47 protein-coding genes and 2 tRNA genes (2 of these 49 only partly in view) are annotated in these 57,319 nt (G+C 71.9%); 24 read left to right on the forward strand and 25 right to left on the reverse strand.

Annotated elements, in window-relative coordinates:
- Nucleotides 1–2,137, reverse strand: partial view of a valine--tRNA ligase gene (locus ACZ7G1_RS20700; protein WP_470872957.1) — the 5' portion only. Its footprint begins 491 nt before the window's first position; only the first 2,137 of its 2,628 coding nucleotides appear in the window; its start codon is at nt 2,135–2,137; its stop codon lies off the left edge, out of view.
- 138 nt (nt 2,138–2,275) lie between these two features.
- Between ACZ7G1_RS20700 and ACZ7G1_RS20705 the strand changes: the two genes are divergently transcribed.
- Nucleotides 2,276–3,235, forward strand: coding sequence for a hypothetical protein (locus tag ACZ7G1_RS20705; RefSeq protein ID WP_470872955.1), 960 nt, complete (start codon nt 2,276–2,278; stop codon nt 3,233–3,235).
- Nucleotides 3,236–3,316: 81 nt separating this feature from the next.
- Here the strand turns inward: ACZ7G1_RS20705 and clpX are convergent, their stop codons facing one another.
- The 5 genes from clpX to ACZ7G1_RS20730 all read right to left on the reverse strand — a co-directional run bounded on the left by clpX (nt 3,317) and on the right by ACZ7G1_RS20730 (nt 7,974).
- Nucleotides 3,317–4,600 (reverse strand): ATP-dependent Clp protease ATP-binding subunit ClpX, encoded by a 1,284-nt coding sequence (gene clpX / locus ACZ7G1_RS20710; protein WP_015033605.1) that lies wholly within the window; start codon nt 4,598–4,600, stop codon nt 3,317–3,319.
- Nucleotides 4,601–4,756: 156 nt separating this feature from the next.
- Nucleotides 4,757–5,419 carry an ATP-dependent Clp protease proteolytic subunit gene (locus ACZ7G1_RS20715; RefSeq protein WP_470872954.1) on the reverse strand — a complete coding sequence of 221 codons (663 nt, stop codon included), beginning with the start codon at nt 5,417–5,419 and terminating at the stop codon, nt 4,757–4,759.
- A gap of 61 nt (nt 5,420–5,480) precedes the next feature.
- Complete coding sequence (locus tag ACZ7G1_RS20720; RefSeq protein WP_470872952.1) at nt 5,481–6,098, reverse strand: ATP-dependent Clp protease proteolytic subunit; 618 nt, start codon at nt 6,096–6,098, stop codon at nt 5,481–5,483.
- A gap of 242 nt (nt 6,099–6,340) precedes the next feature.
- Nucleotides 6,341–7,726: a trigger factor gene (tig, locus tag ACZ7G1_RS20725; protein WP_470872951.1), complete on the reverse strand. Its 1,386-nt coding sequence runs from the start codon at nt 7,724–7,726 to the stop codon at nt 6,341–6,343.
- A gap of 171 nt (nt 7,727–7,897) precedes the next feature.
- Nucleotides 7,898–7,974 (reverse strand) — tRNA-Pro (locus ACZ7G1_RS20730).
- A gap of 132 nt (nt 7,975–8,106) precedes the next feature.
- On the opposite strand from ACZ7G1_RS20730, the gene ACZ7G1_RS20735 reads away from it, so the two are divergent.
- Nucleotides 8,107–8,180 (forward strand) — tRNA-Gly (locus ACZ7G1_RS20735).
- 63 nt (nt 8,181–8,243) lie between these two features.
- On the opposite strand, the gene ACZ7G1_RS20740 is transcribed toward ACZ7G1_RS20735, so the two are convergent.
- Nucleotides 8,244–8,438 (reverse strand): hypothetical protein, encoded by a 195-nt coding sequence (locus ACZ7G1_RS20740; protein ID WP_015033610.1) that lies wholly within the window; start codon nt 8,436–8,438, stop codon nt 8,244–8,246.
- Nucleotides 8,439–8,597: 159 nt separating this feature from the next.
- On the reverse strand, nt 8,598–9,743 hold the full coding sequence (locus tag ACZ7G1_RS20745; protein ID WP_470872949.1) for a PP2C family protein-serine/threonine phosphatase: 1,146 nt from the start codon (nt 9,741–9,743) through the stop codon (nt 8,598–8,600).
- Between the two features lie 106 nt (nt 9,744–9,849).
- Here ACZ7G1_RS20745 and ACZ7G1_RS20750 point away from each other — a divergent pair, with 106 nt between their 5' ends.
- Complete coding sequence (locus ACZ7G1_RS20750) at nt 9,850–11,079, forward strand: GNAT family N-acetyltransferase (RefSeq protein ID WP_470872947.1); 1,230 nt, start codon at nt 9,850–9,852, stop codon at nt 11,077–11,079.
- 168 nt (nt 11,080–11,247) lie between these two features.
- On the opposite strand, the gene ACZ7G1_RS20755 is transcribed toward ACZ7G1_RS20750, so the two are convergent.
- Together ACZ7G1_RS20755 and ACZ7G1_RS20760 are read right to left on the reverse strand one after the other, a co-directional pair.
- Nucleotides 11,248–12,057 (reverse strand): Fpg/Nei family DNA glycosylase, encoded by an 810-nt coding sequence (locus ACZ7G1_RS20755; protein WP_470872945.1) that lies wholly within the window; start codon nt 12,055–12,057, stop codon nt 11,248–11,250.
- Entirely contained in the window at nt 12,057–12,551 is a 495-nt protein-coding gene (locus tag ACZ7G1_RS20760) for a ribose-5-phosphate isomerase (protein ID WP_470872943.1), read from the reverse strand. The genes ACZ7G1_RS20755 and ACZ7G1_RS20760 overlap by 1 nt, the downstream gene beginning before the upstream one ends.
- 196 nt (nt 12,552–12,747) lie before the next feature.
- Here ACZ7G1_RS20760 and ACZ7G1_RS20765 point away from each other — a divergent pair, with 196 nt between their 5' ends.
- The gene (locus tag ACZ7G1_RS20765; RefSeq protein WP_470872941.1) at nt 12,748–14,205 is read left to right on the forward strand and encodes an amino acid permease; all 1,458 of its coding nucleotides are present in this window, start codon (nt 12,748–12,750) and stop codon (nt 14,203–14,205) included.
- A 78-nt stretch (nt 14,206–14,283) separates the two neighbouring features.
- On the opposite strand, the gene ACZ7G1_RS20770 is transcribed toward ACZ7G1_RS20765, so the two are convergent.
- Nucleotides 14,284–14,877: a biotin transporter BioY gene (locus tag ACZ7G1_RS20770; protein WP_470872939.1), complete on the reverse strand. Its 594-nt coding sequence runs from the start codon at nt 14,875–14,877 to the stop codon at nt 14,284–14,286.
- Between the two features lie 255 nt (nt 14,878–15,132).
- Between ACZ7G1_RS20770 and ACZ7G1_RS20775 the strand changes: the two genes are divergently transcribed.
- The 3 genes from ACZ7G1_RS20775 (at nt 15,133) to ACZ7G1_RS20785 (ending at nt 18,833) form a co-directional block, all read left to right on the forward strand.
- Nucleotides 15,133–16,503: an amino acid permease gene (locus ACZ7G1_RS20775; protein WP_470872937.1), complete on the forward strand. Its 1,371-nt coding sequence runs from the start codon at nt 15,133–15,135 to the stop codon at nt 16,501–16,503.
- 127 nt (nt 16,504–16,630) lie between these two features.
- Nucleotides 16,631–18,040 carry an amino acid permease gene (locus tag ACZ7G1_RS20780; protein WP_470872936.1) on the forward strand — a complete coding sequence of 470 codons (1,410 nt, stop codon included), beginning with the start codon at nt 16,631–16,633 and terminating at the stop codon, nt 18,038–18,040.
- A gap of 148 nt (nt 18,041–18,188) precedes the next feature.
- Nucleotides 18,189–18,833, forward strand: coding sequence for a superoxide dismutase (locus tag ACZ7G1_RS20785; RefSeq protein WP_470872935.1), 645 nt, complete (start codon nt 18,189–18,191; stop codon nt 18,831–18,833).
- A gap of 119 nt (nt 18,834–18,952) precedes the next feature.
- Here ACZ7G1_RS20785 and ACZ7G1_RS20790 read toward each other — a convergent pair whose 3' ends face one another.
- On the reverse strand, nt 18,953–19,588 hold the full coding sequence (locus ACZ7G1_RS20790; protein WP_470872934.1) for a mycothiol-dependent nitroreductase Rv2466c family protein: 636 nt from the start codon (nt 19,586–19,588) through the stop codon (nt 18,953–18,955).
- Between the two features lie 181 nt (nt 19,589–19,769).
- On the opposite strand from ACZ7G1_RS20790, the gene pepN (ACZ7G1_RS20795) reads away from it, so the two are divergent.
- Both pepN (ACZ7G1_RS20795) and ACZ7G1_RS20800 read left to right on the forward strand, forming a co-directional pair.
- A complete protein-coding gene (gene pepN / locus ACZ7G1_RS20795) occupies nt 19,770–22,319 on the forward strand; it encodes an aminopeptidase N (protein WP_470872933.1) in 2,550 nt (849 codons plus the stop codon).
- 147 nt (nt 22,320–22,466) lie between these two features.
- A complete protein-coding gene (locus ACZ7G1_RS20800; RefSeq protein WP_470872932.1) occupies nt 22,467–23,471 on the forward strand; it encodes a hypothetical protein in 1,005 nt (334 codons plus the stop codon).
- A gap of 3 nt (nt 23,472–23,474) precedes the next feature.
- Here ACZ7G1_RS20800 and ACZ7G1_RS20805 read toward each other — a convergent pair whose 3' ends face one another.
- The 5 genes from ACZ7G1_RS20805 to ACZ7G1_RS20825 all read right to left on the reverse strand — a co-directional run bounded on the left by ACZ7G1_RS20805 (nt 23,475) and on the right by ACZ7G1_RS20825 (nt 27,277).
- Nucleotides 23,475–24,686, reverse strand: a complete 1,212-nt coding sequence (locus tag ACZ7G1_RS20805; RefSeq protein WP_470872930.1) for a serine hydrolase domain-containing protein — start codon at nt 24,684–24,686, stop codon at nt 23,475–23,477.
- 99 nt (nt 24,687–24,785) lie between these two features.
- Nucleotides 24,786–25,253: an NUDIX hydrolase gene (locus tag ACZ7G1_RS20810; RefSeq protein ID WP_470872929.1), complete on the reverse strand. Its 468-nt coding sequence runs from the start codon at nt 25,251–25,253 to the stop codon at nt 24,786–24,788.
- 9 nt (nt 25,254–25,262) lie between these two features.
- Nucleotides 25,263–25,802, reverse strand: coding sequence for an HPP family protein (locus tag ACZ7G1_RS20815; protein ID WP_470872928.1), 540 nt, complete (start codon nt 25,800–25,802; stop codon nt 25,263–25,265).
- A 13-nt stretch (nt 25,803–25,815) separates the two neighbouring features.
- A complete protein-coding gene (locus ACZ7G1_RS20820; protein ID WP_470872927.1) occupies nt 25,816–26,700 on the reverse strand; it encodes a pyridoxamine 5'-phosphate oxidase family protein in 885 nt (294 codons plus the stop codon).
- A gap of 121 nt (nt 26,701–26,821) precedes the next feature.
- Nucleotides 26,822–27,277: a VOC family protein gene (locus tag ACZ7G1_RS20825; protein ID WP_470872926.1), complete on the reverse strand. Its 456-nt coding sequence runs from the start codon at nt 27,275–27,277 to the stop codon at nt 26,822–26,824.
- Between the two features lie 133 nt (nt 27,278–27,410).
- Here ACZ7G1_RS20825 and ACZ7G1_RS20830 point away from each other — a divergent pair, with 133 nt between their 5' ends.
- From ACZ7G1_RS20830 to pepN (ACZ7G1_RS20845), 4 genes are all read left to right on the forward strand, one after another.
- The gene (locus ACZ7G1_RS20830; RefSeq protein WP_470872925.1) at nt 27,411–27,953 is read left to right on the forward strand and encodes a CGNR zinc finger domain-containing protein; all 543 of its coding nucleotides are present in this window, start codon (nt 27,411–27,413) and stop codon (nt 27,951–27,953) included.
- Between the two features lie 193 nt (nt 27,954–28,146).
- Complete coding sequence (locus tag ACZ7G1_RS20835) at nt 28,147–31,467, forward strand: S8 family serine peptidase (protein WP_470872923.1); 3,321 nt, start codon at nt 28,147–28,149, stop codon at nt 31,465–31,467.
- Nucleotides 31,468–31,650: 183 nt separating this feature from the next.
- A complete protein-coding gene (locus ACZ7G1_RS20840; RefSeq protein WP_470872921.1) occupies nt 31,651–32,667 on the forward strand; it encodes an aspartate-semialdehyde dehydrogenase in 1,017 nt (338 codons plus the stop codon).
- A 155-nt stretch (nt 32,668–32,822) separates the two neighbouring features.
- Nucleotides 32,823–35,402, forward strand: coding sequence for an aminopeptidase N (gene pepN, locus ACZ7G1_RS20845; RefSeq protein ID WP_470872920.1), 2,580 nt, complete (start codon nt 32,823–32,825; stop codon nt 35,400–35,402).
- Between the two features lie 134 nt (nt 35,403–35,536).
- Here pepN (ACZ7G1_RS20845) and alc read toward each other — a convergent pair whose 3' ends face one another.
- The 4 genes from alc to ACZ7G1_RS20865 are packed head-to-tail and all read right to left on the reverse strand — an operon-like array spanning nt 35,537 to nt 39,629.
- The gene (alc, locus tag ACZ7G1_RS20850; RefSeq protein ID WP_470872919.1) at nt 35,537–36,670 is read right to left on the reverse strand and encodes an allantoicase; all 1,134 of its coding nucleotides are present in this window, start codon (nt 36,668–36,670) and stop codon (nt 35,537–35,539) included.
- A 59-nt stretch (nt 36,671–36,729) separates the two neighbouring features.
- Nucleotides 36,730–37,656: a LysR family transcriptional regulator gene (locus ACZ7G1_RS20855; RefSeq protein WP_470872917.1), complete on the reverse strand. Its 927-nt coding sequence runs from the start codon at nt 37,654–37,656 to the stop codon at nt 36,730–36,732.
- A gap of 10 nt (nt 37,657–37,666) precedes the next feature.
- On the reverse strand, nt 37,667–38,659 hold the full coding sequence (locus ACZ7G1_RS20860; protein WP_470872915.1) for a DMT family transporter: 993 nt from the start codon (nt 38,657–38,659) through the stop codon (nt 37,667–37,669).
- A 4-nt stretch (nt 38,660–38,663) separates the two neighbouring features.
- Nucleotides 38,664–39,629: an EamA family transporter gene (locus tag ACZ7G1_RS20865; protein ID WP_470872914.1), complete on the reverse strand. Its 966-nt coding sequence runs from the start codon at nt 39,627–39,629 to the stop codon at nt 38,664–38,666.
- Nucleotides 39,630–39,762: 133 nt separating this feature from the next.
- On the opposite strand from ACZ7G1_RS20865, the gene ACZ7G1_RS20870 reads away from it, so the two are divergent.
- A complete protein-coding gene (locus ACZ7G1_RS20870) occupies nt 39,763–40,269 on the forward strand; it encodes a MarR family winged helix-turn-helix transcriptional regulator (protein WP_470872912.1) in 507 nt (168 codons plus the stop codon).
- Between the two features lie 95 nt (nt 40,270–40,364).
- On the opposite strand, the gene ACZ7G1_RS20875 is transcribed toward ACZ7G1_RS20870, so the two are convergent.
- Genes ACZ7G1_RS20875 through ACZ7G1_RS20885 form a run of 3 tightly spaced genes read right to left on the reverse strand, consistent with a single transcriptional unit; the run spans nt 40,365 to nt 42,926 of the window.
- Nucleotides 40,365–40,592 carry a hypothetical protein gene (locus ACZ7G1_RS20875; protein WP_351842950.1) on the reverse strand — a complete coding sequence of 76 codons (228 nt, stop codon included), beginning with the start codon at nt 40,590–40,592 and terminating at the stop codon, nt 40,365–40,367.
- 20 nt (nt 40,593–40,612) lie between these two features.
- Nucleotides 40,613–42,724 carry a 4-alpha-glucanotransferase gene (gene malQ / locus ACZ7G1_RS20880; RefSeq protein ID WP_470872910.1) on the reverse strand — a complete coding sequence of 704 codons (2,112 nt, stop codon included), beginning with the start codon at nt 42,722–42,724 and terminating at the stop codon, nt 40,613–40,615.
- A gap of 1 nt (nt 42,725) precedes the next feature.
- The gene (locus ACZ7G1_RS20885; protein ID WP_470872908.1) at nt 42,726–42,926 is read right to left on the reverse strand and encodes a hypothetical protein; all 201 of its coding nucleotides are present in this window, start codon (nt 42,924–42,926) and stop codon (nt 42,726–42,728) included.
- Between the two features lie 246 nt (nt 42,927–43,172).
- Between ACZ7G1_RS20885 and ACZ7G1_RS20890 the strand changes: the two genes are divergently transcribed.
- On the forward strand, nt 43,173–46,277 hold the full coding sequence (locus tag ACZ7G1_RS20890) for a beta-N-acetylglucosaminidase domain-containing protein (protein WP_470872906.1): 3,105 nt from the start codon (nt 43,173–43,175) through the stop codon (nt 46,275–46,277).
- A gap of 64 nt (nt 46,278–46,341) precedes the next feature.
- Here the strand turns inward: ACZ7G1_RS20890 and ACZ7G1_RS20895 are convergent, their stop codons facing one another.
- Nucleotides 46,342–46,905 carry an HNH endonuclease gene (locus ACZ7G1_RS20895; RefSeq protein ID WP_366305888.1) on the reverse strand — a complete coding sequence of 188 codons (564 nt, stop codon included), beginning with the start codon at nt 46,903–46,905 and terminating at the stop codon, nt 46,342–46,344.
- Nucleotides 46,906–47,171: 266 nt separating this feature from the next.
- Here ACZ7G1_RS20895 and ACZ7G1_RS20900 point away from each other — a divergent pair, with 266 nt between their 5' ends.
- The 9 genes from ACZ7G1_RS20900 to ACZ7G1_RS20940 all read left to right on the forward strand — a co-directional run.
- Complete coding sequence (locus ACZ7G1_RS20900) at nt 47,172–48,233, forward strand: mechanosensitive ion channel family protein (protein WP_470872904.1); 1,062 nt, start codon at nt 47,172–47,174, stop codon at nt 48,231–48,233.
- Between the two features lie 224 nt (nt 48,234–48,457).
- Nucleotides 48,458–49,672, forward strand: coding sequence for an ROK family transcriptional regulator (locus ACZ7G1_RS20905; RefSeq protein ID WP_470872902.1), 1,215 nt, complete (start codon nt 48,458–48,460; stop codon nt 49,670–49,672).
- A gap of 50 nt (nt 49,673–49,722) precedes the next feature.
- Entirely contained in the window at nt 49,723–51,066 is a 1,344-nt protein-coding gene (locus ACZ7G1_RS20910; RefSeq protein WP_470872900.1) for an ABC transporter substrate-binding protein, read from the forward strand.
- Between the two features lie 133 nt (nt 51,067–51,199).
- Nucleotides 51,200–52,081, forward strand: coding sequence for a carbohydrate ABC transporter permease (locus tag ACZ7G1_RS20915; RefSeq protein WP_470873354.1), 882 nt, complete (start codon nt 51,200–51,202; stop codon nt 52,079–52,081).
- 2 nt (nt 52,082–52,083) lie between these two features.
- On the forward strand, nt 52,084–52,968 hold the full coding sequence (locus ACZ7G1_RS20920; protein ID WP_470872898.1) for a carbohydrate ABC transporter permease: 885 nt from the start codon (nt 52,084–52,086) through the stop codon (nt 52,966–52,968).
- Between the two features lie 3 nt (nt 52,969–52,971).
- The gene (locus ACZ7G1_RS20925; protein WP_470872896.1) at nt 52,972–54,237 is read left to right on the forward strand and encodes a 6-phospho-beta-glucosidase; all 1,266 of its coding nucleotides are present in this window, start codon (nt 52,972–52,974) and stop codon (nt 54,235–54,237) included.
- Nucleotides 54,228–55,217: an N-acetylglucosamine kinase gene (locus ACZ7G1_RS20930; RefSeq protein ID WP_470872894.1), complete on the forward strand. Its 990-nt coding sequence runs from the start codon at nt 54,228–54,230 to the stop codon at nt 55,215–55,217. The genes ACZ7G1_RS20925 and ACZ7G1_RS20930 overlap by 10 nt, the downstream gene beginning before the upstream one ends.
- 308 nt (nt 55,218–55,525) lie before the next feature.
- Nucleotides 55,526–56,953: a hypothetical protein gene (locus ACZ7G1_RS20935; RefSeq protein WP_470872892.1), complete on the forward strand. Its 1,428-nt coding sequence runs from the start codon at nt 55,526–55,528 to the stop codon at nt 56,951–56,953.
- Nucleotides 56,954–56,964: 11 nt separating this feature from the next.
- Nucleotides 56,965–57,319, forward strand: partial view of a glutamate ABC transporter substrate-binding protein gene (locus tag ACZ7G1_RS20940; RefSeq protein ID WP_470872890.1) — the beginning only. The gene runs 677 nt beyond the window's last position; only the first 355 of its 1,032 coding nucleotides appear in the window; the start codon lies at nt 56,965–56,967; its stop codon lies off the right edge, out of view.

Below are 57,319 nucleotides of genomic sequence, written 5' to 3' on the forward strand. Positions count from 1 at the left end.
CGATGACGAGGGACTCGCCGCCGGTGAGCGTCGTCCACAGGGTGTCGGTGACGAACGGGACGATCGGGTGCAGCAGGCGCAGCATGACGTCCAGGACCTCGCCGAGGACGCGGCCGGAGACCTTGGCGCCCTCGCCGCCCGCGAAGAACGTGGTCTTCGACAGCTCGACGTACCAGGCGAATACCTCGTCCCACGCGAAGTGGTAGAGCGACTCGCTCAGCTTCGCGAACTGGAAGTCCTCGTAGTACGCGTCGACCTGGGCGACCGTCTCGTTGAGGCGGGACAGGATCCAGCGGTCGGTCGCCGACATCTCGGAGGCGTCCGGCAGCGGGCCCTCGATCGTGGCGCCGTTCATCATCGCGAAGCGGGTCGCGTTCCAGATCTTGTTGGCGAAGTTCCGGGACGCCTGGACCCAGTCCTCGCCGATCGGGACGTCCGCGCCCGGGTTGGCGCCCTTGGCCAGGGTGAAGCGGACGGCGTCGGAGCCGTACGCGTCCATCCAGTCCAGCGGGTCGACCGCGTTCGGGTTGGACTTCGACATCTTCTTGCCGAACTCGTCGCGGACGAGACCGGTCAGGGCGACGGTCTTGAACGGGACCTCGCCGTCCATCGCGTACAGGCCGAACATCATCATCCGGGCGACCCAGAAGAAGATGATGTCGTGGCCGGTGAGCAGGACGTCGGTCGAGTAGAACTTCGCCAGGTCCGGGGTCTTCTCCGGCCAGCCGAGCGTGGAGAACGGCCACAGGCCGGAGGAAAACCAGGTGTCCAGGACGTCGGGGTCCTGGGTCCAGCCCTCGGCCTCGGTGCCCGGCGGCTCCTCGTCGGGTCCGACGCAGACGACCTGGCCCTCGGGGCCGTACCAGATCGGGATGCGGTGGCCCCACCACAGCTGGCGCGAGATGCACCAGTCGTGCATGTTGTCGACCCAGTCGAAGTAGCGCTTGGAGAGCTCCTTCGGGTGGATCTCGACGGAGCCGTCGCGGACGGCGTCGCCGGCGGCCTGCGCGAGCGGGCCGACCTTGACCCACCACTGCATCGACAGGCGCGGCTCGACGGTCGTCTTGCAGCGCGAGCAGTGGCCGACGGAGTGCATGTACGGGCGCTTCTCGGCGACGATCCGGCCCTGCTCCTTGAGCGCGCCGACGATCGCCGAGCGGGCCTCGAAGCGGTCAAGACCGAGGAAGGGGCCGTGGACGGTGATGACGCCGTGCTCGTCCATGACCGTCAGGGACGGCAGGTCGTGGCGGCGGCCGATCTCGAAGTCGTTCGGGTCGTGCGCCGGGGTCACCTTGACGGCGCCGGTGCCGAACTCCGGGTCGACGTGGGTGTCGGCGACGACCGGGATGGTGCGGTCGGTCAGCGGCAGCTTGATCTGCTTGCCGACCAGGTGCTTGTACCGCTCGTCGTCCGGGTGGACGGCGACGGCCGTGTCACCGAGCATCGTCTCGGCCCGGGTCGTGGCGACGACCAGGGAGTCGTCACCCTCGCCGTAGCGGATGGAGACGAGCTCGCCGGCGTCGTCCTGGTACTCGACCTCGATGTCGGAGATGGCCGTCAGACAGCGCGGGCACCAGTTGATGATGCGCTCGGCGCGGTAGATCAGCTCGTCCTCGTAGAGGTCCTTGAAGATCTTCTGGACGGCCTTGGAGAGGCCCTCGTCCATGGTGAAGCGCTCGCGGGACCAGTCGAGACCGGCGCCGAGGCGGCGCAGCTGGCCGAGGATCCGGCCGCCGTACTCGTCCTTCCACTGCCAGACGCGCTCGACGAACTCGTCACGGCCCAGGTCGTGGCGGGACTTGCCCTCCTCGGCGAGCTGCTGCTCGACCTTGTTCTGGGTCGCGATGCCGGCGTGGTCCATGCCCGGCAGCCAGAGCGTCTCGAAGCCCTGCATCCGCTTGCGGCGGGTCAGGGCGTCCATCAGCGTCACCTGGAAGGCGTGGCCCAGGTGGAGGGCGCCGGTGACGTTCGGCGGCGGGATGACGATGGTGTACGGAGGCTTCTCGCTCTTCGCGTCGGCCTCGAAGTAACCGCGCTCTACCCAGCGCTCGTACAGCTCCCCCTCTACCTCGGCCGGCGCGTAGGTCGTCGGCAGTTCGGTGGTGGGCGCTGTCTGATGCTGAGTGTTCTCGGTCACGGGGCCAGTTTAGGGGTGTACCGGCCATGTGCCGAAACGCTTTGGTTCGGTAACGGTGTGGCCCCCGCCGCACCCCACGGTGATCGCTTCCGCCAGGATGTTCGGCAGACATAAACATCCTGTGAGGGGAACCTGTCGATGAGCTACAACCAGCCCGGCCCCTACGGCGGCCAGCAGCCCCAGCAGCCCGGCCCTTACGGCCAGCCGGGCCCGTACGGCGGCCAGCCGCAGCAGCCGGGCCCGTACGGCCAGCCGCAGGCTCCCCAGCCCGGTTACGGGTACCCCCAGCAGGCCCCGCAGGGCGTCCCGCCCCAGCAGCCCCCCTACGGCTACCCCCAGCAGCCCCAGCAGCCGAACCCGTACGGCCAGCAGCCGCAGTACGGCGCCCCCCAGGGCCCCGGCGGCTACGTCCCCCACCCCCCGGCCCCCAAGAAGTCCAAGGCCGGCTGGATCATCGCCTCCGTCGCCGTCGTCGCCGCGATCGGCGTCGGCGCGTACTTCCTGCTCGGTGGCGGCGGCGCCTCCGTCGCGGACGACGGCCCGCACAAGCTGATCACGCCGGAGACGGTGCTGACCGAGTACAAGAAGGCCCCCGACAAGGGGAAGGCGAGCGGCGACGACTCCCTCAAGGAGGCCGAGAAGAACGGCGTCAAGAACGCCCAGCAGGTCAAGGCCGGCTACCAGGTGGAGAACAAGGCCAACCCGCTCGCGAGCAAGATGATCTCCTTCAACGGTCTCTACGGCGAGATCGAGGACCCGGAGAAGGTCGTCGACGCCATCTTCGCCAGCGCCAAGGCCGAGGCCGACAAGGACGCCGGCAAGGGTGACGCGCCCCAGCTGGAGGGCAGCCCCCAGTCGTACGAGCCGGCCGATCTCGACGGCGCGGTCCTGAAGTGCCAGCAGGCCAAGACGAAGGCGGACGCCTCCACCGGCGCGCCCTCGTTCACCATCCCGATGTGCGTGTGGGCCGACCACAGCACCGTGGGCTTCGTCGTCCCGGTCGACATGGCCTCGATGATGGCCGGCAAGGGCGGCTCCGCCGAGGAGGCCGCCGCCATCACCGCCAAGCTCCGCAAGGAAGTCCGCGTCAAGCTCTGACCCGCGGCCCGCACACGGAGAAGGGGCGCCCGGCCGGTCCGGCTGGGCGCCCCTTCTGTGTCCGATTCACGTCCCTGCGGCTCAGGCCGACTTCTCGTGCCTGCCGTCGTTCTTGACGATCCGCGGGACCAGCGTCGGGTTGACGTTGTTGCGGACGACGTCGGCGGTGATGACGACGCGGGCGACGTCCTTGCGGGACGGGACCTCGTACATCACCGACTGGAGGACTTCCTCCATGATGGCGCGCAGACCGCGCGCGCCGGTGCCGCGGAGGATCGCCTGGTCGGCGATGGCCTCAAGGGCGGGGCGGTCGAAGTCCAGCTCCACACCGTCGAGTTCGAAGAGGCGCTGGTACTGCTTGACCAGTGCGTTGCGCGGCTCGACGAGGATCTGGAGGAGCGCCTCGCGGTCCAGGTTGTGGACCGAGGTGAGGACGGGGAGGCGGCCGATGAACTCCGGGATCATCCCGAACTTCACCAGGTCCTCCGGCATGACCTCCTGGAACTGGTCGCTCGCCTCGATCTCGCGCTTGGAGCGGATGGTCGCCCCGAAGCCGATGCCCTTGGCGCCCGCCCGCGACTCGATGATCTTCTCGAGGCCGGCGAAGGCGCCGCCCACGATGAAGAGCACGTTCGTCGTGTCGATCTGGATGAACTCCTGGTGCGGGTGCTTCCGTCCGCCCTGCGGCGGTACGGAGGCGGTGGTGCCCTCCAGGATCTTCAGCAGGGCCTGCTGCACGCCCTCGCCGGAGACGTCTCGCGTGATCGACGGGTTTTCGCTCTTACGGGCGACCTTGTCGATCTCGTCGATGTAGATGATCCCGGTCTCGGCCTTCTTGACGTCGTAGTCGGCCGCCTGGATCAGCTTCAGCAGGATGTTCTCGACGTCCTCGCCGACATAGCCGGCCTCCGTCAGCGCCGTCGCGTCGGCGATGGCGAACGGGACGTTGAGCATGCGGGCCAGGGTCTGCGCGAGCAGCGTCTTCCCGGAGCCCGTGGGGCCGAGCAAAAGAATGTTGGACTTGGCCAGTTCGATGGCGTCGTCCCGGCCCTGCGCGCCGCCGTTCTCGCCGGCCTGGACGCGCTTGTAGTGGTTGTACACCGCGACCGAGAGGGCCTTCTTCGCGGGCTCCTGCCCGACGACGTACCCCTCGAGGAACTCGTAGATCTCGCGGGGCTTGGGGAGTTCCTCCCAGCGCACCTCGCTCGTCTCCGCGAGTTCTTCCTCGATGATCTCGTTGCAGAGGTCGATGCACTCGTCGCAGATGTACACACCGGGTCCCGCGATGAGCTTCTTCACCTGCTTCTGGCTCTTTCCGCAGAACGAGCACTTGAGCAGGTCGCCGCCATCACCGATGCGTGCCACGAGGTGCTTCCCCTTCGCCTGGGAGTGCTTGGTTCAGCGACTCCTGGTGCCTCATATTCGACGGTACCTTGCCGGGCCCCTCGTTCGGGCCCCCCTTGGCACGGTTCACATGGTCGCGATTCGGCCACGCGGACCGTGCCAGGGGAAGGTCGGGCGTCAGTGTGCCGCGGCGGCCGTGCTCTTGCGGGTCGAGACGATCTGGTCGACCAGGCCGTACGCGAGGGCGTCCTCGGCGGTCAGGATCTTGTCGCGCTCGATGTCGTCGCGGATCTTCTCGATCGGCGTGGAGGAGTGCTTGGCCAGCATCTCCTCGAGCTGGCTGCGCATGCGCAGGATCTCGTTGGCCGCGATCTCCAGGTCGGAGAGCTGCTCACGGCCGGTGCCGCCGGACGGCTGGTGGATCAGCACGCGGGCGTTCGGCAGGGCCATCCGCTTGCCGGGGGTACCGGCGGCGAGCAGCACGGCCGCGGCGGAGGCCGCCTGGCCCATGCAGACCGTCTGGATGTCCGGCTTCACGAACTGCATGGTGTCGTAGATCGCCGTCAGCGCGGTGAAGGAGCCACCGGGGCTGTTGATGTAGATCGAGATGTCGCGGTCCGGGTCCATCGACTCCAGGCACAGCAGCTGCGCCATGACGTCGTTGGCGGAGGCGTCGTCGATCTGCACGCCGAGGAAGATCACGCGCTCCTCGAAGAGCTTCGCGTACGGGTCGTACTCGCGCACGCCCTGCGAGGTGCGCTCGACGAAGCGGGGCACGACGTAGCGGTTGTCCATCGGCGCGCCGGTGTAGAGGCCGCTCGCGGAGAGGTTGTTAAGCATCGGGGTGTTCACCGTCCTGGTGGCGTTCGGCGGAGGTCTTGGGCTCTTCGGCGGCCGGCGCTCAGGCGCCCGTGCCGCCGCCGCCCGGAACACCCGCGGCGTGCGTGATGATGTCGTCGATGAGGCCGTACTCCTTGGCCTCCGCCGCGGTGAACCAGCGGTCGCGGTCGCCGTCGCGGATGATCGCCTCGACGGTCTGGCCGGAGTGCTGCGCGGTGATCTCGGCCATGCGCTTCTTCGTGCGAAGGAGGTACTCGGCCTGGATCTTGATGTCGGAGGCCGTACCGCCGATGCCGGCGGAGCCCTGGTGCATCAGGATGTCGGTGTTCGGCAGCGCGAAGCGCTTGCCGGGGGCGCCGGCGGTGAGCAGGAACTGGCCCATGGAGGCCGCCATGCCCATACCGATGGTGACGACGTCGTTCGGGATGAACTGCATGGTGTCGTAGACGGCCATGCCGGCCGTCACCGAGCCGCCGGGGCTGTTGATGTACAGGAAGATGTCCTTCTCCGGCTCGGCGGCCAGGAGGAGCATCTGGGCGGTGATCTTGTTGGCGATCTCGTCGTCGACCTGCTGGCCGAGGAAGACGATGCGCTCGCCGAGGAGCCGGTTGTAGACATGGTCGCCGAGGCCGCCACCGATGGACGGCTCACCCGCGGCGTAAGGCTTCAGATTCGTCACGTATCCACCTGCTCGTCTCCGACGGCCCGGGCCGTCTCAGCGTCTCGTTCAGAGGGCACTGCCCTCGTATTCATGGACCCTAACGCGCAGGTAGGACAACGCCATCCCGGTTCCCGAACTGTTCGCTGGGAGCGCAAGGTAGTTGGGGGCGTGTAACGGGTCCGCGTACGCCCACGGGCCCGTGCGCACAGCAGTGCGTACGGGCCCGTGGGACGGGGTGCCGCGCCGGGGCGCGGAGCCGCTTACTTGTCCTCGGAGACCTCGGCCTCGCCGGTGACGGCCTCGACGGCCTCGGCGGCGGTCTCGACCTCGTCCTCGTCGTCGGAGAGGTCGACGACCTCACCGTTGGTGTCGGTGACCTTGGCGGCCTCGACGACGACCGCGAGGGCCTTGCCGCGGGCGACCTCGCCGACGAGCATCGGCACCTGGCCGCCCTGGGCCACGGCCTGGGCGAACTGGTCGGGGCTCATGCCGGAGGAGGCGGCACGGCGGAACAGGTGCTCGGTGAGCTCCTCGCGGGAGACGTCGAGCTTCTCCTTGTTGACGAGCTCATCGAGGATGAACTGCGTCTTGATGCCCTTCTCGGCCTGCTCCTTGGTCTCGGCCAGGAACTCTTCCTCGGTCTTGCCCTGGATCTCCAGGTACTTCGCGAGGTCGAGGCCCATCTGGCCGAGCTGGTGGTGCTCCAGGTTGTGCTTGCGGGTGTTGATCTCGTCCTCGAGAAGCTTCTCGGGCATCGGGACCTCGACCAGCTTGAGGAGCTCGTCGAGGACGCGCTCCTGGGCCTGGGTGGCCTGGTCGAACTGCTTCATGTTCTCGAGGCGCTTGCGGCTGTCGGCCTTGAGCTCGTCGAGGGTGTCGAACTCCGAGGCCAGCTGCGCGAACTCGTCGTCCAGCGCGGGGAGCTCACGGGCGGCGACGGTGGTGACCTTGACGGTGACCTCCGCGTCCTTGCCCTCGGCGGAGCCGCCCTTCAGCTGCGAGGTGAAGGTGGCCTCGCCACCGGCCTCCAGGCCCTTGACGGCCTCGTCGATGCCGTCGAGCAGCTCGCCTGAGCCGATGGTGTACGAGACGTCCGAGGCGACGCCGTCGGGCAGCACCTCGCCGTCGACCTTGGCCTCCAGGTCGATGGTGACGACGTCGCCGTCCTGGGCGGCGCGCTCGACCGGGGAGGTCGACGCGAAGCGCTCGCGGAGCTGCTCCACGGACTTCTCGACGTCCTCGTCGGTGACCTCGACCGCGTCGACGGTGACCTCGATGCCGGAGTAGTCCGGGATCTCGAGGGCCGGGCGGATGTCGACCTCGGCGGTGAAGGCCAGCAGCTCGCCGTCCTTCAGCTCGGTGATGTCGACCTCGGGCTGGCCCAGCGGGTTGACCTCGGCCTCGTTGACGGCCTCGGTGTAGAACTTCGGGAGCGCGTCGTTGACGGCCTCCTCCAGCACGGCGCCGCGGCCGAACCGCTGGTCGATCACGCGAGCCGGGATCTTGCCCTTGCGGAAGCCCTTGACCGTGACCTGCTGGTTGATCTTCTTGTACGCCGCGTCGAGGCTGTCCTTGAGCTCCTCGAAGGGCACCTCGACAGTGAGCCGAACCCGGGTCGGGTTCAGGGTCTCCACGGCGCTCTTCACGGTTCGGTCTCCTTGTGGCTGATTCCTGGAATCCGCCGATACCGCGTCCAGCGGCTCCGGCGGCTCGGCCCGGTCAGAAAGACACACGGGCACGCAGCTTGCATAGTAACCGCAAGCGGGGAGGCGGCCACAACGTGATCAAGGACGCCGTTGGCCGGCGCGTGATCGTCATGGTCGGGGTGGCGGGATTTGAACCCACGGCCTTCCGCTCCCAAAGCGGACGCGCTACCAAGCTGCGCCACACCCCGTCGGTGCGACACGTAGGGTACATGGACGGGGACTGTGCGGCGCCCCCTGTTTTCGGGGTGTGCGAAGAAGGCCCCGGACCGGCTACCATGCTCCTCGTGCCGCGGTCCTCGTGACCTGCGGCGCGATGCTGTGCGGGTGTAGCTCAATGGTAGAGCACTAGTCTTCCAAACTAGCTACGCGGGTTCGATTCCCGTCACCCGCTCCACGTGGGTCAGGGCCGGTCCGGAGAAGCTTCTCCGGACCGGCCCTGACGCGTTTCCGGACGTGCTCAGAACTTGATGGACGCGACCGTCTGCGTTATCGAGTCGAGGAAGCGCTGGATGTCGTCGGCCATGCCGGTGGAGGCGAGGAAGAAGCCGAAGAGGACGGCGACGACGGCCGGACCGCCCTTGAGGTTCCCCCCGCGGATCAGCACCACCAGGATGATTGCCAAAAGCAACACCACAGACAGTGAAATGGCCACAACTGATCACACCCTCGGTCGGTCCCACGTTGCCCACCAGGGAGCCCGTGTCCCGGAACACCCCCCGCTGTCTCCATCGTGCCATCAACCCCCCTGCCCTCGCTGCCGGGTGACGAATCGTCGTGGAGAAGATCACTTCTCCGGGGGGTGGGCGGCGGGTCAGGCGGGGCGGGAGATCAGGAGGAGGGCGCGGTCGTCGTTGACGTCCTTGGCGACGGCTTCGATGAGGTGCCAGGCGACGCCCTCGAAGCCCTCGGTGACGCAGCGGTCGGCCTCGCCGGTGAGCCGGTCGATGCCCTCGGCGATGTCGCGGTCGGCGGCCTCGACGAGGCCGTCGGTGAAGAGCATCAGGACGTCGCCGGAGCGCAGCGAGCCCTTGACCGGGTGGAATTCGGCGCCGTCGTAGACGCCGAGGAGGGGCCCTTCGGCGGCCTTCTCCTCCCATCGGCCGCTGCCCGCGTGGAGTTGGAGGGCGGGCAGGTGGCCGGCGGAGTAGAGCTCGTAGTCGCCGGACTCCAGGTCGAGGACGAGGTGGATCGAGGTGGCGAAGCCCTCGTCCCAGTTCTGCCGGAGCAGGTAGCCGTTGGCGGCGGGGAGGAAGCCGTGCGGCGGGAGGGAGCCGAGGAGGCCGCCGAAGGCTCCGGAGAGGAGGAGGGAGCGGGAGGCGGCGTCCATGCCCTTGCCGGAGACGTCGGTGAGGACGACTTCCAGGGTGCGGCCGCCGTGGGTGCGGGCGGCGACGACGAAGTCGCCGGAGAAGGACTGGCCGCCGGCCGGGCGGAGTGCCATCTCCCGGTGCCAGCCCTTGGGGAGGCGGGGCAGGGCGCTCTGCACGCGGATCCGCTCGCGCAGGTCGAAGAGCATGGTGCCGCCGCGCCGCCAGGGCACCCCGACCCGGGCCCTGAACTGGGCGATGAGCAGTCCGAAGAGACCGCAGGCGGCGACGACCAGGACGGTGCCGGGGGTGACCCGGGCAGGGCCCTGGGTGTACGGGCCGAGGACGACGGACTCGACGATGAGGGCGCCGGCGGCCGCCGCGTACAGACCGAGCAGGCTGGCGGGGCGCAGCAGCAGTCCGCCGGCCACGATCGGCAGGACGAGGGCGGCGGGCGCGCACCAGACGGGGTCGAGGAGGGTGCCGCAGGCGATGGCGGGGATCATCAGCAGGAGTCCGGCGAAGGCGAGCCAGTCGGAGCCGTCCCCGCGGAAGTAGTCGACGCCCGACTTGCGCAGCGCGACGCGGGCCCGGAGGGCGCGCCTGCGCATCCGGGCCGCGTACGCGTTCACTCCGGCGCGGTGTCCCATTGGCCTGGACCCTATCCACACGGTCCGGCATCGCGCAGGGGTACCCCGGTGACAATGTGCGCGAAATCGGGTCGCCTCGGGCGGGCGCCGCTGATATCGATGGCATATGACTACTGAACTGCGGGTTCTCGACCCGTCCGACTGGGGCCGTTGGTTCGAGGTCCTCGACCTCGCGTTCGGGGGGCTGCACGAGCCGCCGGAGTCGCGGGCGCTGTGGCGGGACCTGACCGAGTGCGAGCGGTCGCTCGGCGCGTGGGACGGGGAGCTGTGCGTGGGGACGGCGGGCGCGTTCTCGTTCCGGCTCTCGGTGCCGGGCGGGGCGCTGGTGCCGGCGGCCGGCGTGACGATGGTGAGCGTGGCGGGCACGTACCGGCGGCGCGGGATCCTCACCTCGATGATGCGGCGGCAGCTCGACGACGTGCGGGCGGCGGGCGAGCCGCTGGCGGTGCTCACGGCCTCCGAGCCGGTGATCTACGGGCGGTTCGGCTACGGCGCCGGGACGTGGACCGAGCGGGCGGCGATCGACACGACCCGGGTGCGGCTCTCGGTGCCGGACGGCACGGACGCGGTGACCCTGAGGCAGGCCGATCCGGCGGAGGCCTCGGCGGCCTGCGAGGAGGTCTACGCCCGTCTGGTGCCGTTGCGGCCCGGCATGCTGGCCCGGCGGCCCGGCTGGGAGCGGCTGCCGCTGCTCGACCCCGAGTCGGAGCGCGGGGGTTCCTCGCCCCGGCTGTGCGTGCTGGCCGAGCGGGACGGGGAGGTGGTGGGCTTCACCCACTACGCGATCAAGCCGAACTGGTCGTTCGCCGGGGCGGACGGCTCGGTGGTGGTCCAGCAGGTGCTCGCGCTCGACCCGGTGGCGGAGGCGGCGCTGTGGCGGTTCCTGTGCTCGGTGGACCTGACGTCGACGGTGCGGATCCAGAGCAGTCCGGTGGACGGTGCCTGGCGGCACCTGGTGTCGGACGCGCGGCGGTGTGAGCCGACGGCCCGGGAGGCGCTGTTCGTCCGGCTCGTGGAGGTGGGCGCGGCGCTGGAGGCGCGGACCTATCAGACGCCGGTGGACGTGGTCCTCGATGTCGAGGACGCGTTCTGTCCCTGGAACGCGGGGCGGTGGCGGCTGACCGGGGACGCGAAGGGGGCGACGTGCGTGCGCACGTCCGACGCCCCTGATCTCGCCTTGTCCGTACGGGAGTTGGGCGCCGCCTATCTGGGCGGGACGTCGCTGGTCTCGCTGGCCTCGGCCGGCCGGGTGCGGGAGCTGCGGGAAGGGGCGCTGGTGGAGGCGTCGGTCGCCTTCGGGTCTCCGGTCGCGCCCTGGCTGCCGCACGGGTTCTAGGGGGTGTCTTGTCGATCAGGCCGGATCAGGGAGCGGCGTCTGGTGCCGTGCATCGCAAGGCGGAGGAGGGAGGCAACGCGGAGCGTTGTGGACCGACGACAACGCGGCGAGGCGCGGTGCCAGGCGTCGCGAGCCCGGCCTGATCGGCAAGACACCCCCCGGCCGGGGCTAGCGGGACTGGCAGGTGGGGCACCAGAAGAGGTTGCGGGCGGCGAGGTCGGCGGTGCGGATGCCGGTGGCGCAGATGTGGCAGGCCATGTTCGCGCGGCGGTAGACGTAGACCTCGCCGCCGTGGTCGTCGACGCGGGGCGGGCGGCCCATGGCCTCGGGGGTGTGCTCGGGGCGGACGGTGTCGATGCGGTTGAGGCGGACGCCTTCGCGCATGAGGGCGGCGAGGTCGTCCCAGATCGCGGTCCACTCCCGGGCGGTGAGGTCCTTGCCGGCACGGTAGGGGTCGATGCCGTGCCGGAAGAGGACTTCGGCGCGGTAGACGTTGCCGACGCCCGCGATGACCTTCTGGTCCATGAGGAGGGCGGCGATGGTGGTGCGGGACTTCGAGATCCGGCGCCAGGCGCGGTCCGGGTCGTCCTCGTTCCTGAGCGGGTCGGGGCCGAGGCGGTCGTGTATCGCCTGCTTCTCGGCGTCGGTGACGAGCGCGCAGGTGGTGGGGCCGCGGAGGTCGACGTAGCCCTCGGGGTTGGCGAGGCGGAGGCGGACGGTGTCCGTGGGCGGCGGGGCGGGGGTGTCGCCGAAGTTCACCTTGCCGAAGAGGCCGAGGTGGATGTGGATCCATTCCTCGCCGGGGAAGCCCAGGAAGAGGTGTTTGCCGTGGGCTTCGGCGGTCTCCAGGGTGGCGCCGTCGAGCAGGGCCGCCGAGTCGGCGAACTTGCCCTGGGGGCTGGAGACGCGCACGGGCCGGCCGCCGAACCGCTCGCGGTGGTCGGCGGCCAGCCGGTGGATGGTGTGCCCTTCGGGCATCAGGCGGTCGGCTCCTGCGGGTGGTGCGCGGGGATCGGCGGGAGCTCGCCGGTGGTCTCGTACTTCGAGAGCATGTCGATGCGGCGGGTGTGACGCTCGTCACCGGAGTACGGGGTGTTCAGGAAGATCTCGACGAACTTGGTCGCCTCTTCCTGGGTGTGCATCCGGCCGCCGACGGAGATCACGTTGGCGTTGTTGTGCTCGCGGCCGAGGGCGGCGGTCTGCTCGCTCCAGGCGAGGGCGGCGCGGACCCCCTTCACCTTGTTCGCGGCGATCTGCTCGCCGTTGCCGGAGCCGCCGATGACGACGCCCAGGCTGTCCGGGTCCGCGGCCGTCTTCTCGGCGGCGCGCAGGCAGAACGGCGGGTAGTCGTCGAGGGCGTCGTAGATGTGGGGGCCGCAGTCGACGGGCTCGTGGCCGTGGGCCTTGAGCCACTCGACGAGGTGGTTCTTTAGTTCAAAGCCGGCGTGGTCGGAACCGATATAGACGCGCATGATGCCGAGTGTGGCATGTCAGGGCCCGGGTAGCAGGCAGCGGGGTCGGGACCTTCACCCGACCTGGTACGGACCTTCGACTCTCGCGAGGTCGCCCGTACAACGATCCGGAATGAGGTCTTCCGATCATCCCTGCTCACGGGGTTCAATGCTCGGGCTCGCGACCCGAGCGCCCCCCACACACGAGGAAGCGTTGATGAACACGCAACCGACCCTGACGAAGGACGGCCAGGAGACCGGCACCACCGGGACCACGCCCTCCTCCGACGGCCTCAAGGCCGGACTCAAGAACCGTCACCTCTCGATGATCGCCATCGGCGGCGTCATCGGCGCCGGACTCTTCGTCGGCTCCGGCTCCGGCATCGCCGCGGCCGGCCCCGCGATCCTGCTCTCCTACGCACTCGTCGGCGCCATGGTCGTCTTCGTGATGCGGATGCTCGGCGAGATGGCCGCCGCCCGGCCGTCCTCCGGCTCCTTCTCGGCCTACGCGGACCGCGCGCTCGGCCGCTGGGCCGGCTTCAGCATCGGCTGGCTGTACTGGTTCTTCTGGGTCGTCGTCCTCGCCGTCGAGGCCACCGCGGGTGCCAAGATCCTGGAGAGCTGGGTCCCCGCCGTGCCGCAGTGGGGCTGGGCGCTCATCGTCATGGTGGTGCTGACCGCCACCAACCTCGGCTCGGTCGCCTCCTACGGCGAGTTCGAGTTCTGGTTCGCCGGGATCAAGGTCGTCGCCATCGGCGCCTTCGTGGTCATCGGCATGCTCGCGGTCTTCGGCGTGCTGCCGGGCTCGGACAACCCGGGCGCCGGATTCGCGCACCTCACCGACAGCGGCGGCTTCTTCCCGATGGGCGCGGGAGCCGTCCTCACCGGTGTCCTGATGGTCGTCTTCTCCTTCATGGGCAGCGAGATCGTCACCCTGGCCGCCGGCGAGTCCGAGGACCCGCAGAAGGCGGTCACCAAGGCCACCAACAGCGTGATCTGGCGGATCGGCGTCTTCTACCTGGGCTCGATCTTCATCGTGCTGACCCTGCTGCCGTGGAACGACAAGTCGATCGTCGAGAAGGGCTCGTACGTCGCCGCCCTCGACTCCATCGGCATCGCGAACGCCGGCCAGATCATGAACGTGATCGTCCTGACCGCCGTCCTGTCCTGCCTGAACTCGGGCCTCTACACGGCCTCCCGCATGGCCTTCTCGCTCGGGCAGCGCGGTGACGCGCCCAAGGCCTTCGCCAAGGTCAACAAGCGGGGCGTGCCGGTGGCGGCGATCCTCGGCTCGGTCGTCTTCGGCTTCGTCGCGGTCTTCTTCAACTACAAGTGGCCGGACACCGTCTTCGCCTTCCTGCTGAACTCCTCCGGCGCGGTCGCGCTCTTCGTCTGGCTGGTCATCTGCGTGACCCAACTGAAGATGCGCGGGATCATCCTGCGCGAGTCGCCGGAGAAGCTGGTCGTGCGGATGTGGCTCTTCCCGTACCTGACCTGGGCGACCATCGGCATGATCGTCTTCGTCCTCGGCTACATGCTGTACGACGGCGGCAGCGCCCGCGAGCAGGTCGTCCTCTCGCTCCTGGTGGCCGCGCTGGTGATCGCCGTCGCGGTGGTCCGGCAGAAGTTCGGCAAGCTCGCCGCGGTGCCGGAGACCGAGCCGGAGCGCGTGTGACCCGGTAGCCCGGACGCGTACGAGAAGGGCCCGCCGTTCCCCTGGGAGCGGCGGGCCCTTCTTCGTGCGCGTACGGGCTCAGCCCTTGCGGCCGACGAGCTTCCAGGCGGCCGGGAGGGCGCCCATGGCGAGGGCGGCCTTGAGGGCGTCGCCGATGAGGAAGGGGGTGAGGCCGGCGGCGACGGCCTGGCCGAGGGTCATGCCGGTGGCGAGGGCCAGGTAGGGCACGCCGACGGCGTAGATGATCGCGGAGCCGAGGACCATGGCGCCGGCGGTGCGGAGCACCGAGCGGTCGGCGCCGCGGCGGGCGAGGGCGCCCACGACGGTGGAGGCGAGGAGCATGCCGAGGATGTAGCCGAAGGACGGCATGCCGTAGCCCGAGGTGGCCTGCGCGAACCACGGGACGCCCGCCATGCCGGCGACGGCGTACAGCGCGAGGGCGAGGAAGCCGCGGCGGGCGCCGAGCGCGGTGCCGACGAGCAGGGCGGCGAAGGTCTGGCCGGAGACGGGGACCGGGGAGCCGGGGACCGGGACGGAGATCTGCGCGGCGAGACCGGTCAGGGCGGCACCGCCGACGACCAGGGCGATGTCGCGGGCGCGGCTCGCGGGGATGAGGTCGGCGAGGACGGAGCCCGCACGGAGGGTGCGGGCGGGGGCGGCGGCGGTGCTCATCGGTACTCCGCGGGGGTGAGGGTGGGAGGGACAGGTTGACGCTATGCCAGGAGTGAACGCTCGATCACCGTCAGCCGCCGACAAAGCGGCGGTCGCGGCCTTCGTGGAGATCGAACAAACCCCGTCGATCACGCCTCCCGCCACGTGACGCTTGTCACTGGGCACTCATCCAGAGAGGTCCCTTTTGCGCCAGAGGACCTTCACTGGAGAGACTGTGGAGTCTCCATAAACCACCAGAGAGCACGAGCCCCCCACATGCACGACTCCCTGTCCGAACCCGAGCCCCTCTCCCACGGCCTGAAGCAACGTCACCTGACGATGCTGGGGCTCGGCGGGGTGATCGGCGCCGGTCTCTTCGTCGGCTCGGGCGCGGGCATCGCGGTCGCCGGACCCGGCATCGTGGTCTCGTATCTGATCGCCGGCGCGCTGGCGATGCTGGTCATGCGGATGCTGGGCGAGATGTCGGCGGCGATGCCGGCCTCGGGGGCGTTCTCGGTGCACGCCGAGCGGGCGCTGGGGCGGTGGGCCGGCTTCTCGGTGGGCTGGCTGTACTGGTTCCTGCTGGTGGTGGTGCTCGCCGTGGAGGCGACGGGCGCGGCGCGGATCGCGCACGGCTGGGCGCCGGGGGTCCCGCAGTGGGGCTGGGTGCTGGTCTTCATGGTGGTGTTCACCGTGGCCAACCTGGCGGCGGTGAAGAACTTCGGCGAGTTCGAGTTCTGGTTCGCGGCCCTGAAGGTCGGGGCGATCGTCCTCTTCCTGGTCCTGGGCGTGCTGGCGATCGTGGGCTGGCTGCCCGACACGGACCCGGTCGGGATGGCGAATCTGACCGGGCAGGGCGGCTTCCTGCCGAACGGCTGGTCCGGGGTGGTCTCGGGGGTGCTCGCGGTCGTCTTCGCCTTCGGCGGTCTCGAGGTCGTGACGATCGCGGCGGCCGAGTCGGACGACCCGGCGCGGAACGTGGCGCGGGCGGTGCGCAGCGCCGTCTGGCGGATCCTGCTCTTCTACGTGGGTTCGATGCTGGTCATCGTGACGCTGCTGCCGTGGACGTCGATGAAGCCCGGGGAGTCGCCGTACGTGGCGGTCCTGGACGCGATCGGGGTGCCGGGGGCGGGCCAGATCATGAACGTGGTGGTGTTCGTTGCGCTGCTCTCGGCGTTGAACGCGAACCTGTACGGCTCGTCCCGGATGGTGTTCTCGCTCGCCGAGCGCGGGGAGGCGCCGAAGGAGCTCCTGAAGATCTCCGGCGGTGGGGTGCCGCGCCGGGCGGTGCTCGCCTCGGTGGCCTTCGGCTTCGTCTCCGTCCTGCTCAATCTGAAGTGGCCGGATTCCGTCTTCCTCTACATGCTCAACGCGGTGGGCGCGGTGCTGCTCTTCGTCTGGGCGCTGATCGCGGTCTCGGAGCTGCGGCTGCGGCGCCGGATCGAGCGGGAGGCGCCGGAGACGCTGACGCTGCGGATGTGGGGCTTCCCGTGGCTGACGTGGGTGGCGCTGGCCGCGATGGCGGCCGTACTGGTCCTGATGCTGCTGGACGAGGGGGCGCGGCCGCAGGTGCTGTGGTCGGCGGGGGCGACGGGCGTGGTGCTGCTCGTCGCGGGGGCGCGGGAGCTGCGCGCCGGGCGGGCATGACGAGCGGTCACGATTCTTCACTTTGTGTGAAGATCGTGACCGTATAGCGGACATGTGTTCCCTCTGAACGGTGCGCGTGCCCAGACTGTGGGCTCCTCCCGTCTCAGCTACTGAACAGGGCTCGCCCATGTCCCGGACCACCGCGCCCGCGCCGGCCGACCGCAAGGACGGCGCGACCGCACCCGCCGAGGGCCTCTCCCACGGCCTCAAGCAGCGCCATCTGTCGATGATCGCCCTCGGTGGCGTCATCGGCGCCGGACTCTTCGTGGGCTCCGGCGCCGGTATCGCCGCCGCGGGACCGTCGATCGTGATCGCCTACGCGATCTCCGGCGTCCTCGTGATGCTCGTGATGCGGATGCTCGGCGAGATGTCGGCCGCGAACCCGGCCTCCGGCTCCTTCTCCGTGCACGCCGAGCGGGCCTTCGGCTCCTGGGCGGGCTTCACCTCGGGCTGGGCCTTCTGGTTCCTGCTCTGCGTCGCCGTCGGCCTGGAGGGCATCGGCGCCGCGAAGATCATGACCGGCTGGTTCCCCGGCAGCCCCGAGTGGGCCTGGGTCGCGCTCTTCATGGTGGTCTTCACCGTCACCAACCTGGCGGCGGTGAAGAACTTCGGCGAGTTCGAGTTCTGGTTCGCGGCCCTGAAGGTCGGCGCGATCGTCCTCTTCCTCGGCATCGGCGTCCTCGCCATCGCCGGCGTCCTGCCCGGCACGGACGCTCCCGGCACCGCGAACCTCACCGGCGACGGCGGCTTCTTCCCGCACGGCTCCGAGGGCCTGATCGTGGGCCTGCTGGCCTCGGTCTTCGCCTACGGCGGCCTGGAGACGGTCACCATCGCCGCCGCCGAGTCCGAACACCCGGTGCAGGGCGTCGCCAAGGCCGTCCGTACGGCGATGTGGCGGATCGCGCTCTTCTACATCGGCTCGATGGCGGTCATCGTGACCCTCGTCCCGTGGGACGACAAGGCGGTCGTCGAGAAGGGCCCGTACGTCGCGACCCTGGACCACCTGGGCATCCCGGCGGCCGGCCAGATCATGAACGTGGTCGTCCTCGCCGCGCTGCTCTCCGCGATGAACGCCAACATCTACGGCGCCTCGCGCATGGCCGGCTCGCTGGTCGCCCGCGGCCAGGGCCCGAAGGCGCTCGGCCGGCTCTCCGGCGGTGTCCCCCGCGCGGCCGTACTCGTCTCCTCGGTCTTCGGCTTCGGCTGCGTGCTGCTGAGCTACTGGCGTCCGGACGACATCTTCGTCTGGCTGCTCAACACGATCGGCGCGATCATCCTGGTCGTCTGGTTCTTCATCGCCGCCTCGCAGCTCGTGCTGCGCCGCCGCACCGAGCGCGAGGCGCCCGAGAAGCTGGTCGTGCGCATGTGGGCCTTCCCGGTCCTGACCTGGGTGGCGCTGGCCGGCATGGCCGCGATCTTCGTCCTGATGGCCCGCGAGGAGGGCACCCGCGTGCAGCTGTACTGGACGGGCGGCCTGACGCTGCTGCTCGCCGCCGTCGGCTTCGTACGGCAGAAGGCGGCGGTGCGGGCGTCCTGACGCCTCCCTCCGCACCCTTCGTACGAGACCCCCGGACCGTCCCACGGTCCGGGGGTCTCTTCATGCCCCCTTCACGCCCATAGAGATCAACTACTGCTAGCCTGCACTTGCACATTGATTGCAATAAGCCATCGGAGGGCTCGGTCACATGGCGATCTACACGCTCCCGGAGCTGCCGTACGACTACGCGGCGCTGGAGCCGGTGATCAATCCGCAGATCATCGAGCTGCACCACGACAAGCACCACGCCGCTTACGTGAAGGGCGCGAACGACACCCTGGAGCAGCTGGAAGAGGCGCGCGACAAGGACCAGTGGGGCGCGATCAACGGCCTGGAGAAGAACCTGGCGTTCCACCTCTCCGGCCACATCCTGCACTCCATCTACTGGAACAACATGGACAGCCCGAAGAACGGCGGCGGCGGCGAGCCGCTGGCCGCCGACGGCGTCGGTGACCTCGCGGACGCGATCACCGAGTCCTTCGGCTCCTTCGCGAAGTTCAAGGCCCAGCTGACCAAGGCCTCCGCTACCACCCAGGGCTCCGGCTGGGGCGTCCTCGCCTACGAGCCGGTCAGCGGCCGGCTCGTCGTCGAGCAGGTCTACGACCACCAGGGCAACGTCGGCGTGGGCTCGGTCCCCGTCCTGGTCTTCGACGCCTGGGAGCACGCCTTCTACCTGCAGTACAAGAACCAGAAGGTCGACTTCATCGAGGCCATGTGGCAGGTCGTCAACTGGCAGGACGTGAGCCGGCGCTACCTCGCCGCCAAGGCCTCGGTGCCGCTGATCTCCTTCTGACGGCCGACGGCCCCGACTCCTGCTCGTGATCGTCTTCTCAACCTTCACCGGGCAGGCGGATGAAAGAAGAACCCCCGCGATGAAAGGAATCGCGGGGGTTCTTCCGTACCAGGGGACTTCTACTCGAAGCTGGGGCCCGCCGTGCGGGTGCGCTTGATCTCGTAGAAGCCCGGGGTCGACGCCACGAGGAGGGTGCCATCCCAGAGGCGGGCCGCCGCGTCGCCGCGCGGGGTCGGGGTGACGACGGGGCCGAAGAAGGCGACCTCGTCGCCCGTCGGGCCCGGTACGGCGATGACGGGGGTGCCGACGTCCTGGCCGACCTTGCCGATGCCCTCCTGGTGGGAGGCGCGGAGCTCGGTGTCGTAGGTGTCCTTGTCGGCGTACTCGACCAGGTCCTCGGGGAGGCCGGCGTCGACGAGGGCGCCGGTGATCGCCTCGCGGGTCGGGCCCTCGCCGTTGTTGTGGAAGCGGGTGCCGAGGGCGGTGTAGAGCTTGCCGACGACCTCGTCGCCGTGCAGCTGCTGGGCGGCTATGACGACCCGGACCGGGCCCCAGGCCTGGGTCTCCAGCATCTCGCGGTACTCGGCCGGGACCTCGTCGAGCCGGTCCTCGTTGAGCACGGCCAGGCTCATGACCTTCCAGCGCACGTCGACCGGCCGGACCTGCTCGACCTCCAGCATCCAGCGCGAGGTCATCCAGGCCCACGGGCACAGCGGGTCGAAGTAGAAGTCGGCGGTGGTCCTGCTCTCGGACATGTCACTCCTCGGTACGGCCGTGGGAAGTAGGCGGTGCGCCGAAAGGAGGCAACACCGCCGCCGCGCGGCGGCATTCCCCGGCCCGGCGTTCCCGGGTGCCGTGATTCCCGTGCCGTGTCCCCGGTGACAGCAGCACATGGGAGGATTGCGGCTGTTTCAGACGCGCCACGAAGGAGTGACCGTGCCCGGTGAGAATCTGTCCCGCGACGAGGCCCAGGGGCGGGCCGAGCTGCTGTCCGTCGACGGGTACGAGGTCGTCCTCGACCTCCGCTCGGCGGTCGGCGACTCCGCCGAGGCGGTCCGGACCTTCCGTTCGGAGACGACGATCCGTTTCCGCCGTACCGGCACGGGCGACTCCACCTTCGTCGACCTGATCGCGCCCGCCGTGAACGCGGTCACCCTGAACGGCCGCGCGCTCGACCCGGCGGTCGTCTTCGACGGCTCGCGGATCGCGATCGACGGTCTCGCCGACGAGAACGTGCTGGTCGTGGACGCGCAGTGCGCCTACAGCCGGACCGGCGAGGGCATGCACCGCTTCGTCGACCCGGAGGACGGCGAGGTCTACCTCTACACGCAGTACGAGCCCTCCGACGCCCGCCGGGTGTACGCCAACTTCGAGCAGCCCGACCTCAAGGCCCCGTACCGCTTCGCGGTGACCGCGCCCGAGGGCTGGACGGTCTGGTCGAACGGCGCCGGCGAGCAGGACGCCGACGGCGTGTGGCGGTTCGCCGAGACGGAGCCCATCTCCACGTACATCACCTGCGTCGTGGCGGGCCCGTACCACTACGTGACGGACAGCTACTCGCGCGGCGACCTCGAGATCCCGCTCGGCGCGATGTGCCGCAAGTCTCTCGCGAAGTACTTCGACGCGGACGACGTCTTCCTGATCACCAAGCAGGGCTTCGACTTCTTCCACGACAACTTCGACTACCCGTACCCCTTCGGGAAGTACGACCAGGCCTTCGTCCCCGAGTACAACCTCGGCGCGATGGAGAACCCGGGCATGGTGACCTTCCGCGAGGAGTACATCTACCGGGGCAAGGTCACCCAGGCCCAGTACGAGGCCCGGTCGAACGTCATCCTCCACGAGATGGCGCACATGTGGTTCGGCGACCTGGTCACCATGGTGTGGTGGGACGACCTGTGGCTGAAGGAGTCCTTCGCGGACTTCATGGGCTCCTTCGTGAACGCCGAGGCCACCCGCTTCACCAACAGCTGGGTGACCTTCGCCAACAACCGCAAGTCCTGGGCGTACCGCGCCGACCAGCTGCCGTCCACCCACCCGATCACGGCCGACATCCGTGACCTGGAGGACGCCAAGCTCAACTTCGACGGCATCACCTACGCCAAGGGCGCCTCGGTCCTCAAGCAGCTCGTCGCGTACGCGGGCCGGGACGCGTTCCTGGAGGGCGCGCGCCGCTACTTCAAGCGCCACGCCTACGGGAACACCCGGCTCGCCGACCTCCTCGCCATCCTGGAGGAGACCTCCGGCCGCGACATGAAGGCCTGGGCGAAGTCCTGGCTCCAGACCTCCGGCGTGAACACCCTGACGCCCGCCGTCACCTGCGACGCGGAGGGCCGGATCACCGAGCTCGCCGTCGTCCAGGAGGGCGGCGAGCCGCGCCCGCACCGCGCGGCCGTCGGCCTCTACCGGCTCACCGACGGGGCCCTCACCCGGTACGCGCGGGCCGAGGCCGACATCACCGGCGCCCGGACCGTCGTCACCGAGCTCGCGGGCGAGGAGAAGCCCGACCTGGTGCTCGTCAACGACGACGACCTGACCTACTGCAAGATCCGCTTCGACGAGGCCTCGCTCGCCACCGTGCGCGCGCACCTCGGCGCCGTCACCGACCCGCTGGCGCGCGCCCTGTGCTGGTCCGCGCTGTGGAACCTGACCCGCGACGGCCTGATGCCCGCCCGGGACTTCGTCTCCGTGGCGCTCGCCTTCACCGGCAGCGAGACCGACATCGGCGTCCTCCAGATGGTGCACGCCTGGACGCGGTCGGCCGTCACCCACTACGCGACCCCGGCGTGGCGCGAGGAGGGCGGGCGGCTGCTCGCCGAGGGCGGCCTGCGCGAGCTCCGGCTCGCCGAGCCGGGCAGCGAGCACCAGCTGACCTGGGCGCGGTTCTTCGCGGCGACGGCCTCCTCCGACGCCGACTACCAGCTCCTCACCGGGCTGCTCGACGGCACGGCGAAGATCGACGGCCTCGACGTCGACCAGGAGCTGCGCTGGGCGCTGCTCACCCCGCTCGTCGTGCACGGCCTCGCGGACGAGGCCCGGATCGACGCCGAGCTGGCCCGCGACGACACGGCGACCGGCAAGCGCCACCAGGTCCGCCTGCTCGCCTCGCGGCCCGCGCCCGAGGTCAAGGCGCAGGCCTGGGCCCAGGTCGTCGAGTCGGACACGCTGTCGAACGCGCTGGTCGAGGCGACCATCAACGGCTTCGTCCAGCCCTCGCAGCGCGAACTGATCGCGCCCTACGCGGAGAAGTACTTCGCCGCGATCGAGCGGCTGTGGGCCGACCGGTCGATCCAGATCGGCATGGACGTCGTCCGCGGCCTGTTCCCGGGGCTCCAGGACGACGAGTCGACGCTGGCCTCGACGGACGCCTGGCTCTCGGAGCACGCGGCGGCCGCCCCGGCCCTGCGCCGCCTCGTCCTGGAGGCCCGCGACGACCTGGCGCGCGCCCTGCGGGCGCAGGAGTGCGATGGGCGCGCGGCGGTCTAGGCGGTGACGCGGTGGGGGCGGCTCCCGTGAAGGGACGCCGCCCCCTTCGGCTGTCGAACGCGCGTACTTTAGGGCGAGGTTGTCCCTAAATGTCGACGGGCGTGTAACAGGGGTTAGGGCGGCCTTCGGGAGCGGAAGACCCCCGGCATGAACCACAACACCCCCATCACCCCCCGCCCCCTCCCCCTCTCCTCCCGCACCGGCCGGCCCCAACGCCTCGCGACCGCCGACCAGTTGAGGACCCAGGGAATGTCCGCCGCCGAGGTCGTCGCGCAGTGCGGGCCGGGCGGCTGGCAGCAGCTGCTGCCCGGCGTGTTCCTCCTCCACCCGGGACAGCCGACCAGCGAGGACCGCCTGAAGGCCGCGCTCCTCTACGCCCGCAGGACCGGGGCCGTACCCCGGCAGGGGCCCGACCCGATGATCACCGGGCTCGCCGCCCTCGCCCTGCACCGCTTCTCGTCCGCTCCCCCGCTGACCGCCCTGGACCGCATCGACGTCCTCGTCCCGCGCACCCGGCGGCTGCGGTCGACCGGCTGGGTGCGGGTCGCGCGCGCGCCGGAGGCGCCGGAGCCGGTCGAGCTCACCGGCGTCCCCGTCGCGCCGGTCGCCCGCGCCGTCGCCGACGCGGTGTCCGGCCTCACGGACGCGGAGACCGTACGCCGGCTGCTCACCGAGGCCGTCCGCGGCGGCCACTGCGAACCGGGCGCGGTGGTAAGGGAGTTGAACCGGGCCCGGCTGCTCACCCGGCCGCACGTGGTGGACGCCGTGGACGCGCTGCTCGCCGAGGGCAGGTCGCTGTCCGAGGAGCGGCTGTACGAGATGGTGCGGGAGTTCGGCCTGCCGGACCCGCTGTGGAACGTGGACCTGCGGCTGCCGGGCGGCCCCCACCTGGGCGGCGTCGACGCCTACTGGCCCGACCAGGCGGTCGCCGTCGAACTGGACACCCGGGCGCCCCGGCAGGACGACGACGCGCTCTGGTCCGAGTACACCCGCAAGCGGGAGCACCTGGAGCGGCTCGGCATCACGGTCGTCCACCTCACCCCGCGCAAGCTCCGCGAGGCGCTGGACCAGCAGGCCACCGTGGTCCGCACGGCCCTGATGGCCGCGCCGGACCGGCAGCCCGCCGCGTACGTCGTCGTCCTGCCGCGGTGACGGCTACCGCCGGGGGGCGGCGGCCTTCGGAGCGGCGCTGGTCGGGGCGGCGGCCTTCGGGGTGGTGCCGGTCGGGGTGGTGCCGCAGAACTCGGCTTCGAGGACGCGCAGGCTGTCGCCGGTCCAGTCGGCGTTGAAGTTCATGGCGAGGGAGTGCTCGCCGTCGCGGGTGGCCTGGGCCTCCGAGCTGGAGCCGTGGATGCCGCCGCCGTGCCCCCAGATCTCCTTGCCGCAGCTGAGCTTCTGCTTCATGAGGCCGAGCCCGTAGCCGTACTGGGGCAGGTCGGGCGCGAGCTGGACCGTGGTGGTCATCTCCTTGAGCTCGGCCTTCGGGAGCAGCTTCCCCTTGAGCAGGGCGCGGTAGAAGGTCTGCAGGTCACGGGAGTCGGAGATCACCTCGCCGGCGGCGCCCGCGATGCTCGGGTTGAGCCGGCCGACCTCGTGGACGGTCGCGTTCGGGTCGCGGGAGAGCTTGGAGTAGGCCGGGGAGCTGGGCTTCGGCATGGCGACCCGGGTGCCGGGGACGCTGGTGGCGCGCAGCTTGAGCGGCTTGATGATCCGGTTCTCGACCGCCCGGCCGTACGAGCGGCCGGTGACCTTCTCGATGATCATGCCGGCGAGGATGTAGTTGGTGTTGGAGTAGCTCCAGGCGGTGCCGGGCTCGAACTCCGCGGGGTGGGTCATCGCGAGGGCGACGAGCCGCTCGGCGGGCCAGGTGTCGTAGCGGTGCTCCAGGAAGCCGGCGCCGAAGACGGTCTGCTGGAAGCCGGGGTCCTCGGTGTAGCTGTAGATGCCGCTGGTGTGGTTGAGCAGCTGGCGGACGGTGATCTTCCGGCCGTCGTGGCCGTTGCCGCGGACGACGCCGGGCAGCCACTTCTCGACCGGGTCGTCGAGGTCGAGGCGGCCCTCGGCCTGGAGCTGGAGGAGGACGGTGGCGGTGAAGGTCTTGGTGATGGAGCCGACCCGGTAGCGGTCGTTGCCCTTCCGCTCGCCGGCGGTGCCGGTCCACTGGTCGCGGCCGTCGCGGGTCTGGGCGACGACACCGGGCACACCGGCGTCGACGGCCGCCTGGAGCGCCCGCTGGGTGGCCGCGTGGCCGTGCGCGCCCTCCGTGGGGACCGGCGCCGCGAGGGCGGGCGCGGCGAGGGCGGTGGCGGCGAGGCCGGCCACCAGGGCGGCGGCGACGACGGTGCGGGCGGTGCGTACGGCTGACATGCGGGCTCCCCTGGGACTTCCGTGCGGGTACTGCGGTCGCCGGGAAGGACCACGGGGCTGCCGGGACGGTTGAGCGGGATGGTGATGGTTGAGCGGTTTTCAGCCGTTTGCCGGGTCGGCGAGCCGGGAGCGGCCCACGGGGGGCCGTTCGCGCCACAGGTCGAGGCCGATGTCGACGAGTTCGACGCGGGGCAGGGCGGTCACGGTGTCGAGCGGATGCCAGGCGGCGAGGTCCGTCGAACCGCCGGTCTCGTTGCGCAGGGAGCCGCCGGTGACCCGCGCTTCGTAGATGATCCGCAGCCCCTGGAAGTCGCCGGGGCCCGCGAAGCGGTTGATCCAGCCGCGGCGGATGGAGTCGATGCCGAGGAGGACGGTGGGTTCGGTGAGATAGCCGGTCTCCTCCTCCACCTCGCGGACGACCGCCTGCACCGGCTCCTCGCCGTGGTCCATCCCGCCGCCGGGCAGCGTCCACTTCTTCGTGCCGTCCTTCGCGACCCAGCGGGCCAGGAGGATCTCGTCACCCCGGACACACACGGCGTAGGCCGCCACCCTCAACTCTTGCCGCATGGAAAGAGGTTAGATCCAGTACGTGGGATACGTCCGCCCCGTGGCACGGCCCGCTCCCACGCCGACCGCGACCAGGAGCAGCGAGGCGAGCGCGAGAAGGCCGAGAAACGTCCAGAACGGCGGGGCCTGGAGCGCCACGATGACGGCCGTCGCCGCGGCGGGCGAGTGCGGGGTCCGCGCCGCCGTCATCACTCCGAGCGCCAGGCCGCCCGCGACCGCCGCGCCCCACAGTCCCGGGCCGGCCACCGCGAGCACCGCGAACCCGGTGAGCGCGGAGAGGAGTTGGCCGCCCACCACCGAACGCGGCTGGCTCAGCGGCAGACCGGGCGCGCCCGCCACCAGCGCCATGCTCGCCGCGAGCGGCGGGATCAGCAGCGGCTCGCGCAGCACGGTCCCGAGGGCGACCAGGAGGAGGAGGGCGGTGACGCTCGCGGCGGTGGAGGCGAGGAGGACGGCGGGGCGGGGGCGGGCGGGGGGCCGGGGGCGGGCGGGGGCTTCGGCGGCGGGGGCTTCGGGGGCCGAGGCTTCGAGGGCGGGCGCGGTGGTCACGGGAGGTCCTCGCTCAGGGAGTGGGTGGGTGGGCCGGGGAGTACTCGGGGGCGGACCAGCGGAGGGACGTGGCGGAGGGGGTTTCGAGGGTGTGGGTGGGGCGGAAGCGGGTGACCCGGCCTTCGGGGGTGTAGTCGGTGTGGGCGTGGCCGCTGAGCTGGAGGGTCGTGCCGGTCTCCCAGTCGAGGAAGAGCAGGCCGGCGCGGCCGTCGGACTCCAGGTTGCCCAGGGTCAGGAACATCGAGTTGCCCGCGTAGTCGCGCCAGCTGAGCTCCCCGGACTCGTCGACCCTGACGAACCCGGGCCTGCCGCCGCGGTGGCTCGCGTCGACCCCGTCGGGCGCGGTGGTGGCGATGAAGAAGGTGTCGGCGGTACGGACGAAGCGCACCTGGTCCGGGGTGAGCGCCTCTCCGCGGTGTACGGCTCCGGGCTCGCGACCCGCGGGATCGGAGCCGTACAACTCCCTTTTCTGGAGGTACTTCGGGCAGTTCGAGAACACCTGCTGGGCCTCGATCGTGAGGCCGCGCGCGCTGGGCCGCGCGAGGCCGTTGAGGCGCATCCGGCGGCGGGTGCGGGGGTCGAGGGCGATCGTCCCCACGGGGGTGCCGTCGGCGGTGACGGCACCCGCCAGGGGGTCGTGGGCGGGGATGCCGCCCGCGACGGAGACCGTGTGGGGGCCGGTGGCCCGGGTGAAGCCGGGCGTGCCGGTGAGGAGGCCGGCCCAGACGTGGCCCTCGGGGTCGGCGGCGGCGATCACCAGCATGGGCTGGGCTTCCAGGAAGGCCGCGGCGATGGGGCGGATGCCGGGGGTGATGGAGCGGCCCACGTGGTCCGCGAGGTCGCGGACGCCTTCGCGGGCCTGAACGGCCAGGGAGCCGGGGTGGTAGGCGGTGGTCATCGGGGTCTCCGGTGGGTGCGGCTCGGGGGAGGTGCGGGTCAAGGCCCTGGCGCGGGGGCGCGTTCGGGGGTGTGCCCACCCGTTCCGCCCTGCGGAACGATTGCCCACACCTGCGCGACGGCTAGAAGAACCCGCAGGTCGGGGCGGTGGTCGAGGGGGCGGGGAGGTCTTCGGCGCCCTGGGGGACGGAGATCTCGAGGCGGGTGCCGTCGGGGTCGTGGAAGAAGATGCCGCCGGAGGCGGCGCCTTCGCGGTGGGCGACGAGGCCGTCGTGGGCGAACGTGGCGCCGCGGGCGGCGAGGGCGGCTTCGGCGGCGCGGATGTGGTCGAGGGACTCGGCCTCGAAGGCGAGGTGGTGGAGGCCGGCGCGGGCGGGGGCGTAGTCGCCTTCGGCCTGCTGCCAGAGGGTGAGGACCAGGCTGCCGTCCTGGCCGAGGAAGGCGAAGCGGCTGTCGCCCTCCTTGCCCTCGCCGAGGACGTCGAAGCCGAGGACGTCGCCGTAGAAGGCGAGGGAGCGGTCGATGTCGGTGACGTTGAGGCCGACGTGGTGGGTGGCGAGCTTGCCGATCGCGGACATGGGGGTCCCCCTTTTCCCGGTGCGGTCACCCTTGGCGGGCTAACCTCTTAATTCGACTTTAGGGGTTAGTCGCGAACGGCGTCAACCGTTCACGTACTCTTGAGGGGTTAGCTCACCGAGGAGGGTGTCCGCCATGACCGTCGTCGACCCGCGGCCGCTCGTCGGCGAGCCGCTCTCGCTCGACCTGCTCAACACCCGGTGGAACGTGGAAGGGGTGCGGCAGGACCTGCTCGACGGGGTCGAGGGGCTCGCGGTCTGGCTCGCCACCAACAGGCTCCAGGGGCGGTTCGCCGCGGACGCCACCACCCTGCGCCACACACTCGCCGCGCGGGACGCGCTCGGCGCGCTCGTCGACCGGCCCGGCGACCCCGCCGCCACCGCCCGGGTCGACGCGGTCCTCGGCCACGGCCGCATCCGGGCCACGCTCACCACCGCCGGCCCCGGCGAGGAGGCCGAGTTCGAGGACCCGTCCTGGGGGCCCGGCTGGAGCGCCGCCCGCGACTACCTCGACCTGCTGCGCACCGCGCCCGACCGGATCCGGGCCTGCGCCCACGAGGCGTGCATCCTGCACTTCTTCGACACCTCGCGGAACGGCACCCGCCGCTGGTGCTCGATGGCGGTCTGCGGCAACCGCGCCAAGGCCTCCCGGCACTACGCCCGCACGAAGGAGAGCTGACGCGCGGGGCGCTCAACTCGCCCCGGTCGGGGCGGTTTCGTCCCCGCTGGCACATCCCGCGCACTGGCGGGTTCCCGCCTCGGCGGCAACCAGCCCCCCACGAACTCTCCACAAACCCCGGTCATTTACGAAAGGCTGAGCGGTCATCCGGCACCGAATTCCGGACCCTCTCCTTTCACCAACAGGGATGTAGATGACCACCCCCGAAACTCGGAGCTCCATACCCGGACGCTCGACGCCCGGGCACAGGCGCGTGGCGCGCATCGCCGCCGCTGCCGGGCTCGTCGCCGCGCTCGTCGCGACCGGCGCCGCGCCCGTGCTCGCCGTCGACGCCCCGGACTCCACTCCCCCGGTCAAGGCCTCCGACCCCGCCGACAAGCTCGGCGCGATCGACGCCCAGCGCCTCACCGAGGCCCAGGTCAGCGGCGAGAAGAACGTCACCGTCCTCGTCGCCACCGCCCCCGGCGCCACCGAGCAGGTCGCCGGCCAGCTCGACGCGGTCCCCGGCGCCTCCGTCGGCAAGCAGCAGGACGCGCTCGGCTACGTCCGCGCCACCCTGCCGACCGCGAAGGCCGCCGCCGCGATCAAGGCCGCCACGCAGCTCTCCTCCGTCCAGTCGATCGACCTCCAGGCCGAGATCCAGCTGGACGACCCGACCCCGGGCGCGGACGCCGTGAAGGGTGCCGTCGAAGGCACCACGGTCACCACGACGTACCCGGCCCCGAGCGCCAAGACCCCGGCGAAGAACCCGTACAACCCGTCCCACGAGACGGGCGCGGTCGAGTTCGTCGAGGACCACCCGAAGGCCGACGGCCGCGGCGTGACCATCGGCATCCTGGACTCCGGCGTGGACCTCGGTCACCCGGCCCTCCAGAAGACCACCACCGGCGAGCGCAAGATCGTCGACTGGGTCACCGCCACCGACCCGCTGACCGAGAGCGACGGCACCTGGCGCGCCCAGGTCACCCCGGTCACCGGCCCGGTCTTCACCGCCGCCACCCAGAGCTGGACCGCCCCGGCGGGCTCGTACCAGTTCAGCCGCTTCACCGAGGCGGTCACCGCGGGCGGCGACCCGGCGGGCGACATCAACCGTGACGGCGACACCACCGACGTCTTCGGCATGCTGTACGACCCGGCCGCCGGCACCGTCCGCGTGGACACCGACCAGGACAACGACTTCACGGACAACGAGCCGATGAAGCCGTACAAGGACGGGTACCAGGTCGGCTACTTCGGTACCGACAACCCCGCCACCGAGGTCGCCGAGCGCACCCCGTTCGTCGTGGAGATCCGCAAGGACGTCCCGATGGACCCGCTGGGCGGCAGCTGGGTCGGCCAGAAGCGCGACTTCGTCAACATCGGCGTCGTCGAGTCCTCGCACGGCACCCACGTCGCCGGCATCACCGCCGCCAAGGGCCTCTTCGGCGGCAAGATGAACGGCGCCGCGCCCGGCGCGAAGATCGTCTCCTCGCGCGCGTGCACCTGGACCGGCGGCTGCACCAACACCGCCCTCACCGAGGGCATGGTCGACCTCGTCGTCAACCGCGGCGTCGACATCGTCAACATGTCGATCGGCGGCCTGCCCGCGCTGAACGACGGCGACAACGTCCGCTCCCGCCTCTACACCCGTCTCATCGACGAGTACGGCGTGCAGCTGGTGATCTCGGCCGGCAACTCCGGCCCGGGCACCAACACGATCGGCGACCCCGGCCTGGCCGACAAGGTCCTCTCGGTCGGCGCCGCGGTCTCCCAGTCGACCTGGGCCGCCAACTACGGCTCGGCCGTCGAGAAGAAGTACGCCATGTTCCCGTTCTCCTCGCGCGGTCCGCGTGAGGACGGCGGCGCGGCCCCGCTGGTCACCGGCCCGGGTTCGGCCGTGAACACCATCCCGACCTGGCAGGCCGGCGCCGGCGTCGCCGAGTCCGGCTACGCGCTCCCGGCCGGCTACGGCATGCTCAACGGCACCTCGATGTCGTCCCCGCAGGTCGCGGGCGTCGGCGCGCTGCTGCTGTCCGCCGCCAAGCAGCGCGGCATCGAGCTGTCCCCGCTGACCCTCCGTACCGCCCTCACCTCGACCGCCAAGCGGATCCCCGGTGTCGCGGCCCACGAGCAGGGCGCCGGCCTCGTCGACGTCAACGAGGCCTGGGAGTCGATCAAGGACGGGGCCACCGCCCACTCCTACAAGGTCGAGGCCCCGGTCGACACCGTGATCTTCCCGGCCCCGCACACCGGCACCGGTGTGTACGACCGCGAGGGCGGCCTCAAGGTCGGCCAGAAGAAGGTCTACGACGTCACCATCACCCGTACCAGCGGCCCGGACCGTGCCATCGAGCACGAGCTGGACCTCAAGTACGACGACGGCACCTTCCGGATCCTCGGCGACGACGAGATCGACCTGCCGCTGAACAAGCCGGTCACCGTCAAGCTGGAGGCCCGCCCCCGCACGGCCGGCGTGCACAGCGTGCTCCTGGAGGCCGACGACGAGCGCACCGAGGGCGTCGACAAGCAGATCCTCGCCACCTCGGTGGTCGCGAGCGACCTGGTCGCCCCCGGCTACACCTTCTCCGCCTCGGGCTCGGTCCAGCGCAACAGCACCAAGTCGTACTTCGTGAAGGTGCCCGCGGGCGCCACCTCCCTCGAGGTCGCCATCGGCGGTCTGAAGGAGAAGAGCCAGACCCGGTTCATCGCGATCCACCCGTACGGCGTGCCGGTCGACCCGACCGCGACGACCGGCTGCTACCCGCACTACAACCCGGCGAACACCTGCCGTCCGGACCTGCGCTCCTACCCGAACCCGCAGGCGGGCGTCTGGGAGATCGAGGTCGAGGCGCGCCGCACCTCGCCCGACCTGGACAACCCGTACACGCTGAACGTGGCCGCGCTCGGCGCCTCCTTCGACCCGGCCGTCCAGACGGTCGCCGAGGCGAAGGCCGGCGTCCCGTCCGCCGTCGAGTGGACCGTCACCAACAAGTTCGCCGCCCTCGACGGCAAGCTGAAGGGCGGCTCGCTGGGCTCGGCCAAGGTCGAGACCCCGACGATCCAGCACCACGAGAAGCACACGAAGACCGTCACCATCGGTGAGGGCGTCGAGCGGCTCGACATCGCGATCGGCAACACCTCCGACAAGGCCGCCGACCTCGACCTGACCGTCCTCCTCAACGGCAAGCAGGTCGGCCAGTCGGCCGACGGCGACTCCGAGGAGAGCGTCTCCCTGGTCAAGCCCGCCGCGGGCACCTACACCGTGGTGGTCGACGGCTACTCGGTCCAGGCCGCGGGCGGCACGACCTACGACTACAAGGACGTGTACTACTCCCCGGCGCTCGGCACCGTCCAGGTGGACGGCGCCAAGACCTACCCGCTGGCCAACGGCGCCGGCGCCAAGGTCACGGCCGACGTCGTCGTCGGCGGCCCGGCCCCCGAGGGACGCCAGTTCTTCGGCCAGGTCCAGCTGCTCAACGCGCGCGGCACCGTCGCGGGCACCGGCAGCGTCCTGATCGGCTCGGTCACCCCGTAGCACCGTACGAGTGAGGGGGCGGGCGCCGGAACCGGTGCCCGCCCCTTTCGCGTCCCTTCCGGTTCCCGCGTGTGACGTGTCCGGCACCCGTCCCGATCCCTGGACAATGGATTGGACAAGGCGCCCCGGGACGTACGCATCATGGACCGGCAGCACCCTGCACATACGTACGGAGGAGTCCCCGTGAAGGTCGGAATCGTCGGAGCCACCGGTCAGGTCGGCACAGTCATGCGGAAGATCCTGGCCGAGCGCAACTTCCCGGTCGACGAGCTGCGGCTCTTCGCCTCGGCCCGCTCCGCCGGCACCGTCGTCGACGGCGTCACGGTCGAGGACGCCTCCACCGCCGACTACGCCGGCCTGGACATCGTGCTCTTCTCCGCCGGTGGCGCCACCTCCAAGGCCCTCGCCGAGAAGGTCGCCTCCCAGGGCGCCGTCGTGATCGACAACTCCTCCGCCTGGCGCCGCGACCCCGAGGTCCCCCTCGTCGTCTCCGAGGTCAACCCGCACGCGATCAAGGACCGCCCCAAGGGCATCATCGCCAACCCGAACTGCACCACGATGGCCGCCATGCCGGTCCTCAAGCCGCTCCACCAGGAGGCCGGCCTCACCGCGCTGATCGCCACCACCTACCAGGCCGTCTCCGGCTCGGGCGTGGCCGGCGTCGCCGAGCTGCGCACCCAGGCGTGCGCCGTGGCCGAGACCGCCGACCAGCTGGCCTTCGACGGCGAGGCCGTCGAGTTCCCCGAGCCCGCCGTCTACAAGCGCCCGATCGCGTTCAACGTGGTCCCGCTGGCCGGCTCGATCGTCGACGACGGCTCCTTCGAGACCGACGAGGAGCAGAAGCTCCGCCACGAGTCCCGCAAGATCCTGGAGATCCCGGAGCTCAAGGTCTCCGGCACCTGCGTGCGCGTCCCGGTCTTCTCCGGCCACTCGCTCCAGGTCAACGTCCGCTTCGACCGCCCGATCAGCGTCGAGCGGGCCTACGAGCTCCTCAAGGACGCCGAGGGCGTCGAGCTCTCCGAGATCCCGACCCCGCTCCAGGCGGCCGGCAAGGACGCCTCGTACGTGGGCCGCATCCGCGTCGACGAGACCGTCGACAACGGCCTCGCGCTGTTCCTCTCCAACGACAACCTGCGCAAGGGCGCGGCGCTGAACGCCGTGCAGATCGCGGAGCTCGTCGCGGCCGAGCTCAAGGGCTGATCCCGGCACCCTCCCGAGGGGCGGTTTCCCGTTGCGGGGAGCCGCCCCTCCGGCGTTCGAGGGGCCTCGTGACCTGCCGTGGAAATGTCCGGTGCGCCGCCGCGCCGGCCCATGGAAGGATGGCCCAAACGTCACGAAACCTAGGAGTTGACCGGGTGCCTGGCACAAACCTGACCCGTGAAGAGGCTCGGCAGCGGGCGGCGCTGCTGACCGTGGACGCGTACGAGGTCGAACTCGACCTCTCCGGTGCGCAGGAGGGCGGCACCTACCGGTCCGTCACCACAGTCCGCTTCGATTCCGCCGAGGCCGGCGCCTCGACCTTCATCGACCTCGTCGCGCCCGCCGTGCACGAGGCCGTGCTGAACGGCAAGTCGCTCGACGTCGCCGCCGTCTTCCGCGACTCGCGGATCGCCCTCGACCACCTGGTCGCGGGGCGCAACGAGCTGAAGGTCGTCGCCGACTGCGCGTACACGAACACCGGTGAGGGTCTGCACCGCTTCGTCGACCCGGTCGACGACCAGGCCTATCTGTACACCCAGTTCGAGGTTCCGGACGCGCGGCGGGTCTTCGCCTCCTTCGAGCAGCCCGATCTGAAGGCGACGTTCCAGTTCACCGTGAAGGCCCCGGCCGGCTGGAAGGTCATCTCCAACTCCCCGACGCCGGAGACGCCGAAGGACGACGTCTGGGTCTTCGAGCCGACCCCGCGCATCTCGACGTACATCACGGCGCTCATCGTCGGCCCGTACCACTCGGTGCACTCCTCGTACGAGAAGGACGGCCAGACCGTCCCGCTGGGCATCTACTGCCGTCCGTCGCTGGCCGAGTTCCTGGACGCGGAGCACATCTTCGACGTCACCCGCCAGGGCTTCGACTGGTTCCAGGAGAAGTTCGCCTACGACTACCCGTTCGCCAAGTACGACCAGCTCTTCGTGCCGGAGTTCAACGCGGGCGCGATGGAGAACGCGGGCGCGGTCACCATCCGCGACCAGTACGTCTTCCGCTCGAAGGTGACGGACGCGGCATACGAGCGGCGTGCCGAGACGATCCTGCACGAGCTCGCCCACATGTGGTTCGGCGACCTCGTGACCATGGAGTGGTGGAACGACCTGTGGCTGAACGAGTCGTTCGCCACCTACACCTCGGTCGCCTGCCAGGCCTCGGTGACCGGCACCCGCTGGCCCAACGCCTGGACGACCTTCGCCAACGCGGAGAAGACCTGGGCCTACCGCCAGGACCAGCTGCCGTCGACGCACCCGATCATGGCCGAGATCAACGACCTGGAGGACGTGCTCGTCAACTTCGACGGGATCACGTACGCCAAGGGTGCCTCGGTCCTGAAGCAGCTCGTCGCCTACGTCGGCCAGGACGAGTTCTTCAAGGGCGTCCAGGCGTACTTCCAGGCGCACGCCTTCGGCAACACCCGCCTCTCCGACCTGCTCGGCGCCCTGGAGGAGACCTCCGGCCGCGACCTGAAGACCTGGTCGAAGGCGTGGCTGGAGACGGCCGGCATCAACATCCTGCGCCCGGAGATCGAGACCGACGAGAACGGTTTCATCACCTCCTTCGCGGTCCGCCAGGAGGCCCCCGCGCTGCCCGCCGGCGCCAAGGGCGAGGCCGTCCTGCGCCCGCACCGCATCGCGATCGGCTTCTACGACCTGGACGCGACCGGCAAGCTGGTCCGCACCGACCGTCTTGAGCTGGACATCGAGGCGGCCGGCCTGACCGCCGTCCCGCAGCTGGCCGGCAAGGCCCGCCCGGCGGTCGTCCTGCTCAACGACGACGACCTGTCGTACGCGAAGGTCCGCCTCGACGAGGTGTCCCTCACCAACGTCACCGCGCACCTCGGCGACTTCGCCGAGTCCCTGCCGCGCGCCCTGTGCTGGGCGTCCGCCTGGGACATGACCCGCGACGGCGAGCTGGCCACCCGCGACTACCTGGAGCTCGTGCTCTCCGGCGTCGCCAAGGAGTCCGACATCGGCGTCGTCCAGTCGCTCCAGGGCCAGGTCAAGGCCGCCCTCGAGATGTACGCGGCGCCGGAGTGGCGGGCCGAGGGCCTGGCGCGCTGGGGCGCCTTCGCCCAGGAGCAGCTGCGCGCCGCCGAGGGCGGCGGCGACCACCAGCTGGCGTGGGCGCGGGCCTTCGCGGCGACCGCCCGCACGGACGCCGAGCTCGACCTGCTCGCCGGCCTGCTCGACGGCTCCGAGGTCATCGAGGGCCTGGCCGTCGACACCGAGCTGCGCTGGGCGTTCGTGCAGCGCCTGGCCGCCACCGGCCGCATCGACGAGCCGGAGATCGCCGCCGAGCTGGAGCGCGACCGCACCGCGGCCGGCGAGCGCCACGCGGCGACCGCGCGGGCGGCCCGCCCGACGGAGGCCGCGAAGGCCGAGGCCTGGGCCTCGGTCGTCGAGGACGACAAGCTGGCGAACGCCGTGCAGGAGGCCGTCATCGGCGGCTTCGTCCAGGCCGACCAGCGCGAGCTGCTCGCCCCGTACGCGGCGAAGTACTTCGCCGCGATCAAGGGCGTCTCGGAGACCCGCAGCCACGAGATGATCCAGCAGATCGTCGTCGGCCTGTACCCGTCGCTCCAGGTCTCGCAGGAGACGCTGGACGCCACGGACGCCTGGATCGCCGAGCACAACCCGGTCCCGGCCCTGCGCCGCATGGTCACCGAGTGCCGCGCCGGCATCGAGCGCGCCCTCAAGGCCCGGGCCGCGGACGCGGCGGCCGCGAAGTAGTCGGTACGGACCGGGTCCGTACCGCGTGAACGACGAAGGGGCGCCCTCCCCCACGGAGGCGCCCCTTCGCCGTGCTTGGAGTCCGCCCGGCGGGCGGGCGTCGGCGCGCGGCCGCGCCGCCGGGCGGAAGCGGGTCAGCCGCCGAGGCGGGCGTACCGGGCGCGGAGGTCGGCGGCGCCCTGGTCCGTGAGGGTGCCGTGGAGGCGCATCCGGGCGACGCCGCCGTCGGGGAAGGCGTCGAGGCGGACGTGGGTGACGACGGCCTGGGCGGGGAGCTTGAAGCGGTGCAGGGTGTCGGGCTGGAGGCGGGTGCGCGGGATGATCTCGAACCACTCGGCGCTTCCGGAGGGATCGCCGTTGCAGCCCTGGAGGGCGATCCAGCCGGCCGAGTTGCCCTTGAGGTAGGCGGTGTCGATCTCGACGGCGCGGACGGCGCCCTGGGCGGCGAGCCGGAAGCGGACCCAGTCGTTGGTGTCGCGGACCCGGCGGCGGCGGTTCTCCCAGCCGTCGTCCATCTTGCGGGAGGTGCCGGGCAGGATGATCTGGGTGGGCGAGGAGTAGAACTTGTCCGAGGCGTCCTCGTACGAGCCGCCGTTGAGCACGGCGATCAGGTCGAGGGTGCCGAGGAGTTCGAGCCACTCGGGGTCGGGCACGACCTCGCCGTGGACGCGGAGGCGGGCGATGCCGCCGTCGGGGTGCTGGCAGACCCGGACGTGGGTCCAGCGGCGCTCGGCGTCGATCGCGAAGCCGTTGGCGGCGTGGCCGCGGACGGGGGTGGGCGGTACGAGCTCCTCCCACTTCGCGTCGAGCAGCTCGGCGGGGCTGGGCGAGCCCTCCACTGCGGTGGCCTGGACGCTGACCTTCTGCGGGTAGTTGCCGCGGAAGTGGGCGGTGTCGACGACGATGCCGCGGATGACGCCGGGGGCGCCGAGGCGGACGATCGCCCAGTCGTGGTCCTCGGGGGCGGGGAAGACGTTCTCGGCGTCGGTGCCGCGGCGGCGGCGGGTCTCCCAGCCGTCCATGATCTTGCCCTTGTGGCCGAAGTGCTCGGGGTCGAAGACGGCCCGCTCGCGGACGAGGAGGTTCTCCCGCTCGGCGAAGAACTCGTCGTTGGCGGCCACGACGCCGGCGCCGAGACGGCGGTCGGCCAGGTCGACGAGCTCGGTGAAGGGGAAGTCGCCGGAGCGGTAGTCGGCGTACGGGTCGCCGCCGGAGTAGGGGGCGGCGTCGTTGGCGTGCGGGTCCTGGTGGGTGTCGTGGCTGCTCATGGCTCCGACTCTGCCCGCGCCGGGCCCCACGGTCCATCGAATGTTTCCGAGGGTGCTTTTCAGTTCTGCTGAACGGTTTCCCGGGCGGCCGCCGCCTGCCGGAGCGCGGCGAGCACCCGGGACACGGCCGGGCCCTCCTCCGCGCCGCGCCGGACCGCCGCGACGACATGACGGCGCGGCTGGTCGGCGGAGAGGACCCGCATGACGACACCGGCGCCGCCCCGGCGCTCGGCCGAGGCCATCCGGGGCACCAGGGCGATCCCCATCCCGGCCTCGACCATGGCGAGGATCGCGGTCCAGCCGGAGGCGCTGTGGGCCTGCTCCGGCACGAAGCCGGCGGCCTCGCAGGCGGCGGTGGTGATCTCGGACCAGGGCCCCGAGCCGCCGAAGATCCAGGGCTCGGCGGCGAGGTCGGCGAGCCGCAGCCCGGGGGCGTCGGCCAGCGGGTGGCCGGCCGGCAGGGCCACGTCCAGCGGGTCGGCGAGCAGCGGCACCCGGCTGAACTTGGGGTCGCGCACCGAGGGCGCGTGGGCGGCCAGCGACAGCGCCAGATCGGCCTGGTCGGCCACGAGCAGCTCGTACGCCTCCGCCGCCTCGGCCTCCCTGACGTGGACGTCGAGCCCCGGGTGCGCGGTGCGCAGCTGCCGTACGGCGGGGACGACCAGCGCGGGCACGGACGTGGAGAACGCCGCCACCCGCACCTGTCCCGCCTCGCCGCGCAGATAGCCGTCGAGCTCGGCGTCGGCGCGCTCCAGCTGCGCGAAGACCACTTCCGCGTGCCGCAGCACGAGATGGGCGGCGTCGGTGAGCCGGACGCGGCGCCCCTGCGCTTCGAGGAGCCGCACGCCGAGCTGCTTGGAGAGGTTGGTGAGCTGCTGCGACACGGCCGAGGGGGTCATGAGCAGGGCCTCCGCGGTCGCGGTGACGGTGCCGCGGTCGCGGAGGGTACGGAGGATCCGGAGCTTCTTGATGTCCCACTCGGTCATGGGGCGCAACCTACCTGGGGGTCCTCTCCGGGGAGGAACTCAGCGCCACGCCGCCGAGGATGAGCGCCATGCACGCGATCCCGAGGGCGCCGAGCCGTTCGCCGAGCAGGGCGTAGGACAGGAGGGCGACGCAGACGGGCTGGAGGTAGTAGACGACGCCGGCGCGCGCCGCGCCGATGAGGGCGACCGCCTTGTTCCAGGCGAAGAAGGCGACGGCGGAGGAGAGCACCCCGACGTACAGGAGGGGTCCGGCGGTGCCGGCGCCGAGGGTGAACCCGCCCTGGAGCGCGAGGGAGACGGCGTACGCGGGGGCGAGCATCAGGGCGCCGAGCAGGAAGGTGGTGAAGAGGAACGCGAGCCCGTCGATCTCGGCGGGCTTGCGCTTGAGCAGGGCGCTGTACGAGGCGAAGGACAGGGCCGCGGCGAACATCCACAGGTCCCCGGCGGCGAGGTCGACGGCGAGCGAGCCCTGTCCGACGAGCAGGAGCACCCCCAGCGCGGCGATCAGCATCCCGAGGAGGCGGCGGGCGCCGAGGCGTTCGCCGCCGAGCCGGGCGTAGACCGCCATGATCACCGGCGAGGCGGCCATGATCATGCCCATGTTGGCGGCGGAGGTGGTCAGGCCGGCCTGGTGGACCAGGGTGTTGTAGAGGGTGACGCCGAAGAGCGAGGCGAGGGCGACGAAGCCGAGGTGACGGCGGATCGTCCGCCACTGCCGCAGGAACGGGCGGGCGGCGAAGGGCGCGACGGCGAGCAGCGCGATGATCCAGCGCCAGAAGACGGCCTGGACGGGCGGGACGCTGTCGGCCATGTCCCGGGTCGCGACGAAGCTGCCCGACCAGACGACGGTGGCGAGCAGGGCCAGGAGCACGCCGAGGCCGGCGCCCCGTGCGAGCTTCCTCGCGGGCGCCGGCCTCTCGGTGGTGGCGGTGGTGCGGGTGTCCGTGGTGGTCGTGGTGGTGTCGGGGGCGGTGGTCGGGTGGCGTGCGGTGATCAGCTTCATGCGCCTACCGTCGCACTCCGGAAACCTCCAGGTCCATCGAAACTTCCTGAGCCTTCTTTTCAGTCGAGCTGAACGATCCGGCCTGCGAGACCTGCGCGGCCTCGGGCGCCTTCTTGGCGCGGGGGCTCAACTGGCCGGCCAGGGTGGCGCCGAAGGCGATCACCATGCCGAGGACCTGCACCGGGCCGAGGGCCTGGCCGAGCGCCGCCCAGCCGATGATCGCGGCGGTGATCGGGGAGAGCGGGCCGAGGAAGGTGACCGAGGAGGCGCTCAGCCGCTCGATGCCGCGGAACCAGAGGAAGTAGGAGATCGCGGTGTTGCCGAAGGCGAGGTAGGCGTAGCCGGCCAGGTTGGTGCCGGTCAGGGCCGGCGGGGCGCCCTCGATCAGGAAGGCGACGGGCAGGATGATCAGGCCGCCCGCGGTGAGCTGCCAGCCGGTGAGCGCGAGGGCGCCGACGCCCTCGGGGCGGCCCCAGCGCTTGGTGAAGACGACGCCGGCCGACATGGAGAGGGCCGAGAGGAGTCCGGCGATCACGCCGACCGCGTCGAGCGCGGCCCCGGCCTTGAGGACCACCAGGCTGACGCCGAAGGCGGCGACGATCGCGGTGATCAGGGACTTCGCGGTGGGCTTGTCGCCCAGGAAGAGGGCGGCGAGGCCGACGACGAACAGCGGGCCGACGGAGCCGACGACGGCGGCGACACCGCCGGGGAGCCGGTAGGCGGCGAGGAAGAGGAGCGGGAAGAAGGCGCCGATGTTCAGGGCCCCGAGGGCCGCCGCCTTGCCCCACCAGGCGCCCTTGGGGAGCTTGCGGGTGAGGGCGAGGAGCAGGAGGCCGGCGGGCAGGGCGCGCATCAGGCCGGTGAAGAGCGGCCGGTCGGGCGGCAGGAACTCCGTGGTGACGAAGTAGGTGGAGCCCCAGGAGATCGGGGCGAGTGCGGTGAGTGCGACGACGGCGGCCTTGCGCGACATGACGGTTCCCCCTTGCTGCGGATTCCGGTCCGAGCGGCCCGGACTGGCTTGGCAGTAATTAACTTACCACTAAGCTACTTACTTGCAAGTGGCTTTCTTGCCATCGACCGGAGAGGAAGAGGAGACTGAGCCCATGAAGACGCAGCCCCCCGCCCACGACGCCGTCGACGCCATCGCCGACCAGTGGGCGGCCGTACGCCCCGACCTGGACACCGTGCCGATGGCCGTCTTCGGCCGCATCTACCGGCTGGCCAACGCCATGCGCGGCAAGGTGGACAAGGCGTACGCGCCCTACGGCATGGCCCTCGGGGAGTTCGACGTGCTCGCGACCCTGCGCAGGTCCGGGGAGCCGTACACGCTGTCGCCGCGCGAGCTGACCGCGACGCTGATGATCACCACCGGCGGCATGACGGGCCGTCTGGACAAGCTGGAGAAGGCCGGACTGCTCACCCGCAGCCCGGACCCGAACGACCGCCGCTCGCTGCGGGTCACCCTCAGCGAGCACGGCAAGGAGCTGGTCGACCAGGCCGTCGAGGCCGGTCTCGCCCAGCAGCGGGCCGCCCTGGAGGCCGCGCTCACCCCCGACGAGGCGGCCCAGCTCACCGGCCTGCTCCGCAAGCTGCTCGCGACGACGGTCTGAGACGGCTCGCCCCTCCGGGAGGGGGGGCTCAACGCACGCGAGGGCGCCGCACGGTACGAAACCGTGCGGCGCCCTCGGCGGAGATCAGGAGGCGGTTACGCCTTCTTGGACTTGTCGAGCACCATCACCAGGCCCGCGATGACCAGGAACAGCACCAGCGGGGCCGCCACGAACAGGCCGAGGGTCTCGATGACCTCCAGCTTGGGGGCCGGGTCGTCACCGTCGTCGCGGGTGAGCGCGAGCGCGGGGGACGACATGAGCAGCATCATCAGCGTCGTACCGGCCGCGACAGCACCGGCGCGCAGGGCGTTCTTCTTGTCCACGGCCCCAAAGTAGCGAACACCTAAACGGGCCGCGCGCCCGGGGGTGCCGAACGGGCGTTCTCCGGCTCCGCGCCCCGGTCCGTGCGGACGCGCAGCTCGCGCAGCAGGGCGTGGGCGCGGGGCGAGGCGGCGAGCTGTTCGAGGGTGAGCGGCTGGCCGTCGGGGCCCGCGAGCGGCAGCCGCCAGTTGGGGTACTCGTCCCAGGTGCCCGGCAGGTTCTGCGGCCTGCGGTCCCCCACCGCGTCCGGCAGCCACAGCCCCACCATCCGGGCGGGGGTGGCGAGCAGGAACCGGTGGACGGCCCGGATGCCCGCCTCCTCGTCGCCCGGCCCCTCGGAGAGCAGCCCGAGGCGCTGGAAGAGGCCGAGCCACTCGGCGGTCTCGGCCGCGTCCGCCGCCCGGTCGTGCTCCGGGTCGCCGTCGGTCAGGCCCAGCCGGTGGCGCAGGGCGACGTGGTCGCCGGAGAGCCGGGCGGCGGTGGGGGGCAGGTCGTGGGTGGTGGCGGTGGCGACGCACTCGGGGCGCCAGTCCGCCGGGGCCAGCGGGCGGCCGGTGCCCGCCCAGTCCCGCTCGAACCAGAGCACGGAGGTGCCGAACACCCCGCGCCGGGCCAGCTCCTCCCGTACGCCCGGCTCGACCGTGCCGAGGTCCTCGCCGATGACGAGCGCGCCGGCCCGGTGCGCTTCGAGGACGAGGACGGCGAGCATCGCGTCGGCGTCGTAGCGGACGTAGGTCCCGTCGGTGGGCTCGTGGCCCTCGGGCACCCACCAGAGCCGGAACAGGCCCATGACGTGGTCGATGCGCAGCGCGCCCGCGTGGCGCAGGAGTTCGCGCAGGAGACCTCGGTACGGGGCGTAGCCGGCGGCGGCGAGGGCGTCGGGGCGCCAGGGCGGCAGGCCCCAGTCCTGGCCCCGGGAGTTGAAGGCGTCGGGCGGGGCGCCGACCGACATGCCGGCCGCGAAGGCGTCCTGCTGGGCCCAGGCGTCCGATCCCTCCGGGTGGACGCCGACGGCCAGGTCGTGCACGATCCCGACCGCCATCCCCGCCTCGCGGGCGGCCGCGGCGGCGTCGGCCAGCTGCCGGTCCGTCAGCCAGGCGAGCCGGCAGTGGAAGTCGACCCGGGCGGCGAGCTCCGGGTCGGCGCGCACGGCGGCCTCGGCGGTGCGCGGCCCGCGCAGCTCCTCGGGCCAGGCGCGCCAGTGGTGGCCGTGCCGCTCGGCGATGGCCTGGTAGGTGGCGTGGTCCTCCAGGGCGCGGCCCCGGTCGGCGAGGAAGTCGTGGAAGTCGGCGCGCCGGCCCGGGCCGAGGTCGACGCTCCCGACGACGAGCTCCAGGGCCCGCCGCTTGACCTCCCACACCGCGTCCCGGTCGATCAGGGCGCCCTTGCCGAGGACCCGTTCGCGCAGTTCGGCGGCGTCGGCGAGGATCCGGTCGAGCTCCTCCCGGCGCTCGGGGCCCACCAGGGCGTACTCGGGGATCTCCTCGATCCGCAGATGGACGGGGTCCGGGAAGCGGCGCGAGGAGGGGCGGTACGGGGAGGGGTCGGTGGGAGCCCCGGGCACGCCCGCGTGGAGCGGGTTGACCTGGACGAAGCCGGCGCCGTGCGTGCGGCCCGCCCAGCTCGCGAGTTCGCGCAGGTCACCGAGGTCGCCCATGCCCCAGGAGCGGCTGGAGAGCAGCGAGTAGAGCTGGACGAGCAGTCCGTAGGCGCGCCGCTCGGGCGCGGGCACGCGCGCGGGGCTGACGATCAGGGCGCTGGTGGCGGTGCGTCCGTCGGGGGCCTGGGCCAGGACGGTGTGGACGCCGAGGGGCAGCCGCTCCCAGTCCCGGCCGGTGAGGACGGCGCCCTCCTCGGTGGTGACCCGCAGCCGGGTGCCCGCGGGCAGGCCGTCCGGCGGGCCGAGGGGTTCGCCGCCCCGGTGGTGGACCAGGGTGGGCGGCAACAGGCGGTCCCGGTCGGCCCGTTCCGCCGCGCCGAGGGCGGCGGCGACCGCCTCCGGCGTGGCCGCGTCGACGCCCAGGGCGCCGAGGACGGCGACCACGGTGGCGTCGGGCACGGGCACGGTGACGCCTTCGGAAGGGCTGTACGCGGTGGCGACGCCGTGACGGGCGGCGAGACGGGCCAGGGTCACTTCACACTCCGGGGGACTCCGTGCCACCCGCGCTGCCGGGGGCGGTGGGCTCGCTGGTGAGGGGGGCCGCCTCGGTCAGCGGCGGTTCGCTGGTGAGGGGCGCGGCGTCGGGCAGCGGCGGTTCGCTGGTCAGCGGCGCTCCGCTCGGCGCGGCCTGCTGGGGAACGCGTATCCGTCCGAGGTGGCGGGCGGTCGTGGTCACGGGGGTCTCCCGGTTCGTCTCGACAGGTGAGGCCTGGGCAGGCCCGGGGCGTGCCACTGAGCCCTACCCACCGCACCTCGTTTTACCGGCGGAGCGTGGCGAAGTGACGTCACCTCGCCGACGGCTCGCCGGGCAAAGGCGACACATCGCCCCCTCGCATTGACACGTCCGTCCGGCGGGTGGTGGGCTCGTGACCCACTCGTGACCAACCGGCGGAGCGGCCGGGCCTGTCCGAAGGGAGACCCCGTGCACCTCGGGCGCAGGAAAGGGACCGCGACGGCCGTCGCCGCCGCCGTCATCGGCGGCTTCCTGGGCGGCGCCGCACCGGGCCCGGTGTACGCCTTCCCGGCGGCGGCGCCGGCGGCACCCGGGTCTCCGGGAGCGAGCCCCACGGCCCCCGCGACCCCCGCGCCACCGGCCGTTCCTCCGAACCGGACGGTTCCCGCCCAGCGGACGGGTTCCGCCCGGCACGCGGGTTCCGTCACCACCGCGGCGCCGCCCGCCGTCTGGCCCCGGCCGCAGTCGCTGACGGCCGCCGGGCCCTCCGTGCGCCTCGGGGACGAGGTGACCCTGCTCGCGGACGCGGACGCCGATCCGTACGCGGTGGCGGAGCTGCGGGAGCTGCTCCGGGCCGCGGGGGTGCGGACCGTGCACGCCGGTCTGCCGGGCCGGGGGCCCGTCCTGCGGCTCGCGGGGCCGTCCGGCGAGGGCGCGGAGGCCGCCCTGACGGCCCTGCGGGTGCCGGAGCGGCTGGATCTGCCGCGCGGCGGGTACCGGCTCGCGACCGGTCGCCACCAGGGGCGCGAGACGGTCGTCCTGGACGGGGTCGGCGAGGACGGCCTGTTCCACGCCGTGCAGACGCTCCGGCAGCTCGTCGGCACCGGCCGCGAGGTCCCCGGCGTCGTCGTCCGCGACTGGCCCGGCACGGCCGAGCGCGGCATCACCGAGGGCTTCTACGGCACGCCCTGGACCCTGGAGCAGCGGCTCGCCCAGCTCGACTTCCTCGGCCGCACCAAGCAGAACCGCTATCTGTACGCGCCCGGGGACGACCCGTACCGCAGGGCGCAGTGGCGCGAGACCTATCCGGCCGAGCAGCGGCGGGAGTTCCTGGCGCTCGCCGAGCGGGCCCGCGCCCGCCGTGTGACGCTCGGCTGGGCGGTGGCGCCGGCCCAGTCGATGTGCCTGGCGTCGGGCGGTGACGTGGCGGCGCTGACGCGGAAGGTGGACGCCATGTGGGAGCTGGGGGTGCGGTTCTTCCAGCTCCAGTTCCAGGACGCCTCGTACGACGAGTGGCACTGCGACAAGGACGCCGACGCCTTCGGGCGGGGTCCCGCGGCCGCGGCCGCCGCGCACGCGCGCGTGGCGAACGCCCTGGCCCGGCACCTTGCCGAGCGCCATCCGGGCGCCGAGCCGCTGACGGTGATGCCGACGGAGTACTACCAGGAGGGCGCGACCGCCTACCGCACCGGGCTCGCCCGGGCGCTGGACGCGGAGGTGCGGGTGGCGTGGACGGGCGTCGGCGTCGTCCCGCGCACGATCACCGGCGGCGAACTGGCCGGGACCCGCGCGGCCCTGGGCAGCCGTCCGCTGGTCACCATGGACAACTACCCGGTCAACGACTACGCGCAGGACCGGCTGTTCCTGGGTCCCGCCACGGGCCGCGAGCCGGCCGTGGCCGCCGGTTCCGCCGCCTACCTCGCCCACGCCATGGAGCAGCCGGCGGCCTCCCGCGTCCCGCTCTTCACCGCCGCCGACTACGCCTGGAACCCGCGGGGCTACCGTCCGCGCGAGTCCTGGCGGGCCGCCGTCGACGACCTCGCGGGCCCCGATCCCGCCGTTCGCGCGGCGCTGGGGGCGCTCGCCGGGAACGGCGCCTCGTCGATCCTCGACCCGAAGGGCGAATCGGCCTATCTGAAGCCGCTGCTCGCCGCGTTCTGGTCCTCGCGGACCGCCCCCGGCACCCCGGCGGGCACGGCCGCGCGGGAGCGGGCGGCGCGCGAGCTGCGGGCCGCGTTCACGGTGATGCGCCGGGCCCCGGAGCGGCTCGCGGGCTCCGCCCTCGGCGAGGAGACGGGCCCCTGGCTCGAACAGCTCGCCCGGTACGGCGAGGCCGGCGAGACGGCCGTCGACATGCTGCTCGCCCAGTCGCGCGGCGACGGCGCGGCGGCCTGGCGGGCGCAGCTGGCCCTGGAGCCGCTGCGGGAGGCGCTGTCGGCGGGCCGGGTGACGGTCGGGGCGGGGGTGCTCGATCCCTTCCTCACCCGCGCGGTGGCGGAGTCGGCGGCCTGGACGGGCGCCGACCGCCCGTCCGCGGCGCGGGCCGACCGCGCCCCCGGTTCGTACACGGTGCGGCTCGACCGGGCGCGGCCCGTGGCGGCGCTGACGGTCCTCTCCCGGCCGCGAGAGCCGCGGCCGGGGACGGACGCGCGGGCGGGCACGGACGCGCGCGTGGAGGCGTATGTCCCCGGGGAGGGCTGGCGCCCGCTCGGTCCGCTGGCCGCCTCCGGCTGGACGCAGACCGGTCTGAAGGGCCTGCGGGCCGAGGCGCTCCGCGTGGTGTGGAGCGGCGGGGGGCGGGACCCCGGGGTGCGCTCCCTGGTGCCGTGGTTCGCGGACGGGCCGCGGGCCGGCCTCGCCCTGGCCCGTACGGAGACCGACGCGGAGATCGGCGGTCCCGCGCGGCGGGTGGACGTGGAGCTGTCGGGCCTGCGCGCGGACGAGGTGCGCGGGGCGCTGACGGCGAAGGCCCCGAAGGGGATCGCGGTCCGGCTCCCCAAGGAGGCCGCCGTGGAGCGCGGGGCGCGGACGAGCGTGCCCCTGGAGGTGTCGGTGGGCGCGGACGTGCCGGCCGGCTCGTACCGGGTGCCGGTGTCGTTCGCGGGCGAGGAGCGGGTGCTGACCGTGCGGGCGTTCCCGCGTACGGCCGGGCCGGACCTGGCGCGGGCGGCGAAGGCCTCGTCCTCGGGCGACGAGACCCCGGACTTCCCGGCCGCGTCGGCGGTGGACGGCGATCCGGCGACCCGCTGGTCCTCGCCGGCGGAGGACGGCGCCTGGTGGCAGCTTGAGCTGGCCGAGCCGGCCCGGATAGGGCAGGTGGTGCTGCACTGGCAGGACGCGTACGCCTCCCGCTACCGCGTCCAGGTGTCCGCCGACGGGCGGGTGTGGCGTACGGCGGCGACGGTCACGGACGGCCGGGGCGGCCGGGAGTCGGTCCGGATGGACGCGGCCGGCACCCGCTTCCTGCGGGTGCAGGGGGACGGGCGGGCCACCCGGTTCGGCTACTCCCTCTGGTCGGTGGAGACCTACGCGGTGGCGCCGGAGGACACGGCGGAGGAGCGGCCCGCCCCCTGAGGGGCACGCCGCTCCTGCGCGGGGCCGGGGCCCTTCCCGTACGCCCGTACGCGAAAGGCCCGGCTCAACCCGTCGTCAGCGCCCTCACGGGGGCGTCGGCGACGGAGTCGATCCGGGCCATCACGTCCTCGGCACCGTACGGCTGGAGGTACGGCAGCCAGCGGGGGTCCCGGTGTCCGGTCCCGATGATCCGCCAGGCCAGGCCGGAGGGCGGGGCCGGTTGATGGCGCAGCCGCCAGCCGATCTCGCGGAGGTGCCGGTCGGCCTTGACGTGGTTGCAGCGGCGGCAGGCCGCCACCACGTTGTCCCAGGCGTGCGTGCCCCCGCGGCTGCGCGGGATGACGTGGTCGACGCTGGTGGCGACGCCCCCGCAGTACACGCAGCGCCCGCCGTCGCGCGCGAAGAGGGCTCTGCGGGTCAAGGGAACGGGCCCCCGGTAGGGGACCCGCACGAAGCGCTTCAGTCGCACCACGCTGGGCGCGGGGAGGACTTGGGTCTCGCTGTGCAGGAAGGCGCCGGACTCCTCAAGGCAGAGGGCCTTGTTCTCAAGGACGAGGACGAGTGCGCGGCGGAGCGGTACGACGCCGAGTGGCTCGTACGACGCGTTGAGGACCAGGACATGCGGCACGGATGCCTCCTATGACGCCGGCGGCGCGTGGCTCGCGCCGGGACGAACTGCTCTCAGTTTCTCCTCAGGCCTGGTCGGAGCGCCACCACGTATCGGGATCGGGGTGACGGGCCGGAAGTGTTCTCGACCACATCGGTGTCTCCTCCTCTTACCTGCCTCTTACTTGCCCAGGTGAGGTCGGTCTCTCCCTCGAACACGGCAACAGGACCATGTCCGATGCCCCGTTAGTGTGGAGGGCCTGCGTACGCGAACCTGGAGGTTTCCCCGTGTCCTGGTCCGCCCTAGGGGCTGCCACCGATCCCGAACCCATTCCGGTGACCTTGGACGAGGCGGCGGAGAAGGCGACGAACGCGGCCGGCTGGGTGGAGGAGAACTGGTCCACCTGGCTGAACACCGGCCTGCGCATCCTGCTGATCCTCGTCGTCGCCCTGCTGCTGCGGATGGCCGTCCGCCGAGCCCTGACGAAGCTGATCGAGCGGATGAACCGCTCGGCGCAGGCCGTGGAGGGGACGGCGCTGGGCGGTCTGCTCGTCAACACGGAGCGGCGCCGGCAGCGCTCGGAGGCGATCGGTTCGGTCCTCCGCTCGGTCGCGTCCTTCCTCATCCTGGGCACGGCGGGGCTGATGGTCCTCGGCGCGTTCAACATCGATCTGGCGCCGCTGCTCGCCTCGGCCGGTGTGGCCGGTGTGGCGATCGGTTTCGGCGCGCGGAACCTGGTGACGGACTTCCTCTCCGGCGTCTTCATGATCCTGGAGGACCAGTACGGCGTCGGTGACTCGGTGGACGCGGGCGTGGCCTCGGGCGAGGTCGTCGAGGTGGGCCTGCGGGTGACGAAGCTGCGGGGCGTCGACGGCGAGATCTGGTACGTGCGCAACGGCGAGATCAAGCGGATAGGGAATCTCAGCCAGGGCTGGGCGACGGCGGGCGTGGACGTGACCGTCCGGCCGACGGAGGACCTGGAGAAGGTGCGGTCGGTGATCACCGAGGCGGGCGAGGCCATGGCCAAGGAGGAGCCGTGGAACGAGCGCCTCTGGGGTCCGGTGGAGGTGCTCGGTCTCAACGAGGTGCTGCTCGATTCGATGACCGTCCGGGTCTCGGTGAAGACGATGCCGGGCAAGAAGCTGGGCGTGGAGCGCGAGCTGCGCTGGCGGATCAAGCGGGGTCTGGACGAGGCCGGCATCCGGATCGTCGGCGGGGTCCCGCCGCAGGCCGAGGAGTCGTCGGCCGACCCGACGGCGGGCATGGCGGCGCCTTCGGCGTTCGCCTCGACGACCTCGCCGCAGTCGGCGGCGGCGAGCGCGCTGCCGAAGCCGGACCTCTCCAAGTAGCTCTTCCGCCTTTCCGGGCCGTACGCCCCCGCGGGTAACGCTTTGGTTGCCTTCGGGGGCGTCTCGCGTTCCCGGGTATTGACGCCTCCGTGACGGCCGCCTTACCGTCCTCCCAACCGAATAGGAAACTTTCCTAACAGAGCTCCTGAGGGGGCCGTGGGAGAACGGGCCCGCCGCGAGGCAGCACAATGGCCCGACGATCACGAAAGGACAGGTGCGGACCCATGGCCGGTACGACCCCGGGAACCCCCGGCACACCGCGCGTGCTGCGGGCCATGAACGACCGCGCCGCCCTGGACCTGCTCCTCGAACACGGCACGCTCTCCCGGACCCGGATCGGCAAGCTCACCGGCCTGTCCAAGCCGACCGCCTCCCAGCTGCTCGCCCGCCTCGAAGCGGCCGGACTCGTCGTCGCCACCGGCACCACCGAGGGCAGGCCGGGACCGAACGCCCAGCTCTACGCGGTCAACCCGCGCGCCGCGTACGCCGCGGGGCTCGACGTCGACCAGCACCGCATCCACGCCGCCGTCGCCGACATCACGGGCGAGATCGTCGGCGAGTACGAGCTCCGCACCCCCGGCCGCTCCGCCTCCGGCGTCGTCCGCCAGGTCACCGACGCCCTCGACGGGGCCGTCAAGGCCGCCGGAATCGCCGGCGAGGACGTACGGCGGCTCGTCATCGGCACCCCCGGCGCCTTCGACCCGGCCACCGGGCGCCTGCGGTACGCCTCCCACCTGCCCGGCTGGCACTCCCCCACCCTCCTGGAGGAACTGGCCGCGGCCCTGCCCATGCCGTTCGAGTACGAGAACGACGTCAACCTCGTCGCGGTGGCCGAGCAGCGGGTCGGCGCCGCCCGCGGCCACGACGACTTCGTCCTGCTGTGGAACGAGCAGGGCCTCGGCGCCGCCCTGGTCATCGGCGGACGGCTGCACCGCGGCTTCACCGGCGGCGCGGGCGAGCTCGGCTTCCTGCCCGTGCCCGGCACCCCGCTCGTGCGCCAGGTCACCAAGGCCAACTCCGGCGGCTTCCAGGAGCTCGCCGGCATCCAGTCCGTACCCCGGATCGCCCGCGCCGCCGGGATCGAGTCGCCCGACCACCCCTTCGTACCGGTGGTGACCGGGCTGCTGTCCCGGGCCGCCGAGACCCACGAGGACGACCCCCGGTACGCGGAACTGCTCGACCGGTACGCCGAGCGCCTCGCCACCGGCCTCGCCGCGATCGTCGCCGTCCTCGACCCCGAACTGATCGTGCTGTCCGGAGACGCCCTCGTCCCCGGCGGCGAACCCCTGCGCGCCCGCGTCCAGTCGGAACTCGCCGACCTGGCGCCCTCCCGGCCGCGGCTCGTCCTCTCCGCCGTACGCCGGACCCCCGTCCTGCGCGGCGCCCTCGAAAGCGCCCTGGCCACCACGCGCGACGAGGTCTTCGACACCTCGCGCTGACCGTCCCCGCACCTCTCCGCCACCCGACCCCGCCCCAGGGAGACACCGTCATGCCCGTACGCCCGCGCAGAGCCGCCGCAGCGCTCGCCGCCACCGCCTCGATAGCCCTCTTCGCCTCCGCCTGTACGGGCTCCGCGAACAACAAGGCCTCCGACGACCCCAACGCCAAGACCACCATCACCTTCTGGCACGGCTGGTCGGCCCCCGCCGAGGTCAAAGCGATCGAGGACAACGTCGCCCGGTTCGAGAAGGCCCACCCGAACATCAAGGTGAAGGTCGTCGGCAACATCAACGACGAGAAGCTGGGCCAGGCCCTGCGCGCCGGCGGCTCGAACGGACCCGACGTCGTCTCCTCGTTCACCACCTCCAACGTCGGCAAGTTCTGCGCCTCGGGCGCCCTCACCGACCTCAAGCCCTTCATCGAGAAGTCCAAGCTGGACCTCGACAAGACCTTCCCGAAGGTCCTCCAGGAGTACACCCAGTTCGAGGGCAAGCGCTGCGCCCTGCCGCTGCTCTCCGACGCGTACGGGCTCTACTACAACAAGGACGCCTTCAAGGCCGCCGGCCTCGACCCGGAGGCCCCGCCGAAGACCTGGTCCGAGTTCGCCAAGGTCGCCAAGAAGCTCACCAAGAGCAAGGGCGACACCTACGAGCAGCTCGGCTTCATGCCGAACTACCTCGGCTACGAGACGGTCGTCGAGCACTACATGTCCCAGTGGGACCACGACTACTTCGACGACAACGGCAAGTCGAACATCGGCAAGGACCCGGCCTTCGCCGAGATGATGACCTACCAGAAGTCGCTGGTGGACTCGCTCGGCGGCTTCGCGAAGCTCGACAAGTACCGCACCACCTTCGGCGACGAGTGGGGCGCCAAGCACCCCTTCCACACCGGCCAGGTCGCCATGCAGCTGGACGGCGAGTGGCGGCTCAACTTCATCAAGGACGCCAAGGTGAAGTTCGACGTCGGCGTCGCGCCGATGCCGGTCGCCGACGACGAGATCGCCGAGTACGGCAAGGGCTACCTCTCCGGCACGATCATGGGCATCGCGCCGCAGAGCACCAAGCAGAACGCGGCCTGGGAGCTCGTCAAGTACATGACGACCGACACCGATGCGGTGGTGAACTTCGCCAACGGCATCGGGAACGTCCCCTCCACCTTCGAGGCGCTGAAGTCCCCGAACCTGAAGTTCGACGAGCGCTTCAAGACCTTCCTGACCATCGCGGGACACCCCGAGTCCACCACCATGGACGGCGCGGTGAACGGCGCCGCCTACCAGGAGACCCTCTCCGCCCTGGCCCACAAGTACGAGAAGGGCCAGGTCCCGGACCTGAAGAAGGCCCTCGCCGACACGGCGGCCCAGATCGACCGCGACATCGCCGCGGCGAAGTGACGGCCGGACTCCCCTCATGAGCACGGACACCCTGCCCGCGAAGGAGGCGGCCGCCCCGGCCGCCGCCTCCCCGGGGCCGCGGAACACCCTGCGGTCCAAGCGCCGGCGCAACGCGCTGCGCACCGCGCTGTTCATGTCGCCCTGGCTGATCGGCTTCGGCTTCTTCTTCGCCTACCCGCTGGTCTCCACGCTGTACTTCTCGTTCATGAAGTACGACGGCCTCAACGCTCCCACGTGGCGGGGCCTCGACAACTGGACGTACGTCTTCTCGGACATGCCGAAGTTCTGGCCGGCGATGCAGAACACCCTCTGGCTCGCCGTCGTGATGGTGACCTGCCGGGTCGTCTTCGGCCTCGGCGTCGGCATGCTGATCACCAAGATCAAGACGGGCGCCGGGATCTACCGCACCCTCTTCTACCTGCCCTACCTGGCCCCGCCGGTGGCCGCCACGCTCGCCTTCGTCTTCCTGCTCAACCCCGGCACCGGGCCGGTCAACTCGTTCCTGGAGGCGGTCGGCGTCCCCGCCCCCTCCTGGTTCAACGACGCCGACTGGGCCAAGCCCGCCCTCACGGTCCTCGCCGTCTGGGGCGTCGGCGACCTGATGGTCATCTTCATGGCCGCGCTGCTCGACGTGCCCAAGGAGCAGTACGAGGCCGCCGAACTCGACGGGGCCTCCCCCTGGCAGCGGTTCCGCTTCATCACCCTGCCGAACATCTCGCCGATCGTGCTCTTCGCGGTCGTCACCGGGATCATCGGCGCGATGCAGTACTACACGCAGCCGATCGTGGCCGCGAAGGTCGCCTCGGGCAAGGTGGGCGGCTCCGGCGAGGCCTTCCAGCCCGGCTACCCGGACGACTCCACCCTGACCCTCCCGCAGCTGGTCTACAGCCTCGGCTTCAGCCAGTTCAACTACGGCGCGGCCTGCGTAGTGGCGCTCGTGCTCTTCGCACTCTCCATGGCCTTCACCGCGCTGCTCATGCGCCGGCGCGGCGGCCTGATCGGCTCGGGTGACTGACCATGACGACCGCAACCGCCCCCGTCAAGGCCGCGGCGAGCCCCGCCGAGAAGCGGGCCCGCCGCAGGTCGCTGCTGCACTGGATCGCCGTGCACTCGCTCGGCATCGCCGCCGCCCTGTTCTTCGTGCTCCCGTTCGTCTTCGTCCTCCTGACCTCCCTGATGAGCGACGACCAGGCCCTGACCCGGGACCTGACGCCGAACTCCTGGCACTGGGACAACTACGTCAAGGTCCTGGAGACGCCCGGCTTCCTCACCTGGTGGAAGAACTCGCTGCTCTACGCGGGACTCGGCACCGTCCTCGTGGTGGTGTCCTCGATCCCCGTGGCGTACGCGCTCGCCAAGTTCCGCTTCCGCGGCCGGCACCTGTCGCTGCTGCTCGTCATCTCGATGATGATGCTGCCGCCGCAGGTCGTGATCATCCCGATGTACCTGTTCTGGGCGAAGCAGATGGACCTCTCCGGGACGCTGTGGCCGCTGATCATCCCGATGGCCTTCGGCGACGCCTTCGCGATCTTCCTGCTCCGCCAGTTCCTGCTGACCATCCCCAACGAGTACGTCGAGGCCGCCAGGATCGACGGCTGCGGCGAGTTCCGCACGCTCGTCAAGGTCGTGCTCCCGATGGCGAAGCCCGGCATCGCCGCCGTGGCCCTGTTCCAGTTCTTCTACTGCTGGAACGACTACTTCGGGCCGCAGATCTACGCCTCCGAGAACGCGACGGCCTGGACGCTCAGTTACGGCCTGGAGTCCTTCAAGGGCGCGCACCACACCGACTGGAACCTGACCATGGCCGCGACCGTACTGGTCATGGCCCCCGTGATCCTCGTGTTCTTCTTCGCCCAGAAGGCGTTCGTCGAGGGAGTCACACTGACCGGAGTGAAGGGCTGAGAGATGAAGCTCACTGTCGTGGGGGGCGGTTCGACCTACACCCCCGAACTGATCGACGGATTCGCGCGGCTGCGCGACACCCTGCCCATCACCGAACTCGTCCTCGTCGACCCGGCCGCCGAGCGCCTCGAGCTCGTCGGCGGTCTCGCCCGGCGCATCTTCGCCAAGCAGGACCACGCGGGGAAGATCGTCACCACCACCGACCTCGACGCCGGGGTGGAGGGCGCCGACGCCGTCCTGCTCCAGCTGCGGATCGGCGGGCAGGCCGCCCGGCAGCAGGACGAGACCTGGCCGCTGGAGTGCGGCTGCGTCGGCCAGGAGACCACCGGCGCCGGCGGCCTCGCCAAGGCGCTGCGCACGGTCCCGGTGGTCCTGGACATCGCCGAACGGGTCCGGCGCACCAACCCGGACGCCTGGATCATCGACTTCACCAACCCCGTCGGCATCGTCACGCGCGCGCTGCTCCAGGCCGGGCACAAGGCCGTCGGCCTGTGCAACGTGGCCATCGGCTTCCAGCGGAAGTTCGCCAGGCTGCTCGGCGTGAACCCGGCCGACGTCCACCTCGACCACGTCGGGCTCAACCACCTGACCTGGGAGCGGGCGGTACGCCTCGGAGGCCCCGAGGGCGAGAACGTGCTGCCCCGGCTGCTCGCCGAGCACGGCGACGCGGTCGCCGAGGACCTCCGCCTGCCGCGCGAGGTCGTCGACCGGCTCGGCGTCGTCCCCTCGTACTACCTGCGGTACTTCTACGCGCACGACGAGGTGGTGCGGGAGCTCGGCGCGAAGCCCTCCCGGGCCGCCGAGGTCGCCGCGATGGAGCGGGAGCTCCTGGAGATGTACGGGGACCCGGCGCTCGACGAGAAGCCGGAACTGCTCGCCAAGCGCGGCGGCGCCTTCTACTCGGAGGCGGCCGTGGACCTGGCCGCGTCCCTGCTGGGCGGCGCGGGTTCGCCGTACCAGGTGGTGAACACGTACAACAACGGCACGCTGCCGTTCCTGCCGGACGACGCCGTCATCGAGACGCAGGCGGCGGTCGGCGAGCACGGCGCCACGCCGCTGCCGGTCGCGCCGGTGGACCCGCTGTACGCCGGCCTGATCGCCAACGTCACGGCCTACGAGGACCTGGCGCTCGAAGCGGCGCTCCGCGGCGGCCGCGACCGGGTGTTCAAGGCGCTGCTCGCCCACCCGCTGGTCGGGCAGTACGCGTACGCCGACGGGCTCACCGACCGGCTGATCGCGCACAACCGGGAGCACCTCGCGTGGGCGTGAACCCGGACGGCGTCCTCCTCGCGATCGACGCGGGGAACAGCAAGACCGACGTCGCGGTCCTCTCCCGGGACGGCAACGTCCTCGGGGCGGCGCGCGGCGGCGGGTTCCAGCCCCCCGTGGTGGGGGTGGAGACGGCCGTCGACATCCTGGCGGAGATCGTCGGGCGGGCCTGGGACGCGGCCGGCGGCGCCGGGCTCTCCCCGACGTTCGCCCAGGTCACGGCCTGTCTCGCCAATGCCGACCTGCCCGTGGAGGAGGCCGGTCTCCGGGACGCGCTCCTCGCGCGCGGCTGGAGCGGTGCCGTCACGGTGCACAACGACACCTTCGCCATCCTGCGGGCCGGGCTCGACGAGCCCCGGGGCGTCGCGGTGGTGTGCGGGGCGGGGATCAACTGCGTCGGGATGACCCCGGACGGGCGGACCGCGCGCTTCCCGGCGATCGGGAAGATCTCCGGCGACTGGGGAGGCGGCGGCGGACTCGCCGACGAGGCCCTGTGGTTCGCCGCGCGCGCCGAGGACGGGCGCGGCCTGGAGACCGCCCTCGCCGGCGCGCTGCCCGCGCACTTCGGCCTTGAGTCGATGTACGCGCTGATCGAGGCGCTGCACCTGGGCCGGATCCCGCCGGAGCGGCGGCACGAGCTGACGCCGGTGCTCTTCGCGGTCGCGGCCGCGGGCGACCCGGTGGCCGGATCGCTCGTGGACCGGCTCGCCGACGAGGTGGTCGCGATGGCGTACGTGGCGCTGCGCCGGCTCGGGCTGCACCACGAGGAGGCGCCGGTGATGCTGGGCGGCAGCGTGCTCGCCGCCCGCCACCCGCAGCTGGAGCGGCGGATCCTCGACGTCCTCGCGGCCCGGGCGCCGAAGGCCGTGGTCGGCTTCGTGACCGCGCCGCCGGTGCTCGGCGCGGGGCTGCTCGCCCTGGACGCGGACGGGGCCGGGCCGGAGGCCAAGGCCCGGCTGCGGGAGCACTACGGGGCCTGAGGGCCGTGCGCGCGGGGTGTCTCGCGGGGTGTCTCGTCGTCCCGGCGAGGCACCCCGCACGCATGTTCACCCGTTCGTGGGGTGGCCGAAAGGGAACCGATCTTCGCCGGGCGGCGTATTCACTGTGAGGGGGTTCGCCTGCGGATGTGCCGGGGGCATGGGGCACGATAGGAACAAGATCGAGTCAATCCCGGTGTGCGGAGGGCCCCCTGAGGCCATACTGCTGGCCGGGTGGTCGTCCACCGGAACCGGTCGCCACCGGCACGCCGGACGGGCCGGCCGACGTCAGCGACCGAGGGGGAGGTCCAGTGACACACCCGCCGAACGGGCCCGCCGCCCCGGCGGCGCGGGGCACGGCACAGGCGCCCGCGCGCCCGGGCTCGGTGCCCGCGCAGCCGTCGCCGGCGCCCGCCGCCACCCCGCCCTCGGGCCCCGGCGCCTGGGCGGTGGGGCGCGAGCGGCTGCGGGTGGCCGCGACGACCGAGCCCGGCAGGCTCCGCATCCTCGGAGCCGTACTCGCCCTGCTCGTCGTGGCGTTCGGGGCGGTCAGCGCGCTCCAGGTGTCGGACCGGGCGTCCGCCGCCGACGACGTGGTCGGCCGCAGCCAGCCGCTGAGCGCCGACGCGGCCGCGATCTACCGTTCCCTCGCCGACGCCGACACCACCGCCGCCAGCGGCTTCCTGGCCGGCACCCTGGAGCCCGCCGAGTCCCGCGCGCGCTACACCCGGGACATCACCACCGCCTCCCGGCTGCTCGTCAAGGCCGCGGCGAACACGCACGGTTCCCCGGAGTCGGCCCGCGAGATCACCACCCTCAACGAACAGCTCCCGCGCTACACCGGCCTGGTCGAGCGCGCCCGCGCCGCCAACCGGCAGGGCCTGCCGCTCGGCGGCGCCTATCTGCGGTACGCCAACCAGCAGATGGCCGGCACCCTGCTGCCCGCCGCCGAGCGGCTCTACGCCGCGGAGACCGTACGGCTCCAGCGGGACGACGAGGCGGCCCGCACCTGGCCGTTCCTGTCGCTCGCGCTCGGCCTGCTCGCGCTCGGCGTCCTGGTGTGGGCCCAGCGCCGCAACTACGCCCGGACCAACCGGGTGTTCAACCACGGACTGCTCGCCGCCACCGCCGCGACCGCCGCCGTCCTGCTCTGGGTGCTCGCCGCGCACACCGTCGCGCGCGCCGGCCTCGACAGCGCGCGGGTGCACGGCCAGGAGTCCCTCCAGGTCCTCAACACCGCCCGGATCAGCTCGCTCACGGCCCGCGCCAACGAGAACCTGACGCTGGTCGCCCGCGGCGCCGTCCTCACCGAGGACGGCAAGAACGACAAGTACGAGGCCGAGTACACGGCGAGCATGGGCGCCCTCACGGACGCGCTCGCCGCGGCCCGCGAGCGGGCCGACGACGACGCCGGGCGCGGCCCGGTCGACGAGTCCGCCACCCGCGCCGCCGAGTGGCGCGAGCGCCACAAGGAGGCCCGGGCCAAGGACGAGTCCGGTGACTACGAGGGCGCCCTCGCCCGGATCATCGGCGCGAAGGAGTCCACGGGCCGGTCCTTCGACCAGGTCGACGCCGCCCTGGAGCGGGCCCTCGCGCACGAGCAGACCGAGTTCACCCGCTCCGCCGGGGACGCCAGGGACGCGCTGACCGCGCTGCCCCTCGGCGCGGCGGCCCTCGGGATCCTGGCCGCGGCGGGCGCCGTCCTCGGCATCAACCGCAGACTGTCGGAGTACCGGTGAGAGGGGGCGGGATGCCGAACGGCACGTACCCGCTGGTGCGGCGGACGGCGGGCCGGCTGCGGGGCTGGGGCGGGGTGGCCGCCATGGCCGTGGCCTGCGGGCTCACCGCCTCGCTCACCCTGCTGCCGCTCACCCAGGACGGGCCCGGCGCGGCGGCCGCGCCCTGGACGCCGGGACCCGGCGTGGGCACCGGCGTCCAGATCAAGGCGGACACCTGCGAGCACCCCGAGGCCTCCCTCACGCCCTCGTCGGCGGACGGCCCCTCGGTCCAGGCGATCAAGACCCGCGGGAAGCTGATCGTCGGCGTCGACCAGTCCAGCTACCGCTGGGGCTACCGGAACCCGGAGAAGGGCGTCCTGGAGGGCT

The sequence above is a fragment of the Streptomyces sp. NPDC037273 genome, from assembly GCF_055603625.1.

Coding starts and splice junctions, on each gene's coding strand:
- ACZ7G1_RS20705 (WP_470872955.1), top strand. CDS start 2,276: ATGAGCTACAACCAGCCCGGCCCCTACGGCGGCCAGCAGCCCCAGCAG.
- ACZ7G1_RS20715 (WP_470872954.1), bottom strand. CDS start 5,419: ATGCTTAACAACCTCTCCGCGAGCGGCCTCTACACCGGCGCGCCGATG.
- ACZ7G1_RS20745 (WP_470872949.1), bottom strand. CDS start 9,743: ATGGGACACCGCGCCGGAGTGAACGCGTACGCGGCCCGGATGCGCAGG.
- ACZ7G1_RS20750 (WP_470872947.1), top strand. CDS start 9,850: ATGACTACTGAACTGCGGGTTCTCGACCCGTCCGACTGGGGCCGTTGG.
- ACZ7G1_RS20755 (WP_470872945.1), bottom strand. CDS start 12,057: ATGCCCGAAGGGCACACCATCCACCGGCTGGCCGCCGACCACCGCGAG.
- ACZ7G1_RS20760 (WP_470872943.1), bottom strand. CDS start 12,551: ATGCGCGTCTATATCGGTTCCGACCACGCCGGCTTTGAACTAAAGAAC.
- ACZ7G1_RS20765 (WP_470872941.1), top strand. CDS start 12,748: ATGAACACGCAACCGACCCTGACGAAGGACGGCCAGGAGACCGGCACC.
- ACZ7G1_RS20770 (WP_470872939.1), bottom strand. CDS start 14,877: ATGAGCACCGCCGCCGCCCCCGCCCGCACCCTCCGTGCGGGCTCCGTC.
- ACZ7G1_RS20775 (WP_470872937.1), top strand. CDS start 15,133: ATGCACGACTCCCTGTCCGAACCCGAGCCCCTCTCCCACGGCCTGAAG.
- ACZ7G1_RS20780 (WP_470872936.1), top strand. CDS start 16,631: ATGTCCCGGACCACCGCGCCCGCGCCGGCCGACCGCAAGGACGGCGCG.
- ACZ7G1_RS20785 (WP_470872935.1), top strand. CDS start 18,189: ATGGCGATCTACACGCTCCCGGAGCTGCCGTACGACTACGCGGCGCTG.
- ACZ7G1_RS20790 (WP_470872934.1), bottom strand. CDS start 19,588: ATGTCCGAGAGCAGGACCACCGCCGACTTCTACTTCGACCCGCTGTGC.
- ACZ7G1_RS20800 (WP_470872932.1), top strand. CDS start 22,467: ATGAACCACAACACCCCCATCACCCCCCGCCCCCTCCCCCTCTCCTCC.
- ACZ7G1_RS20805 (WP_470872930.1), bottom strand. CDS start 24,686: ATGTCAGCCGTACGCACCGCCCGCACCGTCGTCGCCGCCGCCCTGGTG.
- ACZ7G1_RS20810 (WP_470872929.1), bottom strand. CDS start 25,253: ATGCGGCAAGAGTTGAGGGTGGCGGCCTACGCCGTGTGTGTCCGGGGT.
- ACZ7G1_RS20820 (WP_470872927.1), bottom strand. CDS start 26,700: ATGACCACCGCCTACCACCCCGGCTCCCTGGCCGTTCAGGCCCGCGAA.
- ACZ7G1_RS20825 (WP_470872926.1), bottom strand. CDS start 27,277: ATGTCCGCGATCGGCAAGCTCGCCACCCACCACGTCGGCCTCAACGTC.
- ACZ7G1_RS20830 (WP_470872925.1), top strand. CDS start 27,411: ATGACCGTCGTCGACCCGCGGCCGCTCGTCGGCGAGCCGCTCTCGCTC.
- ACZ7G1_RS20835 (WP_470872923.1), top strand. CDS start 28,147: ATGACCACCCCCGAAACTCGGAGCTCCATACCCGGACGCTCGACGCCC.
- alc (WP_470872919.1), bottom strand. CDS start 36,670: ATGAGCAGCCACGACACCCACCAGGACCCGCACGCCAACGACGCCGCC.
- ACZ7G1_RS20855 (WP_470872917.1), bottom strand. CDS start 37,656: ATGACCGAGTGGGACATCAAGAAGCTCCGGATCCTCCGTACCCTCCGC.
- ACZ7G1_RS20860 (WP_470872915.1), bottom strand. CDS start 38,659: ATGAAGCTGATCACCGCACGCCACCCGACCACCGCCCCCGACACCACC.
- ACZ7G1_RS20865 (WP_470872914.1), bottom strand. CDS start 39,629: ATGTCGCGCAAGGCCGCCGTCGTCGCACTCACCGCACTCGCCCCGATC.
- ACZ7G1_RS20870 (WP_470872912.1), top strand. CDS start 39,763: ATGAAGACGCAGCCCCCCGCCCACGACGCCGTCGACGCCATCGCCGAC.
- ACZ7G1_RS20905 (WP_470872902.1), top strand. CDS start 48,458: ATGGCCGGTACGACCCCGGGAACCCCCGGCACACCGCGCGTGCTGCGG.
- ACZ7G1_RS20910 (WP_470872900.1), top strand. CDS start 49,723: ATGCCCGTACGCCCGCGCAGAGCCGCCGCAGCGCTCGCCGCCACCGCC.
- ACZ7G1_RS20915 (WP_470873354.1), top strand. CDS start 51,200: ATGTCGCCCTGGCTGATCGGCTTCGGCTTCTTCTTCGCCTACCCGCTG.
- ACZ7G1_RS20920 (WP_470872898.1), top strand. CDS start 52,084: ATGACGACCGCAACCGCCCCCGTCAAGGCCGCGGCGAGCCCCGCCGAG.
- ACZ7G1_RS20925 (WP_470872896.1), top strand. CDS start 52,972: ATGAAGCTCACTGTCGTGGGGGGCGGTTCGACCTACACCCCCGAACTG.